Raw genomic sequence first — 57,338 nt, 5'->3', positions numbered from 1 at the left:
TATCTAATTCTTCCAATGCTGGCCGCCGGTCTCGCTCCCGACTCCGCATGTTGTAGCCGAACTTCTTCAGCACAAGCCGTGCATCAGGCATTGCCTGCGGATTGATCTCATACCCCCATGCTGCTCTGGCCAATGACAATACAGAGCCTAGGTGCGCTAGGTCATTGCCCGCCGTCTGGGGCTTGATCCCTCCCCCTTCGGGACTCATCCGCCAAAGGGCATAGTCCACCAGCAGCTGTTGGCTGATATCAGAATCCAGCTTCTCACCCAGGTAGCTGTTCTTGATGGCATTCAACGTGCGCCGCTTCGTCTCGCCCAGCGGCCGGGCTTTCTCGGCCTCGACCAGGTAGCGGTCGATCATCTGCTTGATCGTGTGCCCTAACCGACTCGCTCGCTCGATTGCACCAGGCTCTGCCAACTCGGTTTCCCGTCGCTTCGCCCAGGCCACCGCTGCCTGTTTGCGGGCGAACGTCTGGCTCTCTTGGTAAACTGTCACCTTATCGCGGTTGATGCGGATCTGAGCTGTGTAGCTGGTGGTGCCGTCGGCCTTCTTGCGGGGTCTGATGGTTGCCATGAGAGTTGGTACACGTCCTGATTCGATTGGTACATTGTACCAAGCGCTTGGTAAAAATGCCCCGAAACCCCCGAAAATCGGTACAAAACACGTTGAACGAAATGACTGTAAAAACAGGCTCTAAGCCAGAAACCATGCGCCCTGAGCCCTCCCGCCGCTTCAGCGTTGCACCGATGATGGACTGGACCGATCGCCATTGCCGGTTCTTCCTGCGCCTGCTCTCCAAGCACGCCCTGCTCTACACCGAAATGGTTACCACCGGTGCGCTGCTGCACAACGATGCCCATCGCTTCCTGCGCCATGACGACACAGAGCATCCGCTGGCCTTGCAGCTGGGCGGCAGTGTGCCGGCGGAGCTGGCGGCGTGCGCGCGGCTGGCCGAGGATGCCGGCTACGATGAGGTGAACCTCAACGTCGGCTGCCCGAGCGACCGGGTGCAGAACAACATGATCGGTGCCTGCCTGATGGGGCATCCGGCGCTGGTGGCCGATTGCGTCAAGGCCATGCGCGATGCGGTGGCTATTCCGGTCACGGTCAAGCACCGCATCGGCATCAATGGCCGTGACAGCTACGCCGAACTGTGCGATTTCGTGGGTCAGGTGCGTGACGCGGGTTGCCGCAGCTTCACCGTGCATGCGCGTATCGCCATCCTCGAAGGCCTGTCGCCCAAGGAGAACCGCGAAATTCCGCCGCTGCGCTATGACGTGGCTGCGCGACTGAAGGCCGATTTTCCGGATCTGGAGCTGGTGCTCAATGGCGGTATCAAGACGTTGGAAGAATGCCATGCGCACCTGCAGACCTTCGACGGCGTGATGCTGGGCCGCGAGGCCTACCACAACCCCTACCTACTGGCCGAAGTGGACCAGCAGCTGTTCGGCAGCACCGCCCCGGTGGTCAGCCGCAGCGAGGCGCTGGAGAAGCTGCGCCCGTACATCGTCGCGCATCTGCAAAGCGGCGGCGCCATGCATCACATCACCCGCCATATCCTCGGCCTGGGCCAGGGTTTCCCTGGCGCCCGACGCTTCCGCCAACTGCTGTCGGCGGACATCCACAAAGCCCCGGAGCCCCTGGCGATCTTCGACCAGGCCGCCGAGCTGCTGCAAGGCCGCTGAGGGAACCCCCGGCACGCTTTCGACTCGAACCTTCATTCCCTCGCCCGACCTGCCCCGCCGGCCCTTGAGTGGCCGTCGGGGCTCGGGTAATGTCGAGTCATTGCACAGGACAGAGCACGCCCATGACCTCCAAGCTGGAACAACTCAAGCAGTTCACCACCGTGGTCGCCGACACCGGGGACCTGGACGCCATCACCCGCCTCAAGCCGGTCGACGCCACCACCAACCCATCGCTGCTGCTCAAGGCCGCGGCGATCCCGGGTTACGCGGACCTGCTCAAGCAGGTCAAGAGCGATGCCAAGGGCAATGTGGACCTGGCCTGCGACAAGTTTGCCGTGGCCGTGGGCGCGGGCATCCTCAAGGCCATTCCCGGGCGTATCTCCACCGAGGTCGACGCCCGCCTGTCGTTCGACGAACCCGCGCTGCTGGCCAAGGCCCGCCAACTGATCGGCCTGTACGAGCAGGCTGGCGTGCCGCGTGATCGCGTGCTGATCAAGCTGGCCTCCACCTGGGAGGGTATCCGCGCCGCCGAGAAGCTGGAAAAAGAAGGCATCCAGACCAACCTGACCCTGTTGTTCTCCTTCGCCCAGGCCCAGGCCTGCGCCGATGCCGGGGTGTTCCTGATTTCGCCGTTCGTGGGCCGCATCTACGACTGGTACAAGAAAAGCACCGGCAAGGAGTATGTCGGCGCCGAAGACCCAGGCGTGCAGTCGGTGACGCGGATCTACAACTACTACAAGGCCAACGGCTACGACACGGTGGTGATGGGCGCAAGCTTCCGCAACATCGGCCAGATCGAGCAACTGGCCGGCTGCGACCGCCTGACCATCAGCCCCGAATTGCTGCAGCAACTGAGCGATGACCAAGGCCAACTACCGCGAATCCTCAAGCCAGGCAACGCCGGCGAGGCCAAACAGCATCTGAGCGAAAGCCAGTTCCGCTGGGCGATGAACGAAGACGCCATGGGCACCGAGAAACTGGCCGAAGGCATCCGACAGTTCGCCCGTGATCAGGAGAAGCTGGAAGCGTTGATGGCTGAAAAAGCCTGATACACATTTTGGTTGCCCTACGGGCGGGAGATGCCGAGCATTTTCCGCCCGTTTTCATTTGCGGCACCTTCAAACTGCCTTGCCCGCAAGCGCCTGGGCACACACGACTGAAAACCAATCGATGCCACCTAACACCGCACTTCCCCTTGTCCTTGCAGGCCCCGTCCTGCGCCGGCTGGAGCCTCAACGCCTGGCAATCTGGCTGGTCGCAACGCAGCCGCTTCGCCCCACGTTCGTTCTCGATGCGCCATCTCTCACGGCAAACCTAACCTGCGAGGTGATCCCCATCGGCACGCAGGCCTTCGTTCACCTGCTGGATATCCACTTCGACCAGCCGCTGCCGCGCAACGCCGCCATCCCCTATGACCTGTTGCTCGAGGATGGCCAGGGGATCGCCGACTGGGCTCCTCACCTGCTCTACCCCGGCAGCCAACGCCCAAGCTTCGTGCTGCGCGAGCGCCTCGAGCAGTTGCTCCATGGTTCCTGCCGCAAGCCTCACTACCCGGCTGCGGACGGCTTGCTGTGCGCGGACCGGCTCCTGCAGCAGTGCCCGCTACCCGAGGAACGCCCGGCGCTGCTGCTGATGAGCGGTGACCAGGTCTATGCCGATGATGTCGCCGGGCCCATGCTGCGCGCCATCCACACGCTGATCGAACGCCTGGGCCTGTTCGGCGAGACCCTGGAAGGTGCTTTGGTCGCCGACAGCGCTGCGCTGTATCGTCACCCTGCCAGCTATTACCACCGCGCGGACCTGCTACCCGCCCAGCAGGGCAACGAAACCCTGCGCGAGCGCTTCTTCGGCGGCAAGCGCAAACCGATCTTCTCCAGCAGCAACGCCGACAATCATCTGGTGACCTTCGCCGAAGTCATGGCCATGTACCTGCTGGTTTGGTCCCCCGTGCCCTGGGCGCTGGTACGCCTGGACATGCCCGAGGGCCTGACCGACAAGCGCCAGGCGCGCTACCGGCAGGAATTGCCACAGATCGAAGCGTTCGCCGCCCACCTCGATCGGGTCGCACGGGTGATGGCACACCTGCCCTGCCTGATGATCTTCGATGACCACGACATCACCGACGACTGGAACCTGTCGGCGCAATGGGAAGAGACCGCCTATGGGCATCCCTTCTCGCGTCGGATCATCGGCAATGCGCTGCTCGGTTACCTGCTCTGCCAGGGCTGGGGCAACGATCCGGACAGCTGCCGGGAGCTGATCGAGCCGTGCAAGGCCCTGGGCGAACGCAGCCTGCAACAATGCCTGGACGCCCAGGCCCAGGACACGCTGATCGACCAGTTGCTAAGCTTTCAGGGCTGGCAATTCAGCCTGGCCACCGAGCCACCACTGCTGGTGCTGGACACCCGCACCCGTCGCTGGCGCAGCGAGAGCAGCCTGAAAAAGCCTTCAGGCCTGCTCGACTGGGAAGCCTTGTGCGAACTGCAGCAGGCACTGCTGGATCATCCTTCGGCGATCATCGTGTCGCCGGCACCGATCTTCGGGGTCAAGCTGATCGAAACGGTCCAGCGCGTGTTCAGCTGGCTGGGCTACCCGTTGTTGGTGGATGCGGAAAACTGGATGGCCCATCGGGGCGCGGCACAGGTGATTCTCAACATCTTCAGCCATTCGCGTACCCCAGGGCACTATGTAGTCCTGTCGGGCGACGTGCACTATTCGTTCGTCTATGAGGTGTTGATCCGCCACCGTCAGCGCAGCCCGCACTTGTGGCAGATCACCAGCAGCGGCATCAAGAACCAGTTTCCCAAGCGCCTACTGGACGTATTGGACCGCCTTAACCGCTGGCTCTATGCCCCGCGTTCGCCACTCAACTGGTTCACCAAGCGCCGACAGATGGAAGTGGTGCCGCGCACGCCCAGCCGCAGCCAGGCGGGTGAGCGACTGTGGAATGGCGCAGGGTTGGGGCAGGTGTGGTTCGATGAGCAGGGGCGACCGACGCGGGTGTTCCAGCTGAGCGCCGCGGGGAACGAAGCTACGGAATTTACGCAGCGCAAATGACAGCGGCGGCCTGCGCTGGGCGCTTCACGGGTAAACCCGCTCCCACTGGAATACCGCGAGCCGCAAAGCTTGTGAAGGATAGGGGAACGGGTTCACCCGCCAAGGGATCGACACAGGATAAGAATCAGGTGCGCTCCAAAGCGCTGACCAGATCGTGGAAGGCCTCACGGTTGGAATCGTTCAGCCCCATGAGGATCTTGTGCGCCTCCAGCACCTTGGAACGCACGACATCTTCGTTCTGGTCCTGGGATGGCAGGTCGGTCAGGCACTCCGGGCACGGCACCGGACGATCGACGATGTTGAACACCTGATCGAAGCCCATGGACTGCAGCAACCGAGAGATGTCCGGGTTGGTGGTGACCACGGTCGGCAACAGGCCGACCTTCTGCCGGGACAGGATCGACAGTTTGGCCAGCAGGCCAAGCGTGGTGCTGTCGATGCTCTCGGTCTCGGTCAGATCGATGACGATGGCCGAGAAGTTCAGCGCGGTGAAGATCTTTTCGATCGTTGCATCCAGCGCCGAACACAGGGTCAGGCGCACTTCACCGACGAACTTCAGAACAAAGGTCCCGCTCTGCTCGGCGAACTGGATTCTACCGGTACTCATTCAAGGTTCCTGCTCAACACCAATAGGGCGATATCATCCGGCATCTCCCCAAGCGTAGCCAATCCAAATCGTTGGCGCAGCCCGTCCAGGCTGCCCCCCGCGTCCTTGACGATTTCCGGCAAGGTCGCTTCCTTATCTTTGAGTGTATCCCCTGGCAAAAGGTCCAGAATGCCATCGGACATCAGGGTCAGACTGAAGCGCGACGGCAGCTCCAGCACCTGGTCCTGGTAACTGGCCTCTTCGAACAACCCCACCGGCAGGCCACGGCCTTCCAGGTAACGAGCCTGTCCCGGGGTGTAAAGCACCGGCAGCGGCAGATGGCCGCCAACACTGTAGGTCATCAACCCGGTTTCCTCGTCGATCACCCCACCCACCATGGTCACGTGCTTGCCCAGCTGGCAGTTGATCAGCCCACGGTTGATGTGGCTGAGCACCTCGGAAGGCTTGAATTCGCGCATCTTGCCGCTGCGCTTGAATTCGAACAGCAAGCGTGTGGTCATGAACTTCAGCAGCACGGTGACGAACGCCGAGGACGCGCCGTGACCGGAGACATCGGCCAGGTAGAAGGCGATACGTCGCTCATCGACCCGGAAGTAATCGGCAAAATCACCCGACAGGTACAGCGACGGAATGATCTGGTGCTCGAACGACAAATCGCCCGCTGTCCACGGGCTTTCCGGCAGCATGTTCATCTGCACCTGGCGACCGGCGTTCTGGTCCTCCTGGAGCAGGTGCAGGCTGGCTTCCAGCTCACGGTTGGCGGCCTCGAGCTTGTCGCGGTAGCGCTGGTTTTCCAGCACCAGGCGCGAACGGTCAAGTGCGCGGCGAACCGAGTGTTCGAGCACGGCCAGGTCTTCCAGAGGCTTTATCAGGTAGTCGGCGGCTCCCAGGCGCAAGGCCTCGACCGCATCGTTCATGACACCGGCTCCGGAGACCACGATCACCGGCAACTGCGGCGCCCGCTCGCTGATCCGACGGATCAGTTCGAGGCCACCCATCTGCGGCATGCGCAGATCGCAGATCACGAGGTCGGGCTGGTGTTCTTCGAAGACCTGGAGCCCCTGCTGGCCATTGCCGGCCTGGAGGACGCTGAAGCCACTGTCTTCCAGATAGGCGGCGAGGCTGGCACGGACCACGTCGTCGTCATCGATGATCAGCAGCGTTGCACTGGTTTTCTGCATGTGGGCGAACGGCGCCGGATTGGTTGGCGTAGCGACGTCAGCAAGGCAGACGGCGGCTACAGGGATACTCTGTGGTGACTCTCTACTTGAGTTGTAGGACAAGAAAACTGGCCCGGCAACTGGCAGAGGTGCCTTGTAAGGCGCAGACGGTACTCCCATCCGCCAAGCGTTTCAAGCCATGCGACGGTCGAGTTCCCCGCACTTTACAGGGCAAATCACCGAGAGTTATAAGAAAGCCGATCCGTGCAACCCAATGGGAAGGATGCAGCATGCCTCAGACCCCCACCAACCACAGCGAGAAACGCGACTTCATTCGCATGCGTATCGATGCCGGCGTCACCCTCCTGCATGCGGGCCAGGTGATCTCGGCCGTCTGCCTCGACCTCTCCAGTGGCGGCATGCAGGTACAGGCCGAGCAACATTTCGAGGTCGGTGACAAAGTGCAGGCACGGATCGAATCCGACCACCCTGCCCTCAAGGGCCTGGAAGCCAGCACCGAGGTAGTGTGGATCGCCGATCAACCCGGCGGCGAGCAGAAGTTCGGTTTGCGCATCCTGGCCCTGCATTGAAGCAAAGACGAAAAAAGGCGACCCGAAAGTCGCCTTTTGACATACCCGCACGAATCAGAAGTCGTCTTCGACTTCCCCATCCTTGACCTTGAACTCACGGTTCTGCAGGTAAGCGTTGCGGATGAACACGTACTTGTCGCCAGTGATCAGTTTTTCTGCCGACAACAGGTTGGCCCGGGTGTCGATCACGTCCAGGGCGAAGATCGAGTTGCGGGTCGGCACGTGGTCGATATAGCGGTAGGGTTCGGTGTAGGTGTCCGGGTATTTGGCCAAGCCATCGCGCACGGTGCTTGGACCGAGGAATGGAATGACCACATAAGGACCGCTGCCCAAGCCCCAATAGCCAAGGGTCTGGCCGAAGTCTTCGTCGTTGCGCTGCAGCCCCATCTTGGTACCGACGTCGAAGAAGCCGCCCAGGCCGAACGTGGTGTTGACGATCAGGCGCGCTGTGTCGACGCCGGCGGCATGGGGCTTGAGCTGCAGCACATCATTGACCAGGTTGGTGACATCGCCCAGATTGCGGAAGATATTGTGGATACCATCTTCGAGGAACTGCGGGGTGACGGCCTGATAACCCTTGGCCAATGGCTTGAGGGCATAGGTGTCGAGGGTATCGTTGAACTTGAAGATCGGTCGGTTGACCGATTCCCAGGGATCTTCCTCGGTGGCCGCCTGGGTGGCTGCCACGGGCGCCAGCAGCAGGCTGGCGCAGACACAGGCCTGGGTGAATCGCTCGATCACTCCGGCACCGATCCTACGCATAGATGTTTCTCCATCGGATTTGACGGCAGCAGGCACATGAGTGCGCTGCGAAATTAAGACGCCAGTATAAAGGCTCATCGGCTGATAAGCAGCTTTACACATTTTTAATCAAGATTATGTGAACAACCGTTGCGATGTCATCCACCGGTAACAAGCGCCCGCTAGCCTGCGGAGTATTTGAGGGACGCTGCCATGGAAGCTGCATCTGCCTTCACCGCCGTACTCTTCGGACTGCGTGGCTGCCTGGTCCAGGCGGTCAACGGCACTCCCCACCCCGCCCCTGGGGCCTTGGACATCCTGTCGGTCCTGCGTGAACGCCAGGTACCGTGCATGTGGCTCGATGAACTGGGCGCCAGCCAGGGCAAACGCTTGGCCAACGTGTTGCCGGACTGGCTGCCCGGGCAAGCGCTCAATGATTGCCCCTGGCCCGCGCCGAACGCCTGTTGGCAGGCGTTGATGACCCTGCGCAGCACCCGCCTGGACGGCTGTGTGCTGGTCAGCGGGGAGCCGCGCCTGCTGCAATCGGCCCTCAACGCGGGGCTATGGACGGTAGGCCTGGCCAACAGCAGCCCATCATGCGAGGTCGGCTCCAGCCAGTGGCAAGCCATGACCGAGCAGGCGCGCGAACTGGCCCGCGGCAAGGCCACCCTGGAGCTGTTCGGACTCGGCGTACACTCGGTGATCGACCATCTGGAAGCACTGGATACATGCCTGGCGGACATCGCCCTGCGCCGGCGCAAGGGCGAAAAGCCCTGATACAGGGTCGTTGACACCGATCATGCAAAGCGCCTGCAGGTGGATTACGCTTGGAAACAGGCCAGAACCTTTGCACCACCGCGAAGGTCCATGCCTTGCCAAGCCATAGAGGGAGAACACCCAATGCCCGCCCGCGAACTGCAAGAGCGACTCAATAGCCTGCGCGAGCAACTGGATCGGAATGTACCGCTGTCGGACGAAGAACTGGCCAGTCTGCACGAGGAAGCGAGGCAGATAGAGGCGCAACTCAAGCTTGAGGAAGCCACCCCCGACAACAACCTGGTTGACGGTGTGAACCTCGCCATTGAACGCTTCGAGGTCGACCACCCCGACCTGACCGCCACACTGCGCAATATTGCCAACTATCTCCACAGCATGGGTATCTGACCCTGCTCATCCGGGGCTGCTGCGCAGCCCTCTCACGACACAAGGCCGCTCCTACGGACATCGTGCTGTAGGAGCGGCCTTGTGTCGCGAACAGAGCCCGCCGCGGACGACGCCAAATTTACTGACGAACGAGCCGCTGATTGTCTGGGCTGATCGCCCCGGTGCTGCGGTAAGGGTTGATGTCCAGGCCACCACGACGCACATAGCGCGCATACACGGTCAGGTGCTCCGGTTTGAGCAGGCGCAAGAGATCCAGATAAATGCGTTCGACGCACTGCTCATGGAAGTCCGAATGCTGGCGGAAGCTCACCAGGTAGCTCAACAGACTCGCATGATCCAGCGCCAGGCCTTTGTACGCCACCACGACACTTCCCCAGTCCGGTTGCCCGGTGACCGGGCAGTTGGACTTGAGCAAATGGCTATGCACTGCCTCCTCGACCACGCGCTGCGGGTCGCATTGCAGCAGTTCAGGTCGGGGCTGCTCGTAGTTGCTGATGCTTACATCCAGATCATCGATGCAATGGCCTGGCAGCGCTACCACGCCCTGGGCCTCGACATCCGCCAAAGTACGAACCCGAACAGTGACAGACTTGCCCGCGGCGGCGGACAGGTCTTTCTCCAGGCAAGCCTGCAGTTCGCGGGTGGAGGCGAAGACAGTCTGGTTCAAGGAGTTGAGGTAAAGCTTGAACGACTTGGATTCGATGATGTTGGGCGAATCGGCCGGAATGGCGAACTCACCGATGGCCACCACCGGCTTGCCCGAAGGCAGCAACCAGGACAGCTCGAAACAGTTCCAGTAGTCCACGCCCTGCCACGGCAGGGTTTGGGCGGTCACGCCCAACTCGGCCCATTTGGCCGCGCGCGGAATGGGGAACAGCAACGAAGGGGTGTAGGTGGCGATGTACTCGCTGGACTTGCCCAGCGGGGAATGTTCGGCGGCGGGATGCATGGACCTGACCTGAAGACTCGTGATGGCCCTCATTCTACCGGTTTTGCATCCCGCCTTGGGGTCGAAGTCACTCGATGGTCAGTTTCCCGACCATGCCGGCCTGGTAATGGCCCGGCACGTTGCAGGCGAACTCGATAGGCGCAGACTTGCGGAAGGTCCAGGTCAGTTCGGCACGCTGGCCAGGCTGCACCAACACTGTGTTGCCGCCATCATGACCATGCCCGCCCATCGCGCCGTGGTCCATGCCTTCATGGTTCATGCTCATGCCGGCCATGGCCAGCATCTGTTGCTGATGCGCGGCATGCATGGCCGCGTCGCCCAGGTTGAACTCGTGGGGCAGTTTGCCCTGGTTGGTCAGGATGAAGCGCACAGTTTCGCCTGCCTTGACCTCCAGGCCTGCCGGCTCGAAGGCGATGTCCTTGAGTATGACTTCCACGGTGCGAGTGGCCTTGGATGCCGGGGCTGGTTCGCCGAACGCGAAGGTTTTTGCTTCGCTTGCCAATATGGGCAGGCTGACCAGGGCCAGGGCGGCGGCGATGAACAGGTGCTTCATGAAGTCTCCAAACAGATGCAGCAGGATGAGACTCACTCTATAAAGGCTCCGCTGGCGCTTAGCTGACAGTCGGATTACAACTTTGTCAGCTTGGTTGCCGCTTGCCGGAGTCACGTATCATTTCAGCCGTCACCTCCTGCGAACGCGGGCTTCCCCGCCGCACCGAGGCAGGTGCGTACTTTTCGAATTATGGACAGGACATGAAACTGCTGATCGTCGAAGACCAGGTCAAGACCGGCCAATACCTGCGCCAAGGGCTCAGCGAAGCCGGCTTTGCCACCGAACTCGCCTGTGATGGCGACACCGGCCAGCACCTGGCCTTGACTGGCGATCATGACCTGCTGATTCTCGATGTCATGCTCCCGGGGCGCAACGGCTGGCAGATCCTCCAGGCAGTACGCCAGGCTGGCCTGGAAACTCCAGTACTGTTCCTCACCGCCCGCGATGCCGTGGAAGACCGGGTCCATGGTCTGGAGCTGGGCGCGGACGACTATCTGGTCAAACCCTTCGCCTTCTCCGAGCTGCTGGCCAGGGTGCGCACGCTGCTTCGCCGGGGCGCCAATTCCAGCCAGGATACGCAACTGGGTCTGGCCGACCTGCGCCTGGACCTGATCCGCCGCCGCGCCGAACGCGCCGGCCAACGTATCGACCTGACCGCCAAGGAGTTCGCCCTGCTCGAACTGCTGTTGCGCCGCCAGGGCGAGGTACTGCCCAAATCGCTGATCGCCTCGCAAGTCTGGGACATGAATTTCGACAGCGACACCAATGTCATCGAGGTGGCGATCCGCCGCCTGCGCCTGAAGATCGACGATCACCATGACAACAAGCTGATCCATACCGTGCGCGGCATGGGCTACGTACTCGAGGAGCGCCACGACTGATGCCGCGCGTGTCCCTAGGCGGGCGTCTGGCCCTGCTGTTCGCCGTCTGCACGGCGGCCGTCTCGCTGACCGCCGGCCTGCTGTTCAGCCGCGCCAGCGAACGGCACTTCATCGAACTGGACCAGCAACTGCTCAATGGCCGGCTGTCCTTGATGCGCACCTTGCTCGAAGGCGTCACCCGCCCTGCCGACCTGGCGTCGCGCTTGCCCGCCCTTCGCAACGAACTGAGCCACCAGGCCGATCTGGCCTTGCGCATCCGCGGTGCGGATGGTGCGCTGTGGTTCGACAGCCGCAACGACTTGCCAGATACCCCCAGCCACACCGGGCTTACCACCCTGCATGCCGATGGCGTTGACTACCGCAGCCTGTGCGTCCAACTGGACGAAGGCAGCCCAGACTCGGCCCAATTGACCCTCTTGCTGGACATCACCCACCACCAACACTTCCTGCAAGGCATGCAGCGTCTGATCTGGCTGACCGTCGGCCTCTCGGCTTTGGCCACGGCCCTGCTCGGCGCCTGGGCTGCTCGGCGCGGGCTGCGGCCCTTGCGCCAAATGGGCGAAGTGGCTGCCAGGGTCAATGCCCGTTCCCTGACCACCCGATTGCCCGTGGCCCAAATGCCGGAGGAGCTGGCCGAGCTGGCCACCACCGTCAATGCCATGTTGCAACGCCTGGATGATGCCTTTCAGCGCCTGTCGGCGTTTTCCGCCGACATCGCCCATGAGCTGCGCACACCGCTGTCCAACCTGCTGACCCACACCCAGGTCACCCTTACCCGTCCACGCAGCCTCGACGAGTATCGCGAGGCGTTGCACGGCAATTTGGAGGAACTGCAATGGATGGCCCAGCTGGTCAATGACATGCTCTACCTGGCCAAGGCCGATCACGGCCTGCTGATGCCCAACCGCGAGGCGTTGGACCTGGCGGTGGAGCTGGATGCCTTGCTGGAATACTACGCGCCGCTGGCCGAGGACGCCGAGGTGCGCCTGGTGCGCGAAGGCGAGGCGCGGCTGGAGGGCGACCGACATATGCTACGCAGGGCATTGTCCAATCTGCTGGACAATGCCCTGCGTTTCACGTCGCAAGGTGGGGAGATCCGCGTGTCGCTGCAGCCCGGGGCTCACATCGTCGTCGCCAACACCGGTCCTGCAATTGAACCGGCTGTTCTACCCAGGCTTTTCGACCGTTTCTATCGGGCAGACCCCGCCCGACGGGAAGGCAGCAGCGAACATGCGGGATTGGGTCTGGCGATTACCCGTTCGATCATCCAGGCCCATGGCGGAAGCATCCGCGCCGAGTGCGCGCAGGGTTGGACGCGGTTCGTGATCGAGCTGCCCGAAACGTTGTGAAGGGGCCGCCATGGCCCCTTCAGATCACTCGTAACGCAGCGCCATCGCCGGCTCCACCTGGGAAGCCCGATACGCGGGATAAAGGGTGGCCAGGAAGCTCATGACCAGCCCCGCGGTGCAGATGATCGCCACATCTCCCCATTGCAGGTCAGAGGGCAGGCTGCTGATGAAGTACACGTCGGACGTGAAGATGTGCTGCCCGCTGATCCGCTCCAGCCAGCCCACGATCTGGCTGACATTGAGGGCCGCGATCACGCCTAGCACACCACCGACCAAGGTACCGACGATACCGATCAGCGAGCCTTGGACCATGAAGGTCCCCATGATTTGCGCAGGCGTCGCACCGATGGTGCGCAGGATGGCAATGTCCGAACCCTTGTCGTTCACCACCATCACCAAGGTGGCGATGATGTTGAATGCGGCCACCGCGATGATCATCATCAGCAACAGGCCGATCATGGTCTTTTCCATCTTCATGGCACTGAACAGGCTGCCTTGTGTGTGGGACCAGTCATCGGCGCGATAGGCATCGCCCAGGCCTGCGGCAATTGCCTTGGATACCTGGGGTGCGGCGTACAGGTCCTGCAGTTTCAGGCGCACCCCTTGCACGCTACCCGACGCCCAGCGCTGCATGTCGCCGGCATCGGCAACATGGATGTAAGCCTGGGAACCGTCGAGCTCGGCGCCCACCTTGAAGATGCCGACCACGGTCAGGCGCTGCATGCGCGGCGTGATACCGCCAGGGGCCTTGCTGATTTCAGGGACGATAAGCGTCAGCTTGTCGCCGGTATTGAGACGAAAACGCCGCGCGGTGAGCTCACCGATGACCACGCCATACTCGCCGGGGACCAGGTCCTGCAGGCGCCCCTGAACGATATGCTGACCGACGATGGAGACCTTGCCCTCCTCGGCCGGGTCGATGCCACTGACCTGGATCGGCTGCATCGCCCCCTTATAGGACAACATGCCTTCCATTTCCGTGATGGGCGCAGCTGCGACCACGGCAGGATTCTTCAGCGCCGCATCGGCCACCTTGCGCCAGTCATTCAGCGGCTGCACCCCCAGGATGCTGGCGTGTGGCACCAGCCCCAGGATACGCGAGCTCATCTCACGCTGGAAACCGTTCATCACCGACAGCACCACGATCATCGCCAGCACGCCCAAGGACAGGCCGATCATCGAGGTCATGGAGATGAACGAGATGAATTGGTTGCGGCGCTTGGCACGGGTGTAGCGAGCACCGATGAACAAGGGCAAGGGTCTGAACATGTACGAGAACACCCAATGAAAAAAGGTTACGGCGCAGCCCGTGCCGCGCCGTGCAATCGACTCAGATCGGCACCAGACGGCCGTCTTCCAGGTGCAGCACGCGGTCCATCTGACGCGCCAGGTTCAAGTCGTGGGTGACCACCAGGAACGCCGTCTGCGAAGCGCTGGACAGCTCCTGCATCAATTCCTGGATACCAAGGGCGGTGTGGTGATCGAGGTTGCCGGTGGGCTCGTCGAGCATCACCAGGCCCGGGCGGTTGACCAGGGCACGGGCGATTGCCACGCGCTGGCGCTCGCCACCGGAAAGTTCGGCCGGCTTGTGGTTCAGACGATGACCCAGGCCCACCCGCTTGAGCAGGGCCTCGGCGCGCTCACGCGCTTCGGGGATCGGCGTGCGGCCGATCAGCAGCGGCATGCAGGCGTTCTCCAGGGCGGTGAACTCCGGCAGCAGATGGTGGAACTGGTAGACGAAGCCCAGCGCACGGTTGCGTAGCAGGCCACGGGCGCGCTCGCCAAGGGCAGACAGCTCCTCGCCCGCGAGCCAGACACTGCCCTGGGTGGGAGTGTCGAGGCCGCCAAGCAGGTTCAGCAAGGTACTCTTGCCGGAGCCGGAGCTGCCGACGATGGCCACCCGCTCACCTGCATGCAGCTCCAGGTTCAACCCGGACAGCACCTTCACCGACTCCGGCCCTTCCTCGTAGGACTTGCCCAGGTTGCGGCAGCTCAGTACGGCTTTATTCATGCGCGACTCACTCATAACGTAGCGCCTCTGCTGGCTGGGTGCGGGCCGCACGCCAGGCCGGATACAGGGTGGCAAAGAAACTCAGGACCAACGCCGCACCGCAGACCATCCAGACGTCCTCGGCCATGATCTGCGACGGCAGGTAATCGATGAAGTACACATCCGCGTTCAGGAATTTGTGCCCGATCAGCTTCTCGATGCCGGCGATCACCGCACTGACATTGAGTGCGGCGACGATGCCGACGACGGCACCGATCAACGTGCCGACCACGCCGATCACCGTCCCCTGGACCATGAAGATGGCCATGATCTGCCCCGGCGTGGCGCCGAGGGTACGCAGGATGGCGATGTCGCCACGCTTGTCGTTGACCACCATCACCAGTGTGGAAATGATGTTGAATGCCGCCACCGCCACGATCAGCAGCAGCAACAGGCCGATCATGGCCTTCTCCATACGGATGGCCTGGTACAGGTTGCCGTGGCTGCGAGTCCAGTCGCGGGTGTAGAACTCCTGCTCGCCCAGGCGTTGGGCGATATCCCAGGCCACACGCGGGGCCTGGAACAGGTCGTCGAACTTCAGGCGCAGGCCCTGGACCTGGTCGGCCTTCCAGCGGTGCAGGCGGGAGAGGTCGCTGATGTTGGTCAGGCCCAGGTAACCGTCGATTTCGCCGGCGCCAACGTGGAAGGTGCCGACCACGGTGAAGCGCTTCATGCGCGGGAACATGCCCGCCGGGGTCACGCTGACCTCCGGGGCGACGAAGGTCAGCTTGTCGCCGATACCCACGCCCAGCTTGGCCGCGGCTTTGTCACCGATCATGATGCCCCATTCGCCCGGCGCCAGCTTGTCGAGGCTGCCCTCCAGGACGAAATTCTCGATGATGGATACCTGCCGCTCCAGCGCAGGGTCGATGCCGTTGAGCAGCACCTTCTGCACCTTGCCGTCATGAGTCAGCAACCCCTGCATCTGGGTGAAGGGCGCGACCGCCAGCACCTGTGGATTCTGCTTTACTTGTTGGGCAAGACCCGACCAGTTGTTCAGCGGTTGGCCGGTTTCGAGCGTGGCATGGGGGATCATGCCCAGCACGCGGGTACGCATCTCGTGGTCGAAGCCGTTCATGACCGACAGCACCACGATCATCACCACCACGCCAAGGGCGAGGCCGATCATCGAAGTCAGCGAAATGAACGAGACGAAGTGGTTGCGACGCTTGGCACGGGTGTAGCGGGTGCCAATGAATACGAAAAGAGGTCTGAACATGTCGGGGCTTGTTCGGATGAAAGGGAACGTCCTTGTGGCAGGGCGCCTGCAGCGGCTTTACACTCGGACCACCGCCGTAACCATGGGTTCGCCATGACGACACTAGACGAAGAAGATCGCCGCGAATACTACCGCATCGAAGACAGTATCGCACTTGAAATCAACGCCTTGGACACGGCCCAAGGCCAGGAGACAGACCTGTTGCAGGATGCTTCACCGCTGTTCAATCTGCTCAGCGAACTGCACCTGGCCGACTTCGAGTCCCAGCACCTGATGCGCCAGTTGAGCGAGAAGGACCGCACCCTCGCGGCCTTCCTGCGGGTACAGAACAAACGCATCGACCTGCTCAGCGCGGTGCTCGCCCAGACCCTGCTGGGTGAAATCAGCAAGCCCCGGCGGGTGATTCTCTCCGAAGGCGGCATCGAGTTCGCCCATGCAACGCCCATCGCCCCCGGTACGCGACTGGCAGTGAAGATGATCCTCATGCCCCGTGCCCTCGGCCTACTGCTGCGCGCGCGGGTCACCCACTGCGACCCACGCCCGGAAGGCAATCACGAGGTCGGCACCGAATTCATCGACATGACCGACGCCCAGCGCCAACTGCTGGCCCGGTACATCCTGCAGCGCCAGCAACAACAACGACGCCAGGCGCTGGAACAGAACGACCCCGCCTCTTGAGCCTTTTCCATTTTGACCTGAAGGAACGAACGTGACCCTGATCTATGGCCATCGCGGCGCCAAGGGCGAAGCGCCCGAGAATACCCTGAACAGCTTCCGCCAGTGCTTGTCACATGGCGTCGATCGCTGCGAACTGGACCTGCACCTGTCGGCCGACAACGAGCTGATGGTGATCCACGACCCGACGCTCAAGCGCACCACCGGTCGGCGCGGCAAGGTGGTCGAGCACACCGCCGCCGAGCTGGTCACCTACGATGCACGTAAGGGCGGCCCGGGCTGGGTGCAGCCCTGCCCCATCCCACGCCTGGCAGAGCTGTTCGAGAAGTGCGCTTTCGCGCATTGGCAACTGGAGGTCAAGAGCGCCTCGCGTACCCGCGCCGCCAGTACCGTGCTGGCGATTCGCGAGCTGGCGCAGCAGTACGGCCTGCTGGACAAGATCACCATTACCTCGAGCTCCCGGGAGGTGCTTGGCGCCGCGCTGGAACTGGTGCCGGATGTGTCTCGCGGACTGGTCGCCGAGTACGCCTGGCTCGACCCGCTGAAGGTGGCCCAGAACTATGGCTGCCAGATGCTGGCCTTGAACTGGACACTGTGCACGCCCGAGCGCCTGATCAAGGCACAGCGTCAGGGGTTGCACGTATCGGTGTGGACGGTCAACGAACCGGCGCTGATGCGCCGGCTCGCCGACTTTGGCGTAGACAGCCTGATTACAGACTTTCCCGGTTTGGCCATGACCACCCTTGGGAAGGGCTGAATCCGGACTCCCCGACCGGCTCAGGCCACCGGCCGGAGCCGCTCAAAAAAGCCGGTTCAGGCCGTCGTAGGCCGCTACCCGATAGGCTTCGGCCATGGTCGGGTAGTTGAAGGTGGTGTTGACGAAGTACTTCAGATTGTTCTGCTCACCGGGCTGGTTCATGATCGCCTGGCCGATGTGGACGATCTCCGAGGCCTGGTAGCCGAAGCAGTGTACACCCAGGATTTCCAAGGTCTCGCGGTGGAACAGGATCTTCAGCATGCCCTGAGGCTCACCGGCGATCTGGGCACGGGCCATGCTCTTGAAGAAGGCCTTACCCACTTCATACGGCACCTTGGCCTGCGTCAGCTCCTGCTCGTTCTTGCCGATCGAGCTGATCTCCGGAATGGTGTAGATGCCGGTCGGCACGTCATCGACGAAACGCCAGCTGCCATTGTCGACGATGCTGCCAGCGGCGGAACGCCCCTGGTCGTGGGCAGCGCTGGCCAGGCTCGGCCAGCCGATCACGTCACCGGCGCCATAGACGTTCGGCACGCTGGTACGGTAGGCCTCGTCGACCTCGATCTGGCCGCGGCTGTTGACCTTGATTCCGATGTTCTCCAGGCCCAGCTTGTCAGTGTTGCCGGTACGGCCGTTGCACCACAGCAAGGCATCGGCCTTGATCTTCTTGCCCGACTTCAAGTGCAGGATCACACCGTTGTCCAAGCCTTCGACCCGCTCGTACTCCTCGTTGTGGCGTACAGTGATGTTGTTGTTGCTGAAGTGGTAGCTCAGCGCCTGGGAGATTTCCGAATCCAGGAAGCTCAGCAGTTGGCCGCGGTTATCCACCAGCTCGACCAGCACGCCCAGGCCACTGAAAATGGAGGCGTATTCACAACCGATCACGCCAGCGCCATAGACGATCAGCTTGCGCGGGGTATGGCTCAGGCTGAGGATGGTGTCGCTGTCGTAGACGCGCGGGTGGTGGAAGTCGATATCGGCCGGACGGTACGGACGCGAGCCGGTGGCGATGATGATGTGCTTGGCGACCAGTTTCTCGACCACACCGTTGGAGCACACCACTTCGACGGTCTGCTCATCGGCGAAGCTGCCGGTGCCGACGAACACGTCGACGCGGTTGCGCGCGTAGTAGCCGGTGCGCGAGGCCACTTGCTTGGAGATCACCTTCTCGGCGCTCTTGAGCACATCGGGGAAGGAGAACCAGCGCGGCTCACCGATGGCGCGGAACATCGGGTTGGTGTTGAACTGCATGATCTGGCGCACCGAGTGACGCAGGGCCTTGGACGGGATGGTGCCCAAGTGAGTGCAGTTGCCGCCGACCTGGCGACGGCTGTCGACCATGGCCACCTTGCGTCCTGCTTTGGCGGCATTCATTGCCGCACCTTCTCCGGCCGGGCCGGAACCCAGCACCACTACGTCGTAGTTATAGACAGCCATGCGTACTCCTTCAGAACTGGCCCGCCGACCGGATGGCCGCGGGGCACGATCATGTCGCCGGGGCGCCATGAGAAAATTCGGGTGCAGTCTAATCAAGCGTGAACGCCGCGCACATTAACCCTTGGTCGCGTCGTAGGCCAATTTTGCCTGCACTACATGTCATTCACCGATTCCCTGGCGACGATCATCCGTGTTTGCGCTTTCACTCGCCTTTCAGTGCCCGCTCGAACGCAGGCGTAACACGAGAGACGAAGCCACCCTCGGCCCGGGTCACCAGCACCGCGGCAATACCATGGGCGACAGCGAAGTCCCAGCCTTGTTCCGGCCCCAGGATCAACAACAAGGTCGAGTAGCCATCGGCTTGGAGCGCCGAGGCATCGAGCACGGTGACAGCAGCCAGGTCATGTTCGACCGGACGCCCCAAGCGGGCATCGAAGGTGTGCGAATAGCGCCGGCCATTGTCCTTGAAATAGTGCCGATAGTCACCCGAGGTCGATACAGCCAGACCATCCACGGCGATGACTTGGCGCGCGACCTGACGGTCTTCGCGCGGCAGTTCCAGAGCCACCCGCCACGGACCGCCATCGGGCTTGCGACCCACAGCCTTGAGTTCGCCCGTGGCTTCGACAAGAAAGCTTGCGACGCCCATCGCCCCTAGGCGCTCGGCGATCAGGTCCACGGCGTGGCCTGCGGCGATACTGTTGAAATCCAGTTCCACTGCAGCGTCCTTGCACAGGATGTCGCCATCGATGCGCAAGTGGTGATAGCCGACGCGCTGACGGGCCTGGGCCAACTGCAACGGGTCAGGCACCTGCTCTTGGCGCGCCTGAGGGCCGAAGCCCCAGAGATCGAGCAATGGCTCGACGGTCAGGTCGAAAGCGCCCTGGCTTTGTTCGGCCAACTGCTGACCAAACCCGACCAACGCCAGCATGTCCTTTCCCAGCGCTTGGCATTGGCCTGCCTGCAACTGGTTGAAGCGGCTGACCGCAGAATCGCCACGGTAGGTTGAATAGTGCTCGTCGACATCACGCAGGATGGCTTCCACTGCCTCCTGCACCTCGAGGCGCGATGGTCCACCCGGCTCGCGGACATACTGGATGCTGTAGCTGCTGCCCATGGTCGGGCCGCCAAAGCGCTCCAGGCTCGGAGCCTGGTCGCAGCCAACCAGGAACATCAGGGTGAGCAGAAGACCTTTACGCAATTTCAAGTTTCTCGACTGGCCGTACTGACCTCTTCGCAGGCTTACCCATGAATGCCCGCACACGGCATAAAAAAAACGGGAACCCGAAGGTTCCCGTTTCTTCAACGCATTACAAGCGGATCAGCGTGGAAACGCTGGCGGGTTCACACCAGCCATCTCTTCCATCACACGCACCACCTGGCAGCTATAACCGAACTCGTTGTCGTACCAGACGTACAGGACAACGCGGTTGTCGTTGCAGATGGTCGCTTCGGCGTCGACCACACCGGCGTGGCGCGAGCCCACGAAGTCGGTGGAGACCACTTCCTGGGAGCTGACGTAATCGATCTGCTTGTGCAGTTCCGAGTGCATGGCGGTCTGGCGCAGGTACTCGTTGATCTCGTCGCGGTTGGTGGCCTTTTCCAGGTTCAGATTGAGGATGGCCATCGAGACGTTCGGCGTCGGCACGCGAATGGCGTTGCCGGTCAGCTTGCCCTTGAGCACAGGCAGTGCCTTGGCTGCAGCGGTGGCTGCGCCGGTCTCGGTGATGACCATGTTCAACGGTGCGGCGCGGCCGCGGCGGCTACCCTTGTGGAAGTTGTCGATCAGGTTCTGGTCGTTGGTGAACGAGTGAACGGTTTCGACGTGGCCGTTGATGATGCCGTACTGGTCATTGACGGCCTTGAGCACCGGCACGATGGCGTTGGTGGTGCAGGACGCAGCGGAGATGATCTTGTCATCGGCGCTGATATCGCCATGGTTGATGCCGTGAACGATGTTCTTCAGCGCGCCTTTGCCCGGAGCGGTGAGGATCACGCGATTGATGCCAGGGCACTTGAGATGCTGACCCAGGCCTTCGGCGTCACGCCATTTACCGGTGTTGTCCACCAGCAGGGCGTTGTCGATGCCGTATTGGGTGTAGTCGATCGAGGCCGGATCGTTGGAGTAGATCACCTGGATCAGGTTGCCGTTGGCGGTGATGGTGTTGTGCTCTTCGTCGATGACGATGGTGCCGTCGAACGGACCATGTACCGAGTCGCGGCGCAGCAGGCTGGCACGCTTGGTCAGGTCGTTCTCGGCGCCCTTGCGCACGACGATTGCACGCAGGCGCAGGCCGTCGCCGCCACCGGTCTTCTCGATCAGGATACGCGCCAGCAGGCGGCCGATGCGACCGAAGCCGTACAGGACGACGTCGGTGCCCTTGCGGGCGGACAGGTTCTGCTGACCGACGACATCGGCCAGTTCTTCACGCACGAACTGCTCGACGCTGCGGCCGTTGCCTTCGAGCTTGAACTTGTTTGCCAGCTTGCCCAGGTCGACCGAAGCGGCGCCCAGTTTCAGCTCGCTCATGGCCTTGAGCAGGGGGAATGTCTCGTGGACGGACAGCTCGGTTTCGTCGGTCTGACGGTGACGGGCAAAGCGGTGGGCTTTGAGGATCGAGATAACCGAACGATTGATCAGGCTGCGGCCATAGATCGAGCTCACCACGTTATTGTTGCGGTAGAGCTGACCGATAAGCGGGATCATCGCTTCAGCCAGGGCTTCACGATCGATCCACTCACCAAGACACTGGTCGGGCTTCTGAGTCACGGGAACCTTCCACATGTAGGGGGAGAAAAAAGGGGCTACATTATGACGCCCCTCGACGTATCGGGCAATGAGCGCCTGTCGCCGCCGCTCGTGCCCGTCGCCAAGCCCTTCCGAGCCTGACAGCGCGCACCAGCACCGGTACAATTGTCCTCTTTGCCGCAACGCTTGGAGTCCAATCTCCCGTGTCAGTTCTGCGCCTACCGCAATTATCGGCCACGGCCGGCAAACAAACCTGGGGAAACCTGCCCGGGGCCGCCCTGAGCCTGGCCATCGCCGAAGCCGCCAGCAGCGCCGGTCGCTTCACCCTGCTGTTGACCGCCGACAGCCAGGCTGCCGACCGCCTGGAACAGGAGCTGCGCTTCTTCGCGCCCGACCTGCCGGTGCTGCCGTTCCCCGATTGGGAAACCCTGCCCTACGACCTGTTCTCGCCCCACCAGGACATCATTTCCCAGCGCATCGCCAGTCTCTATCGGCTGCCTGAGCTCGATCACGGCATCCTCGTGGTGCCGATCACCACCGCCCTGCACCGCCTGGCCCCGACCCGCTTCCTGCTGGGCAGCAGCCTGGTGCTGGATGTGGGCCAGACGATCGACGTCGAACAAATGCGCACGCGCCTGGAAGCCAGCGGCTACCGCTGCGTCGACACGGTCTACGAGCATGGCGAGTTCGCCGTGCGCGGCGCCCTGATCGACCTGTTCCCCATGGGCAGCAAGCTGCCCTACCGGATCGACCTGTTCGACGATGAGATCGAGACCCTGCGCACCTTCGATCCCGAGACCCAGCGCTCGATCGACAAGGTCGACTCGGTCCGCCTGCTGCCGGCCCGCGAGTTCCCGATGCAGAAGGACGAGGTCACCCGCTTCAAGGCGCGCTTTCGTGAGCGTTTCGACGTGGATTTCCGGCGCAGCGCGATTTTCCAGGACTTGACCAGCGGCATCATTCCCGCCGGTATCGAGTACTACCTGCCGCTGTTCTTCGAAGAAACCTCGACCCTCTTCGACTACTTGCCGACCGACACCCAGGTGTTCTCCCTGCCGGGTGTCGAACAGGCAGCCGAGCATTTCTGGAACGATGTGCGCGGACGCTACGAAGAGCGCCGCGGCGACCTGTCCCGCCCCCTGCTGCCACCGGCCGAGCTGTTCCTGCCGGTCGAGGACTGCTTCGCCCAGCTCAAGCAGTGGCCCCGGGTCGTGGTCAGCAGCGACGAGATCGAAACCGGCGCGGGTCGCCTACGGTTCCCGGCGCGAGCCTTGCCGAATCTGGCGATCGAAGCCAAGGCCAACCAGCCACTGGCGGAGCTGTCGAATTTCCTCGAGCAGTTCCCCGGACGCGTGCTGTTCACCGCCGAATCGGCCGGCCGCCGCGAAGTGCTGCTGGAACTGCTCGAGCGCTTGAAGCTGCGCCCTCAAACCGTCGAAGGCTGGGCCGACTTCGTCACCGGCAAGGACCGCCTGGCCATCACCATCGCCCCGCTCGACGACGGCCTGCTGCTGGATGACCCAGGCCTGGCCCTGATCGCCGAGAGCCCATTGTTCGGCCAGCGCGTGATGCAGCGCCGGCGTCGCGAAAAACGTGGTGAGGCGGCCAACGATGCCGTCATCAAGAACCTCACCGAACTGCGCGAAGGTGCACCCGTGGTGCATATCGACCACGGCGTGGGACGTTACCTGGGCCTGGCCACCCTGGAAATCGAAGGCCAGGCCGCCGAGTTCCTGACCTTGGAATATGCAGAGGGCGCCAAGCTCTACGTACCGGTGGCCAACCTGCACCTGATCGCCCGCTACACCGGCAGCGACGATGCCCTGGCCCCACTGCACCGCCTTGGCTCCGAAGCCTGGCAAAAGGCCAAGCGCAAAGCCGCCGAGCAAGTCCGTGACGTGGCGGCCGAACTGCTCGACATCTATGCCCGGCGCGCCGCCCGCAAGGGGCATGCATTCGCCGATCCGGCCGCAGACTACGCCACCTTCAGTGCCGGCTTCCCGTTCGAGGAAACCCCGGACCAGCAATCGGCCATCGAGGCAGTGCGCGCCGACATGCTCGCCGGCAAGCCGATGGACCGCCTGGTGTGCGGCGACGTCGGCTTCGGCAAGACCGAAGTGGCCATGCGCGCAGCGTTCATTGCCGTGCACAGTGGCCGCCAGGTGGCAGTACTGGTGCCTACCACTCTGCTCGCCCAGCAGCACTACAACAGTTTCCGCGACCGTTTCGCCGACTGGCCGGTGACCGTCGAGGTGATGAGCCGCTTCAAGTCGGCCAAGGAAGTCAGCGCCGCCGCCGCAGAGCTGGCCGAAGGCAAGATCGACATCCTCATCGGCACCCACAAGCTGCTGCAGGACGACGTGCGCTTCAAGGACCTAGGCCTGGTGATCATCGATGAGGAGCATCGTTTCGGTGTGCGTCAGAAGGAACAGCTCAAGGCCCTGCGCAGCGAGGTGGACATCCTTACCCTGACCGCCACGCCTATTCCACGCACCCTCAACATGGCCGTGTCGGGCATGCGGGACCTCTCGATCATCGCCACCCCGCCGGCGCGACGCCTGTCGGTGCGCACCTTCGTCATGGAGCAGAACAAGAGCACGGTCAAAGAGGCGCTGCTGCGTGAATTGCTGCGTGGCGGCCAGGTGTACTACCTGCACAACGACGTCAAGAGCATCGAAAAATGCGCCGCCGAGCTGGCCGAACTGGTACCCGAGGCACGTATCGGCATCGGCCACGGCCAGATGCGCGAGCGCGAACTCGAGCAGGTGATGAGCGACTTCTATCACAAGCGCTTCAACGTGCTGGTTGCCTCGACCATCATCGAGACGGGTATCGACGTGCCGAGCGCCAACACCATCGTCATCGAACGCGCAGACAAGTTCGGTCTGGCCCAGCTACACCAGTTGCGCGGCCGGGTCGGACGCAGCCACCACCAGGCCTACGCCTACCTGCTGACGCCGCCGCGCCAGCAGATCAGCGCCGATGCCGAAAAACGCCTCGAGGCCATCGCCAACACCCAGGACCTGGGTGCAGGTTTCGTGCTGGCCACCAACGACCTGGAGATTCGCGGTGCCGGCGAGCTGCTCGGCGAAGGCCAGAGCGGGCAGATTCAGGCCGTGGGCTTCACCCTCTACATGGAAATGCTCGAGCGCGCCGTCAAGGCCATCCGCAAGGGCACCCAGCCGAACCTCGAGCAACCGCTTGGTGGCGGCCCGGAGATCAACCTGCGTCTACCGGCGCTGATTCCCGAGGACTATCTGCCGGACGTGCATGCCCGTCTGATTCTCTACAAACGCATCGCCTCGGCCGCCGACGAAGAGGGCCTCAAGGACCTACAAGTGGAAATGATCGACCGCTTCGGCCTGCTGCCTGAACCGACCAAGAACCTGATGCGCCTGACCCTGCTCAAGCTGCAGGCGGAAAAACTCGGCATCAAGAAAGTCGATGCCGGCCCCAATGGCGGCAAGCTCGAGTTCGAGGCCGAAACCCCGGTCGACCCGCTGACCCTGATCAAGCTGATCCAGGGCCAGCCCAAGCGCTACAAATTCGAGGGCGCCACGCAGTTCCGCTTCCTCGTGCCGATGGAGCGCCCCGATGAACGTTTCAACACCCTGGAGGCGCTGTTCGAGCGCCTGACCCCACAGCCTGCCTAAGGAAGATCCATGCGTGCCATTCGTTGCCTGACCTTGATGCTGACGCTGTTCGCGCCGGCCGCCTTCGCCGAAGGCCTTTATCAGGTGGAAATGATCCTGGTGCGGCAGAACGCCGTACCTGCGGTAACCAGCCCGTTCGCCCCCGAAGATTGGAGCGCCGGCGCCCCCCGCCTGGACAAGGGCGCCGAGCGCCCACTGGCGCTGGAGGACGAAGTCACCCGCTTGCAAGCCACCGCCGACTACACCGTGCTGATGCACAAGGCCTGGCAGCAGGAAGTGGGCAGCGAACCGAGCCGTATCGCCCTGAGTGCAGGCCAGGAGCAGTTCGGCCATTTCCCCATCGAGGGCAACCTGAGCATCGCCGATGGCCGCTTCATCGCCGTGCAGGCCAACTTCTGGGTGAACCAGCTCGATGGCAATGGTGCCGTGGTGCGCAGCGAGCAGTTCAAGCAGAGCAACAGCAACATGAAAGGCAACCAGCTGACCTTCCTCGACGGCGGGCACCTTGCCGTACTGCTGAAGGTGACACCCGCTGGCATGCGCAAGATGCCGGTGATGGATCCGGAGATGATGGAGCAGTGAGGTGAGCGAGAGCGATGTGCGGCGCCTGCTTCAGCGCGATGAAAGCTGGAAGGCGGACTTCGACGACGGAGCGCTCGCCCGTGGACAGAACTACGCGGCGCAGGGCCGAACAAAAACGCTTTCGATCCATGACAGAACGATAGAGGCTGCCTGCCTGGGCTCGGCAGGCCAGCGCTACACTCAGAAGATCCTTCTCGAGCCGAACGCTGGCAGGCTGCGGGTACTGGGCCGCTGCAGCTGTCCTGTGGGCGTCAACTGCAAACATTGCGCTGCGACACTTTTCCATTTGCACGCGTCCCTCGATGACCATGACGCCAGCGACGGGCTGTCCCTTCCCCCGGAGCTGAGCCAGTGGGTCAAGGCACTGGAAACGCCCGAGTCTGCGCCGGCCAATCCAAGCCCTTCACGCAAAGGGCCAGCCATCTACTACCAGATCAGCCTGAACCAGGCGCAATGTCGGCTGGAGGCGGTGAAAGGCACACGCCAGAACGACGGCACACTGAAGCTGAGCAGGATCACCTCGCTGCCGGAAATGATCTACTACACGCCACGCTATGTAACCGAAGCCGATGCGCGGCTGCTGCGCCTGATCAGCGCCCAGAACAGCAACGTCGTCTCGCCGGTAACCCGCCTGGAGGGGAAAAAGGGTTCCGAACTCCTCGAGTACGCATTGGCAAGCGGTCACCTGCTGTTCGACCAGCAGCAGGAGCCGCTGACTCCTGGCCCGGACCAGGCCGCCGAGTTTCGCTGGGTCCGACTGGAGGACGGCGCGTACCGGGGCGTCTGGCATCACGACAGCGACACACCGCTGCAGGTCCTGCCGCTCGACCCGCTGTATTACGTCAATCCGCAGACCCGCCAAACCGGCAGGCTGCAACATAACCTGGACCCATTCATCGCCAGCCAGCTGGCGCGCGCGCCCATCGTACCCGAACACCTGGTTGTCCCTTTGAGTCACCGCCTGAATGCCTTGAACCGCCAAGTCCCCACCCCTACCGCCGTGCGTAGCGAAGAGCACGATGACATCCAGCCACGTCCGCACCTGACCTTGGGCAGCCTGGAATTCAGTGCCTACATGCCCAAGACCGGGCGTATGCAGCGTCAGATGCAGCATCGCGCTGCGCTGGCGTTCAGTTATGACGGCCTGCTTGCCAGCGGCACCGATGAAAAGCCCCTGAGCCGCCTGGTAGGCGAAACCAGCCAGCGCATCCGTCGCCAGCCCAAGACCGAGCAAGCCTTTCGCCAAACCCTGCGCGAACTGGGCTTCAAGCCTGCCACCCGACAGAGCAAAGCTCTGCCGGACAGCGCAGGCGAGATGCTCCAGCTACCCGACGATGAGGCTTGGCTGCGCTTTGCCCGCGAAGGGCTGCCCAAACTGCGTCAGGCCGGCTGGGAGATCGACATTCCTCGGGATTTCGCCTTCGATCTACAGGAGGTGGACGACTGGTACGCCACCGTCCAAGAAGCGCCGGGCCATGAATGGTTCGATCTCGAGCTGGGTATCGTGGTCGATGGGCAACGCCACAGCCTGCTGCCGATCGTGCTGCAGCTGTTGCGCAGCAGTCCTGAACTGCTGCGCGCCGGCGAACTGGCCCGACGTAGCGACGATGAACACCTGCTCATCGACCTCAACCGCGGCCGCCAGGACAGCCCTGCCCTGCGTGTCGCCCTGCCCTATGGCCGGATCAAAGCGGTGATGGGCACCCTCGGCGAGCTCTACCTGCATGAAGATGCTGTCGGCCCATCCCTGCGCCTGGAGCGTGCCGATGCGGCGCGACTGAACGATATCGAGCACCTGCCCCTGCACTGGGAAGGCGGCGAGCATGTGCGTGAGCTGGGCCGACGACTGCGCGATGCGCGTGATTTGCAGATCGAGCCGCCCAAGGAGCTCAAGGCCGAGCTGCGCCCCTACCAGCAGCAAGGCCTGAACTGGCTGCAGGCCCTGCGCGAAATGGGCACCGGCGGCATCCTGGGCGATGACATGGGCCTGGGCAAGACCCTGCAGACCCTTGCCCACCTGCTGCTTGAGAAACAAAGCGCACGCCTGGAGCAACCGGCCCTGGTGGTGATGCCCACGAGCCTTGTGCCCAACTGGCTCGATGAAGCCCAACGCTTCGCTCCCGCACTTCGCGTCCTGGCACTGCATGGCCCGGGCCGCAGCAAGCACTTCACCGCGCTGCACGACTACGATGTGATCCTGACCACCTACGCCCTGCTCCCGCGGGATCTGGAGCACCTGCGTTCAGTGCACTGGAGCCTGCTGATTCTCGACGAGGCGCAGAACATCAAGAGCAGTACCAGCAAGGCAGCCCAAGCGGTCTGCGATCTGAAGGCAGGCCAGCGCCTGTGCCTGACCGGCACCCCGATGGAGAACAACCTGGGCGAGCTATGGTCGCTGTTCCACTTCCTGATGCCTGGCTGGCTGGGCGATCTGAAGCGCTTCAACCAGGACTACCGCACACCGATCGAACGCCACGGCGATACCGAACGCATGGCGCATCTGGCCAGTCGCATCCGACCATTCCTGCTGCGCCGGACCAAGGAACAGGTGGCCACCGAGCTGCCGGCCAAAACCGAGATGATCCACTGGGTCGAGCTCAGCGATGCCCAGCGCGACACCTACGAAGCCGTGCGCGTGGCCATGGACAAGAAAGTCCGTGACGAGATAGCCCGCAATGGGGCGGCGCGCAGTCAGATCGTCATCCTCGATGCCTTGCTCAAGCTGCGCCAGGTGTGCTGTGACCTTCGCCTGGTCAAGGGCGTGGAGGCCAAGGGCAACCAGGCCGACAAGGGCAAGCTCGGCAGTTTGATGGACATGCTCGAGGAGTTGCTCAGCGAGGGGCGCCGGGTGCTGCTGTTTTCGCAATTCACCTCGATGCTGGCGTTGATCGAGACCGAACTTGCCAAGCGCAATGTCCGCTATAGCCTACTGACCGGTGACACCCGTGACCGACGCACCCCTGTGCAGCAGTTTCAGACCGGCGAAAGCGAGGTATTCCTGATCAGCCTCAAGGCCGGCGGCACGGGCCTGAACCTGACGGCTGCCGACACGGTGATCCACTACGACCCGTGGTGGAATCCAGCCAGCGAGAGCCAGGCCACCGACCGCGCCTATCGCATAGGCCAGGACAAGCCGGTGTTTGTGTTCAAGCTGATAACCCGAGGCACGGTAGAAGAAAAGATCCAGCAGCTTCAACAGGAGAAGGCAGCCCTGGCAGCCGGCCTGCTCGATGGCGGATCGGCTGGCCAATGGCGCTTGGGCGATGAGGAGATCGAGGCACTGTTTGCGCCACTGCCTGGCAAGCGCAGTCGCTGATCTGTGGAGGACGCTTTCGTCGCTCCACCAGATCGCGCCGAATCAAGGCACCCCAAATCAATCGACCAACTGCGCTTCCTTCAAAGCACCCAGCGCCTCCAGCCAACGCGGCTGCTGGCGGCAATCGGTGCGGGCGAAGCCACGTCCGCGCATCCTCGCGATCCGCGGCGATGGCTCGACCTTCAGCCGCTGGGCCGCGCTCAATGCCAGCTCCGCCGCTGCCCGGTCATTGCACACCAACCCCATGTCGCAACCAGCACTCAGGGCCGCCTCGATCCGGCTGGCAGCATCACCCACCACATGGGCACCGGCCATGGACAAGTCGTCACTGAAAATCACCCCCTCGAACCCCATCTCACCGCGCAGGATGTCCTGCAGCCAGCGACGCGAGAACCCGGCCGGCTGGTTATCGATTTGCGGGTAGATCACATGCGCAGGCATCACAGCCGCCAATTGGCCTCTTAGCTGAATGAAAGGCAGCAGGTCCGCCTGGCGTAACTGCTCAAGGCTGCGCTCATCCGTAGGTATGGCCACGTGAGAGTCGGCTTCCGCCCAGCCATGCCCCGGGAAGTGCTTGCCACAAGCAGCCATGCCAGCGGCATTCATACCGCGGATGAACGCCCCCGCCAGTTGGGTGGCGCGCGCCGGGTCGCCCTCGAAGGCACGGCTGCCGACTACAGCGCTGCGCTGATGATCCAGGTCAAGCACCGGGGCGAAGCTCAGGTCAAGGCCTACAGCCTGCACTTCGGTCGCCATCAGCCAACCACACTGCTCGGCCAGGTATTCGGCGTTGGCATTGTCGGCGATCGCACGCATGGCCGGCAGACGTACGAACCCCTGGCGTAGGCGTTGGACCCGCCCACCCTCCTGGTCGACAGCCAGGATGAGGTCGGGGCGCACAGCGCGGATGGAGGCGCACAGCTCACGCACCTGGCGAGGGCTATCGATGTTGCGGGCAAAAATGATCAGGCCGGCCACTTCGGGCTGGCGCAGGAGATGACGGTCTTCGGCGGTCAGCCATTTACCGGCGATATCCACCATCAGGGAGCCTTGCAGGCGGGCAGTCATATTGGATTCCTTCATGGGAGGGGCAGCACGCCCCAGTGCGGGCAGGCAGACTCATCGATCCGCACCGCGCAGTGGTCCGGTACCCGATCGAACAACGCGATCAAGTCGCTGTTCCTGAGACGTATGCAACCATGGGACAACGGGATGCCCATAGGTTCAGTGTCCGGCGTACCGTGCAGGTAGATGTAGCGGCGAAAGGTGTCGACCTTGCCAAGCCGATTGACCCCAGGTTCACAACCACTGAGCCAGAGAATGCGGCTCAGGATCCAGTCGCGCCCGGGAAACTGCTCATGCAGCTTCAGGGACCAGACCTCGCCCGTCCAGCGCCGGCTGCGCAGTACAGCGCCCTGCGGCAGGCCGGCACCGATCTTGGCGCGGACCTGGTGAAGGCCTCGCGGCGTACAGCCGGAGCCATTGAGCTCCCCGGCACCGTTTCGCGCCGTGGATACCTCCAGGCGCACACGCAGCGCCCCACGGGTGAATCCGTAGAGGCGCTGGTCGGCAAGAGAGATATGTAGGTAGTCGAGGTCAGGCATGGGCGCTAGCTTAGCCCAAGCGCCTCTTAGCGCACAGTGTCAGGCCTTGACAGGCGCTGGCGCGACGCTGGTTTTGCTGCGTGGACGCAATTGTGCGGTGGCCATGGCCGGATCGGTGACCCCACTGTCGGCACGCATGCCAGCGGCGAGAAACGGCACCATCAGGCGCATCACTTGCTCGATCGAGGTATTGATGCCGAAGTCGGTTTCGGCGATGGCACGCAGCGCCTTGATGCCCGACATGCTGAAAGCGGCAGCCCCAAGCATGAAGTGCACGCGCCAGAACAGCTCCAGCGGCGGGATACGTGGCGCGGCTTCGTTGACCAGCAGCATGTAGCGGCGGAACACCTTGCCGTACATGTCTTCGAGGTATCGACGTAGGTGACCTTGGCTCTGGCTGAAGGCAAGGCCAAGCAGGCGCATGAAGATCGACAGATCGTTGTTGCTGCGAGGCTGCACGGCCAGCGCTTGCTCGACCAGCATCTCGAGCAACTCCTCCAGGCTCGGTTTGGGCTCGGGGCGCGCCTGACGACGATCCAGCTCACGTTCGAGACTGGAGCAGAACGGGCCGAGAAAACGCGAGAATACCGCCTGGATCAGGGCTTTCTTGGAGCCGAAATGGTAGTTGACCGCCGCCAGGTTGACCCCGGCCTTGCTGGTGATCAGCCGCAACGAGGTTTCCGCGAACCCCCTCTCCGCAAACAGCTGCTCTGCAGCATCGAGAATGCGTTCAACGGTTTCCGATTGGGCCATGACTACTCCGCCTGACAAACAGTTGTTTGAAACATACGTTTCAAGCTTTCATCTGTCAAGACACGTGACCCGCCAGTCGCCATTTAACCACAGCATTGAAACATTCGCTGCAAGCCACGGTTGGCGCAGGCTTCGCCCTATATGCACGACACAGTGACGTGTTTTCCCGGCCCACAGTGCTTGCAGCTGGCCAGCCACTGTATATAATCCCAGTCACTGTATAAAAAGACAGAGCGCTTGCCATGCTTAAACTGACGCCACGCCAAGCTGAAATCCTGGCCTTCATCAAACGCTGCCTGGAAGACAACGGCTTTCCGCCGACCCGCGCGGAAATCGCTCAGGAGCTTGGGTTCAAATCGCCCAATGCCGCCGAAGAGCATCTCAAGGCGCTCGCTCGCAAAGGAGCGATCGAAATGACCCCGGGCGCCTCCCGCGGCATTCGCATTCCAGGGCTTGAGACCAAGGCAGAAGAGAACAGCCTGCCTATCATCGGCCGGGTCGCTGCCGGCGCACCGATCCTCGCCGAGCAACACATCGAAGAATCCTGCAACATCAACCCAGCCTTCTTCCATCCTCGCGCCGACTATCTGCTGCGTGTCCACGGCATGAGCATGAAGGACATCGGCATCTTCGACGGCGATCTGTTGGCGGTCCACACCTGCCGGGAGGCCCGCAACGGCCAGGTCGTGGTCGCCCGCATCGGTGACGAAGTGACCGTCAAGCGTTTCAAGCGCGAAGGCAGCAAGGTCTGGTTGATCGCCGAGAATCCCGAATTCGCCCCCATCGAAGTCGACCTGAAAGAACAGGAGCTGGTGATCGAGGGCTTGAGTGTCGGCGTCATTCGCCGCTGATCCAGGAGGCGTCATGCAGCAGTTCATCCAAACACCCCAGCAAGCCCAGTTGCCGCTGTTCGAAGCCTTCCTGGCCCAGCCGGCGCTGCCAGGTCTCAAGCCTAGAGACTCTGCCGGTGAGCAGCCGCGCAAGGGCACCCAGCCGGAGTTGTTCAGCGAACTGTCTTTGCGCGGCGCTCCAGGTCATTGCCAGGGCCTGCTGGCCCCGATCCTGCGCGAGCTGAGCGAAGAGGACGAAACCCGTTGGCTGACGCTCATCGCGCCCCCTGCCAGCCTGACCCAGGCCTGGTTGCGTGATGCCGGCCTGAACCGCGAACGTATTCTGCTGTTGCAACCAGGCGCAAACCAGAGCGCCTTGCAACTGGCATGTGAAGCGCTACGCCTGGGCCACAGTCACACCGTCGTCAGTTGGCTTGGCAACGTCAATGCCAATGCACGCCAGCAATTGATCCGCGCCGCCAACACCGGAAACGCACAAAGCCTGAACATCCGCCTCGGCTGATGTTCAGGCTTTGCCTGTCTCAATCCAATCCCTGAATCGGAGCGCGGTGCTCAGTGCAAAACGCGCGGTCCTTCGTCACGCTCGAAATCGCCCTCTACCAGGCGACCTGCCATCTGCACACCCACGCTCAACATGGCCTTGGCCACTTCAACATGCTGGCCCTGCAGGAAGGCCTTGGCGTCCTCGGAGAAATCCAGGGTCACCAGGGAACCCTCGTCCTCGGCGCGGCGCAGTTCGATCCGGCCATCAGGCAACTCGACAATTTCTAGAAAGGACGTTGACATATAGGGCCTGCTTTTCACGAAAGGCGATTATTGTACCAGCCGCCAGCGCTATCAGCACTCACTCAACGCGTCACGAAAGCGCCGAACCACGTCCTTGAGGTTGGCCCGCCAACTTTCCAGCTCTTGCCGGGAAAGCGCTGGTTGCTCGGGCTCGTCCAAATTGACGGCCTGGATCAGCGGCTGGGTGACATTGAATTTAGGGGCTTTTTTGGCGACCGGCGGTCGGAACAAATCGGCATAAGCACTCAGCATCTGGGCAAGCCAGGTTTCTGGCTGACGCACCAGTTCAAGCAACTCGGCCACCTCAGGAATGGCGATGCTGTTCAGCGCCTCGTCGTTGAGCAATAGCTCGACCCGCGACGCCCCAGCCTGAGGCAAGCGGTAGAAACCTGCAATTTCATGGCACAGCCCTAGTAAAGCGCCATACAAGTGGAACAGCGCGGACTCGCGCTCGGCCTGTATCAGGCCTTGGGCATTCATCGCCTGGCTACCTTCAGCCTTGGCCATGGACTCCAGGGCAAGCCCGGCGAAGAAGAGTTTCTGATTGGTGCGGGTGTAGAGTTCCTGGGCCATCTTCAGTGGCCTCCCTGAGGCTGCAAGGCGATATCCCAGTGTCAGGGATTGCCCTGCCCCGCCGCAAGCTCAATGTCAAAAAGAAAGGGGCCGATTCGCGGCCCCCTTTCAGCACTTTGGATCAGCGCTTGTCTTCGATTTTCCAGCTGTTGCCGTCAAAGAATGCCTTCCAGCCGGTCGGCTTTCCGTCGACCTCGGACTGCACGTACTGCTCTTTGGTCTTGCGGCTATAGCGAATCACCGCCGGACGCCCGTCGGGATCTTTCTGCGGGGCATCGCACAAGAAGTGATACTTCGGATCGATCTCGTGCTTGTGCGGGATGATCTCCAGCACCAGTGGCGCGCGTGTTTCGCGGTTCTTCGGGAACTGGCTGGCAGCCAGGAACAGCCCCGAGGCGCCGTCGCGCAGCACATAAGTGTCATCGACCTTCTCGCACTTGAGCTCGGGCATGTCCACCTTGTCCATCTTCGGTGGCGCTGCCTCACCGCTCTTGAGCAGCTTGCGGGTGTTCTTGCACGCAGGATTGGTGCAACCGAAGAACTTGCCGAAACGGCCAGTCTTGAGCTGCATCTCGCTACCGCACTTGTCACATTCCAGGCTAGGCCCTTCATAGCCTTTGATGCGATAGCTGCCCTGCTCGATCTCGTAACCGGCACAGTCCGGGTTGTTGCCACAGATGTGCAGCTTGTGCTTTTCATCCAGCAGGTAGGCATCCATCGCCGTGGAACAGATCGGGCAACGGTGCTTGCCACGCAGGACCAAGGACTCGGACTCACCCTCATCGTCGGCAGCGATTTCATCGCCCGGTACGAGGTTCACGGTGGCCTTGCAGCGCTCCTTGGGTGGCAGACTGTAACCCGAGCATCCCAGGAACACGCCAGTGGAGGCGGTACGGATCATCATGGGTCGACCACATTCCTTGCAGGGAATGTTGGTCAGGGTCGGCTGGTTGGCACGCATACCGTTCTCGGCGGATTCGGCAGCCAGCAGCTTCTTGCTGAAATCGCCATAGAACTCGTCCAGAACGTTCTTCCAGTCGCGTTCGCCCTGGGCGACGTCATCGAGGTTCTCTTCCATGCCGGCGGTGAAACCGTAGTCCATGAGATTGGAGAAGCTTTCCGACAGACGCTCAGTGACGATGTCGCCCATCTTCTCGGAGTAGAAGCGGCGATTGTGCAAAGTCACATAGCCGCGGTCCTGGATGGTAGAAATGATCGCCGCGTAAGTCGATGGTCGACCGATCCCACGCTTTTCCATTTCCTTGACCAGGCTGGCTTCGGTGTAGCGCGCCGGCGGCTTGGTGAAGTGCTGGCTCGGGTCGAGCTGGATGAGCTTGAGCGACTCGCCCTGGGCCATTTCCGGCAACACGTCATCTTCGCCCGGCTTGCTCTGCTGAGGCAGTACACGGGTATAACCGTCGAACTTGAGGATGCGGCCCTTGGCACGCAATTCAAAGTCACCGGCATTGACCGTGACGCTGGTGGACAGGTATTGCGCAGGAGGCATCTGGCACGCCAGGAACTGGCGCCAGATCAATTCGTACAGGCGCTCGGCGTCACGCTCCATGCCACTGAGCTTGGTCGGATGAGTGTTGACATCAGAAGGGCGAATCGCTTCGTGCGCTTCCTGGGCACCCTCCTTGCTGCCATACACCACTGGCTTTTCCGGCAGGTACTGCTTGCCGAACTCGCGCTCAATGTAGCTGCGCGCCATATCCAGCGCATCGACCGACAGGTTGGTCGAGTCGGTACGCATGTAGGTGATGTAGCCCGCCTCGTAGAGACGCTGGGCCATCATCATGGTTTTCTTCACACCAAAGCCCAGGCGGTTGCTCGCGGCCTGTTGCAGCGTCGAGGTAATGAACGGCGCCGACGGCTTGCTGCTAGTCGGGCGGTCTTCGCGTTTGGCAACGCTGTAGCTGGAAGCCTTGAGTTTCTCAAGCGCCGCCATGGCCTGGGCTTCGTTCAACGGCTTGAAGGCTTCGCCCTTCTCACGTGCCACTTCGAAGCGCACCTTGGCGTTCTTGGCGGTCCCCAGGTCAGCATGCACTTCCCAGTATTCTTCAGGATTGAAGGCCCGAATTTCCCGCTCACGTTCCACTACCAGCTTCACGGCCACCGACTGCACCCGACCGGCGGACAAGCCACGGGCGATCTTGGCCCACAGCAACGGCGAGACCATGTAACCGACCACGCGATCGAGGAAGCGCCGGGCCTGCTGGGCGTTGACCCGATCGATGTCCAGCTCGCCTGGCTGGGAGAAGGCTTCCTGAATGGCCTTCTTGGTGATCTCGTTGAACACCACGCGCTTGTAGCGGCTGTCATCACCACCGATAGCCTCGCGCAGGTGCCAGGCGATGGCTTCCCCTTCGCGGTCCAAGTCGGTTGCGAGATAAATGGTGTCGGCATCCTTGGCCAGGCGACGCAGTTCGTCGATGACCTTTTCCTTGCCGGGCAAGATTTCGTACTTGGCTTTCCAGCCGGCTTCCGGGTCGACCCCCATGCGGGCGACCAGCTGGCGGCGCGCCTTCTCCTTCGGCGACAGCGCGGGGGCCTCGGACGCGGTTTTACCGCGCTTGGCCGCCGGCTCCTTGGTGGCGCTGGCCGAACCGCTGGTGGGGAGGTCTCGGATATGGCCGATACTCGACTTCACCACGTACTGGCTGCCCAGGTACTTGTTGATGGTCTTGGCCTTGGCCGGGGATTCCACAATGACCAGCGATTTGCCCATGGATCGGAGTATTCCTGAATCTGAAGATGAAAAACGCGTCAGGTGCCAGACGCGGCACCGCTATATATAGTGGCAACAGGGTGAGGTCAAGCGCTCAGGTTCAGCCTTGCGCTACACCAGGCTGCTCGAACCGTCCCTCTTCGGCCTTGACCAAAGCAAAGCGTGGCACCTGCTCGCCGTCAACCTCGACAGACTCCAGGAACATCGACAACGGCCTTACCCAAAGCCCGAATTCGCCATACAACGCCTGGTAGAACACGACCCATTCTTCGGTCTCGGAGTGCCGCGCAACGCCGAACACACGGTACTCAGGCCCTTTGTAATGCCGGTACACACCGGGTTGTATCTGCATGTCACCCACCTCTTGAAACAAATCCTGTAAAAAACAAAAACCGGGGCACAAGGCCCCGGTTGCTGTCATCGACGCGATCAGACGCGTTCGAAGACAGTGGTGATGCCTTGACCCAGGCCGACACACATGGTGGCGACGCCGAGGGTACCGCCTTTTTGCTTCATGACGTTGAGCAGGGTGCCGGAAATCCGCGCTCCCGAGCAACCGAACGGGTGACCCAACGCAATCGCGCCGCCGTGCAGGTTAACCTTCTCATCCATCTTGTCGAGCACTTTCAGGTCCTTGAGTACCGGCAGGGCCTGCGCGGCGAACGCTTCGTTGAGCTCGATGAAGTCGATGTCGGCCATGGTCAGGCCGGCACGCTTGAGGGCTTTCTGGGTCGACGGCACCGGACCGTAGCCCATGATTGCCGGGTCGACGCCGGCCACCGCCATGGCGCGAATGACCGCCAGAGGCTGGATCCCCAGGTCCATGGCACGCTGGCCGGACATGACGATCATGCACGAAGCGCCGTCAGTGATTTGCGACGAAGTACCAGCGGTGACGGTACCCCCTTTCGGGTTGAACGCCGGCTTGAGCGACGCCAGGCCTTCAAGGGTGGTTTCCGGGCGAATGGTCTCGTCGTAGTCGAAGACCTTCAGGAAACCGTTCTCGTCATAGCCCTGCATCGGGATGATCTCGTCCTTGAAGTTGCCTTCGACCGTCGCCTGGTGGGCCAGCTGGTGCGAACGCAGGCCGAACAGGTCCTGCTGCTCGCGGGTGATGCCATGCATCTTGCCGAGCATCTCCGCCGTCAGGCCCATCATGCCCGACGCCTTGGCGGCATGCAGGGACAGGTGCGGGTTGGGATCCACGCCATGCATCATGCTGACGTGACCCATGTGCTCGACACCACCGACGACAAACACATCACCGTTGCCAGTCATGATCGCCTGGGCGGCGGTGTGCAGCGCGCTCATCGACGAGCCGCACAGGCGGCTCACGGTCTGGGCCGCAGAAGTGTGCGGGATCTGGGTCATCAGCGACGCCATGCGGGCGATGTTCCAGCCCTGCTCCAGGGTCTGGTTGACGCAGCCCCAGATCACGTCCTCGACTTCTTTCGGATCGACCTTGTCATTGCGCTCCAGCAGCTTGCTGATCAGGTGCGCGGACATATCCTCGGCACGGGTGTTACGGTGCATGCCACCTTTGGAACGACCCATCGGCGTGCGACCGAAGTCGACAATCACCACGTCTCTTGGATTCAGGCTCATATCAATACTCTCGCTCTAACTCGTTGGGCGCTCAGTTGAAGAAGCGCTGACCGTTCTTGGCCATTTCGCGCAGCTTCGCGGTCGGGTGGTACAGCGGCCCCAGATCGGCATATTGGTCGGCCAGGGCGACGAACTCAGCGACCCCGATCGAATCGATGTAGCGCAGCGCACCACCACGGAAGGGAGGGAAGCCAATGCCGTACACCAGGCCCATGTCGGCTTCGGCGGCGGTCTCGACGATGCCATCTTCCAGGCAGCGGACGGTTTCCAGGCACAGAGGGATCATCATCCAGTTGATGATGTCCTCGTCGGTCACTTCACGCTGCTCGAAGACGATCGGCTTGAGCACATCCAGCACCGAGGCATCGGCGACTTTCTTCGGTTTGCCGCGCTTGTCGGTTTCGTAGGCGTAGAAGCCCTTGCCGTTCTTCTGGCCCAGGCGATTGGCCTCGTACAGGGCATCGACGGCGGAGCGGCGATCGTCTTTCATGCGGTCCGGGAAGCCTTCGGCCATGACGTCGCGACCATGGTGGCCGGTGTCGATACCGACGACGTCCATCAGGTAGGCCGGGCCCATCGGCCAGCCGAACTTTTCCATCACCTTGTCGATGCGCACGAAGTCGACACCGGCGCTGACCAGCTTGGCGAAACCGCCGAAATACGGGAACAGCACACGGTTGACCAAGAAGCCCGGGCAGTCATTGACCACGATCGGGTTCTTGCCCATCTTCTTGGCGTAGGCGACGGTGGTAGCGACCGCGACTTCACTGGACTTCTCGCCACGGATGACTTCCACCAGCGGCATCATGTGCACCGGGTTGAAGAAGTGCATGCCCACGAAGTTCTCGGGACGCTTGAGGGCTTTGGCCAACAGGTTGATGGAGATGGTCGAGGTGTTGGAGGCGAGAATCGCGTCCTCCTTGACCTGCCCTTCCACTTCCGCCAACACCGCTTGCTTGACTTTCGGGTTCTCTACCACCGCTTCGACGACGATATCGACGTTGCCGAAATCACCGTAAGACAGGGTCGGACGAATGGCATTGAGCGCCTCAGCCATCTTCGCCGGGGTCAAGCGCCCCTTCTCGACACGCTTGCCGAGCAGCTTGGAGGCCTCGTTCAGGCCCAGCTGGATGGCCTCCTCACGGATGTCCTTCATCAGGATCGGCGTGCCCTTGACGGCGGACTGGTAGGCGATGCCGCCACCCATGATGCCGGCGCCGAGCACGGCAGCCTGCTTCACGTCACGGGCGATCTCGTCATGGGCCTTGGCCTTGCGTTTGAGCTCCTGATCGTTCAGGAACAGGCCGATCAGGCTTTCGGCGACCGAAGTGCGGGCCAGCTTGGCGAAACCTGCGGCCTCGACCTCCAACGCTTTGTCACGACCGAAATTGGCGGCTTTCTGAATAGTCTTGATGGCTTCGACCGGTGCAGGGTAGTTCGGGCCGGCTTGACCTGCGACGAAGCCCTTGGCGGTCTCGAAGGCCATCATCTGTTCGATGGCATTGAGCTTGAGCTTTTCAAGCTTTGGCTGGCGCTTGGCCTTGTAATCCAGCTCACCGCTGATGGCACGCTTGATCAGGTCCAGAGCAGCGGACTGCAGCAGTTCAGGGGCAACCACGGCGTCGACGGCGCCGACCTTGAGCGCGTCCTCGGCACGGTTTTCCTTGCCGGAGGCGATCCACTCGATCGCGTTGTCCGAACCGATCAGGCGCGGCAGGCGCACGGTGCCACCGAAGCCTGGGTAGATGCCCAGCTTGACTTCGGGCAGACCGATCTTCGCGCTCGAGGACATGACGCGGTAATCGGCCGCCAGGCACATTTCCAGGCCGCCACCCAAGGCGATGCCGTTGATGGCAGCGACGGTCGGCACGGCGAGGTCTTCAAAGTCGTTGAAGATGCGATTGGCTTCCAGGTTGCCGGCGACCAGCTCGGCCTCGGGCAGCTTGAAGTTGTCGACGAACTCGGTGATGTCGGCGCCGACGATGAACACGTCCTTGCCGCTGCTGACGATCACGCCCTTGATGGCGGCGTCGGCCTTGATGGCGTCCACGGCCTGGCGTAGCTCTTCCAGGGTCAGGCGGTTGAACTTGTTGACGGACTCACCCTTGAGGTCGAACTTCAGTTCGACGATGCCGCTTTCAAGAGCCTTAACCGTGATGGCTTTACCTTCGTAAATCATCAACTGATCTCCACGATATGGAAGCTGAACTGTACACGCCGATCGCTGGTGCGAAGGCCGATCAAGCCTTCTTTCCAGGCACACCCGTCAGCGCGATAGTCGGGATTCTGTAAGAGCGATCTGACATACAAACGCTCAATTCATACGCCCGTTTGATTTGGGTATGCACACATTCACCGAAAAGATCGGCGTTGTCAAATGCTCGAAAGCACCCTTAAAACGCGACTTTCCGGTCATTTTGCACCGCACAGGTACCAAACATGATGACGGTGATTGCGGCACATTCATCGGGAACATAGACACCCCATACACCCAGAAATGCACTGGTAAATGAGGAAAATGGGGCACAAGGCAGAGGCGTTACGCTGTTGGGGCCGCGAAAAGCGGCCCAGGGAGGGTAGAGATCAAGCGAGGGTTTCGAGCACGCGGGCAATATCCTGCAAAACAGTCTTGTCGCCCCGCTCGCTCCAGTACAGGGCCAGCATGCGACTGTCGGCTTCGACTTTGTAGACCGTTGCCGGCAGGCGCGCAAAGGCTTCATTCAGGCGCGGGTCTGCGCAGGGCTCGCGCCACTGGTTCCACCAAACCCCCGGCGTGACCTGCCAATAACACCAGGTATCGTCGCTCCCCTTGCGCCGGGCTCGATGGTATTGCGGACAGGGGCTGGGAGGCTCTTTTTCCAGCCAATGAGGCCACTGCTGAGGCGCCAGCTGCATGGCCAACCCCATACGCCGGCCTTCCAGACGTAGATTCATCTGCTCGCTCTGTTTTCGCGAAGGGCGCAACCAGGCCATAGGGCTCAGAATCAGCGCAAGGATTGACACCACCAGCCATACCGTCATATCTGTAGATTCCATAAAGCGTTGCAAATGAGCTGGTTAGCCAGGTTTCTCGGCACTCGGCCCGAAAGCGACCATACTTCTACTATCGCAAATGTCAGGAGTACCACCATGTCCTACGAACATCTTCTGGTTGCTGTCGACCTGACCGAAGAATGCGACCCGGTGATCAAGCGCGCCATGAAGCTCGCCGAACCTACTGGAGCCAAGGTCTCGCTGGTGCACATCGTCGAACCCATGGCCATGGCCTTCGGTGGCGACGTGCCGATGGACTTGTCGCAATTGCAGCAGCAACAGTTCGATCAGGCCAAGGAGCGCATGGATCGCCTGTTCAACAAGTATCCGACCATCAACCGTGGCGACTCGCACCTGACCTACGGTCAGCCACGTCAAGAAATCCATCAACTGGCCAAGGACCAGAACTGCGACCTTATCGTAGTTGGCAGCCATGGCCGCCACGGTCTTGCCTTGCTGCTTGGCTCCACCGCAAACGATGTGCTGCATGGCGCGCCTTGTGACGTCCTGGCCGTACGCCTGCAGAAAAAAGAAGGCTAAACGCCCCCAGGGGCATCCAACAGCCACTCGCAGGTTTCACCAGCTTGGTCCTGGGCTGGCGAAGCCTGCGGCAGGGCGCCAGGCGCCCTGATGGCCTGAGACAGCCTTACCCTTCCAGTTCAGCCCAGCGCTCGACCAGCGTATCCAGCTCACTTTGCATCTGCTCAAGTTTGGCCAGCACCGCCGAGGTCTCACCGATCGGTCGTTGATAGAAGCCCGGGGCATTGACCTCTTCCTGCACCGTAGCCATGCGCTGCTCCAATTCATCGATCAGCCCTGGCAGCGCCTCCAGCTCACGCTGCAGCTTGTAGCTCAGCTTCTTCTTGGCCGGATCCGACGCAGCAGCCGCAAGGTTTGCAGCCGGTGCCGCCTGCTCCGCAGGCTTTTCCACTACGGCGCTGCCCAGCTCGGCCTTGCCGCCCTTGCTCTCGGCAACGCCGAGCAACTTCGGCGAGCCACCTTGACGGATCCAGTCCTCATAGCCACCGACATACTCACGCACCCGGCCTTCGCCTTCAAACACCAGGGTACTGGTCACCACGTTGTCGAGAAATGCCCGGTCATGGCTGACCATCAGCACGGTGCCCTTGAAGTTGGAGAGCACTTCCTCGAGCAGCTCGAGGGTCTCCACATCCAAGTCGTTGGTCGGCTCGTCCAGCACCAGCAGGTTGGCCGGCTTGCTGAACAGTTTGGCCAGCAACAGCCGCGCCCGCTCGCCCCCGGACAACGCCTTGACCGGCGTACGGGCACGTTGTGGACTGAACAGGAAATCGCCCAGGTAGCTGAGCACGTGCCGGCTCTGGCCGTCGATCTCGATGAAGTCCCGCCCTTGCGCGAGGTTGTCGATTACCGTCTTCTCCAGGTCCAGTTGATGGCGCAACTGGTCAAAGTAGGCGACCTCAAGCTTGGTGCCGCGCTCGACTTTGCCCGAAGTGGGCTCCAAGTCGCCCAGCATCAGCTTGAGCAAGGTCGTCTTGCCAGTACCGTTGGCGCCCAGCAGGCCAATACGGTCCTCGCGCTGCAGGACCATGGAGAAGTTCTTGACCAGCATCGGGCCATCGGCGTGCGCGAAGCTGACATTTTCGAGCGTCATGACCTGCTTGCCGGACTTGTCCGCAACCTCGATCTGGATGTTCGCCTTACCCTGGCGCTCGCGACGTTCGCCGCGCTCGACACGCAATGCCTTCAGGGCGCGCACACGACCCTCGTTACGGGTACGCCGGGCCTTGATGCCCTGGCGAATCCAAACCTCTTCCTGAGCCAGACGCTTGTCGAACAGCGCATTGGCAGTTTCCTCGGCGGCCAGCATGGCCTCCTTGTGTACCAGGAAGCTGGCGTAATCGCCGTTCCAGTCGATCAGACCGCCGCGATCCAGTTCCAGGATGCGGGTAGCCAGGTTTTGCAGGAAGGAACGGTCGTGAGTGATGAACAGCACGGCCCCGTTGAACCCGCTGAGGGCCTCCTCGAGCCAGGCGATGGCACCGATGTCCAGATGGTTGGTCGGCTCGTCGAGCAGCAGCAGGTCCGGTTCGGACACCAGCGCCTGGGCTAGCAGCACACGCCGACGCCAACCACCGGACAGCTCGGCGAGGGTCTTGTCAGCGGGCAGCTGCAGACGGCTCAGGGTGCTTTCCACCACTTGCTGCAGTCGCCATCCATCGCGCGCTTCGAGTTCATGCTGGACGTGCATCAGTTTCTCGAGGTCGGCATCGCCCTGAATGTTCTGGCTCAAGTGGTGATACTCGGCCAGCAGCGCGCCGACGCCGTCCAGGCCTTCGGCCACCACATCGAACACTGTGCGCTCGTCAGCAACCGGCAATTCCTGCGGCAATTCGCCGATCTTCAGGCCCGGAGCACGCCAAATTTCGCCGTCGTCAGGCTTCTGCTCGCCCTTGACCAGGCGCAGCATGCTCGACTTGCCAGTGCCGTTGCGGCCGATGATGCACACCCGCTCGCCACGCGCGATCTGCCAGGACACCTTGTCCAGCAGCGGCATGGCGCCGAACGCAAGGGACACATCGCTGAATTTGAGCAGGGTCATAATCTTCTCCAAAAACCGGGCGCGCATTCTACCTGACTTGCCCCTTGCGGGCATTAGCCAGACTGCACCCCGCAGACGTTGCGACATCCGGTCGAAGATAATGATTGGATACAAGCACAGTGCTTTCACCCGCTGCCGGCAAACGGCTAAGCTAAGGCAATAGATCCCAACAGTGCTGGCTTCGCCGTCACTTTTCCTTGGTTCACTTGCCCGGACGTCTCATGCGCAGCCGCCTGTTCCAACTCGTTTCCTGCCTGCTGCTCACCGCCACCACCGCGAGCGCGGCACAGGCCATCGATATCACTCAGCAGCGTCAATATTACGATGAGGCCAAGCGCGCCCTGGCCAAGGGCGACAAGGGGCCTTACCTGCGCTACGCCAATGCGCTTCGTGATTATCCGCTGACACCTTACCTGGCCTATGACGAGCTCACCGCCCGCCTCAAGAGCGCCAGTAACGAAGAAATCGAAGGCTTCCTCGCCCGGCATGGCGACCTGCCCCAGGCCAACTGGATGAAACTGCGCTGGCTACGCTGGCTGGCCGAACGCGGCGAATGGAACACCTTCGTCAAATACTACGACCCCAAGCTCAACTTCACAGAACTGGATTGCCTGAACGGCCAGTACCAGCTCACCCACGGCCTGCGCGCCGAAGGTTTTGCCAGCGCCGAAAAACTGTGGAACGTCGGCAAGTCGCAACCTGCCGCCTGCGACACCCTGTTCGGCCTGTGGGCGGCCGAAGGCCAGCTGACCGAGGCCAAACGCTGGCAACGGGCCAAGCTCGCGGCCCAGGCGCGCAACTACAGCCTGGCCAATAACCTGGTCAAGACCCTGACCACCCTCGCCCCCCAGGGCCGACTGCTGATCGATGTGGCGCAAAAGCCGGAGCTGCTCAACCAGCCGTCGCGTTTTACGCCCGTCAACGAAGCCATGTCCGATGTGGTCAGCCTGGGCCTGCGTCGCCTGGCGCGTCAGGACCCAGAGCGGGCCATGTCACTGCTCGACGACTACGCCCAGCGCATGCACTTCTCGCGCGACGAGAAGGTCGCCATCGCCCGCGAAATCGGCCTGACCCTGGCACGCCGTTACGACCCGCGCGCCCTGGACCTGATGACCCGATACGACCCCGAGCTGCGTGACAATACCGTCAGTGAGTGGCGCCTGCGCCTGCTGTTGCGCCTGGGTCGCTGGGAAGACGCCTACGAGTTGACCAAGCGTTTGCCTCAGGACTTGGCCAGCAGCAACCGGTGGCGTTATTGGCAGGCCCGTAGCCTGGAGCTGGCGCAGCCGAACAACCCCCAAATCCCACTGTTGTACAAGACAGTGGCCCGCGAGCGTGATTTCTATGGATTCCTCGCCGCCGATCGGGCACAGACGCCCTACCAGCTCAACAACAAGCCGTTGATGCTGAGCCAGCAGGTGATCAACAAGGTACGCAACACCCCCGGAGTGCGTCGCGCCTTGGAGTTCCATGCTCGCGGCCAGATCGTCGAAGGTCGTCGTGAGTGGTACCACGTCAGCCGCCACTTCAACCGCGACGAGATGGTCGCCCAGGCCCGCCTGGCCTACGACCTGCGCTGGTACTTCCCAGCGATCCGTACGATCAGTCAGGCCCAGTACTGGGATGATCTGGACATCCGCTTCCCCATGGCTCACCGCGACACGCTGGTGCGCGAAGCCAAGGTGCGCGGATTGCATTCGAGCTGGGTATTCGCCATCACCCGCCAGGAAAGCGCCTTCATGGAAGACGCCCGCTCCAGTGTGGGAGCCAGTGGTCTGATGCAGCTGATGCCGGCCACGGCCAAGGAGACAGCGCGCAAATTCAACATTCCGCTGGCCTCGCCTTCGCAGGTACTCAATCCGGACAAGAACATCCAGCTTGGTGCGGCTTACCTGAGCCAGGTGCATGGGCAGTTCAATGGCAATCGGGTCTTGGCCTCGGCGGCGTACAACGCAGGTCCCGGGCGGGTGCGGCAGTGGCTCAAAGGGGCCAAGCATCTGAGCTTCGATGTGTGGGTGGAGTCGATCCCATTCGACGAAACACGCCAGTATGTGCAGAACGTGTTGTCTTATTCGGTGATCTACGGGCAGAAGCTGAACTCACCGCAGCCGTTGGTGGATTGGCACGAACGGTATTTCGACGATATGTGAGGGCTTGGGCTTTCGGATAGTGTGAATATCCATTCTGGGTGGGGCGCCACCGACGCTTTTCGCCTTTACGGCGACCTACTTTTGCTCTTGGGCAAAAGTAGGCAAAAACCGTTGGCTCCCACATCCGGCCCCTGCGCTACGCTCCGGAGTCCCCTCGCTGCGGTGACTTGCGGGGCGTACGCGGGGGCACAGCGGCTTTGGTTACGTTGGCCAAGACCAAAGTGACCCGTCGTGAGGGCGCAAAGGTGACTAACCGTCAATAAATCAAACGGATACACCCACGCCCCTCAAACCATCACCAACGAACAAACAAGCCAGCCACAACGTATTATTCGATCACCTCGACCGCCATCCCGACCCGCAACGCCCCAGGTCCATCGGCCGCCACGTTCTGCCCAAACAACACGTCCCCTTCTTTCTGCCGGAACGTCTTCAGTGTCGTCAAAGGCTCACGATCCGCGCTGCGCTCCCCCGTGGCAGGGTCAAGCGTGGTCAAGATGCATCGCACGCTAGGTTTGAGCAGCCGAAAGGTCAACTCGCCAATGCGAATCCGCTTCCAGCCGTCCTCGGCAAAAGGCGCAGCCCCTTCCACCACCAGGTTCGGGCGAAACCGCAACATCTCCATGGGGCGTCCGATCCGCCGGTTCAGCTCGTCAAGCGACCCTTGCCCGATCAGCAGCAACGGAAACCCGTCCGGGAACGCCGCCCGGTCGCTGTTCAGGCCATAGCCATTAGGTAGATAACGCGCCCGCTGCTCTGGGCAATACACCAGGCGAACCGACTTGCCGAGCAGTTCGCTCAACCAGGCTGCGGCGGCATCGCCGGCGTCCGGTACTCGCAGTGTGTCACGCCAAATGGTAACACCACGCAGGTCGTCATCGACTCCGGGTACGGGAACGGCCAAAGGCGCCTGCCCTGGGGCCTGGAGCAAGAGTTGCCCATGCTCGTCGTAGCTGGCATTGATTTGTCCCAGGCCTGGCCAGGCGCGTTGGGTGAGGAAGCGTCCATTGTCCTGCTCCACCACCATCCAGCGCCGGTCACCCCGCAACCCCAGAAGGTCAACCGGCGAGTCCACCAGGCTCTGGGCCTGCCCCGATTTCACCGGGTATCGATACAACGCACTCAAAAACATCCCTGCCCGCCTCGAGCCAGCCGAAAATACCAAGCTTATACCCGGCCACGGCAGGCCACTAGGCTGTGGCGTGATCCAGCATCAGGCGCTGTCGCACCACATCCACCAGGCGGTCAGGCTGGAATTTGGAAAGGAAGTTGTCACAGCCAACCTTCTTCACCATTGATTCGTTGAAACTGCCCGACAGCGACGTATGCAGCACCACGTGAAGCCCACGCAGGCGCGCGTCGCCACGGATCTCGGTGGTCAGGCGGTAACCGTCCATCTCGGGCATTTCCGCGTCGGTGAACACCATCAGCAGTTTCTCGCAGACATCTTCTCCGGCATCCGCCCAGCCTTTGAGCATGCGCAATGCCTTCAGGCCATCGCTTGCCACGTGCAGCTTCATGCCGAGCTGAGACAGAGTCTCGCGCAGTTGAACCAAGGCCACGCTGGAGTCATCCACCAACAACACTTCACGACCGCGGGCGCGCGCCAGGACCGGGTCATCGAGCTTGTCCCGCGAGACGCGTGTGTTGTAGGGCACGATCTCGGCCAGGACCTTTTCCACATCGATCACCTCCACCAACTGCTCATCGACCTTGGTGATCGCTGTCAGGTAGTGCTGGCGACCGGCGCTGGACGGCGGCGGCATGATGGCTTCCCAGTTCATGTTGACGATGCGGTCGACGCCGCCCACCAGAAAGGCCTGCACCGAGCGGTTGTATTCGGTGACGATGATGGTGCTGTCCGGGCCGGGCTGTAGGGGCCGCATACCGATCGCCTGAGAGAGGTCGATCACCGGCAGTGTCTGGCCACGCAGATTGACCACACCACACACGAAGGCGTGGCGCTGCGGCATCAAGGTCAGCTTCGGCAGTTGCAGCACTTCCTGAACCTTGAACACGTTGATGGCGAACAACTGGCGCCCCGCCAGTCGGAACATCAGGATTTCCAGGCGGTTCTCACCTACCAGTTGTGTACGTTGATCGACCGTATCGAGAATACCAGCCATTGGAAAACCCCCAGGCTTGAGTCAGGAATGTGAATTCATCTGTCTTGTATCGGCGCAACTGCGCGCAGCTTGACCCCTCAGGGAAATTGTATTGCCGACATTTGATATCACTTTAACATCATGCTTTACTGCCTGCGCGGACATATCCGTTGCCGACTCATCATTTATCCGACCGCCATCAGGGAATCCCCTAGTAGCAATCGGGTGCGACCTGATGTTCCCCGTATCCAATAGCCATTAATGTGACGCCATTCTCAATGCATGAATGGAGTCAGGCTTTGCTAGCGACGGTCTCGGTGTTGCCAAGCGCAGATCCTCCTGCCCCGTGCGCAGGCGTTTCATGATGGACAGCGCACCACTGAACAACGGCGCCCTGCAGGATTTCCTGCTGGATGCACAGGTATGGCTGACCAAAACCCAGGAATGCCTTCAGCATCTGGAGCTGATCGATAACGATCCCGATGCATGCCAATGCCTGAACGAGACGCTCGACACCCTAGCCCGTCGTGCTGACGCGCTTGGGCTGCTTGAAGTCGCCCGCTACACCGCCGCGCTCCAGCAACTGCTGGCCCCCGTCTGCCAGCAGCAACATCATCTGGGCGAGCAGGCGTTGAGCACGCTGCATGCCTGCATGAATCTACTGGCTTGGCAGCTGGAGCTGGTCGATGCGACGACAGGCCGCTTGAACCTGGATACCGCCGAGCAGTCCCTGTTGCTCGAAGAACTGGCGAACGCCCTGGGGCAACCTCGTCCGGAACTGTGCGGGCCCTGCCAGTCGCGCGGCGACCTGTGCACCCACCCTCACCTGTCCCAAACCCATCTTGCCTCGTCCGTCGTGGTGCCCGGTCACCGGCACTGAGCGTTTGTGACGAACAAACAATAAAAAATACAAAGCGCAAAGTTTTTCTTAGTTCGGAAAACGCTCTAGCAGGCATGTACGTATTAGTTGCGCTTGAAGAAAAACCATTTCAATGAATAATGGCGTTTTGATATCTGTCGAGTTGGGCTATGCCCCTGCATGGCCCCGAAAAACCTGAGGTTTCAAGCCACCGGCCACCGCGACCAAATCAACTTGAAGTGATACCATGCACGCAGTTGAATGCACGCGCCGCAGGTATTGTTCAATTGAGTGAACCGTCGTCGGCAAGTGCTTGAAAGCAGGACGCCAAAGCCTCTGACCAGTCCCATGCAAGGCCTCCAACAGCAACAATTCAGTGGCTTTTCTATCTATGCTTCCACGCTTGAAACTCCCTCAGCATTGCCGCTCCCGCGCCACCTTGCTGCGCTGGGCGACCGCGTTGCTGTGCGTGGGATCACTGCTCGCCAACCTAACGTTTGCCGTACGCGCCCTCCCCCTGCCCGCCAGCCTGCTACTGCTGCAATCGATTGCCTTGATCGGGATCCTCTGGCACTGGCGCCAGTGGGCAAGATCGATCAGCCTGCGCCCAGCGGAACTGGCCGACCGTATGCTCAAGGTCCAGGAAGGCGAACGCCAGCGCCTAAGCCGAGAGTTGCATGACGATATAGGCCAATCGCTCACGGCCGCGAAGCTTCAGCTCGACTGGCTACAGCGGCGCATTCCGGCAGAGCTTCAAGAGCACTGCCAGACCCTGCGCAAGACCCTCGAAAGCACATTGAGCAATGTCAGGGACGTCTCGGCGATTCTCAACCCGCGTCAACTGGCCAGTCTGGGACTGGAGGCGAGCCTGCGGGCCCATCTGGTGCGCACCCTGGAGAGCAGCGATGTTCACTGGAGCCTGGAGTGCCATCAGCGCCTCGGCGGTATCGACGAAGCGGTTTCCATGGCCGCATTCCGGATCACCCAGGAAGCGGTGACCAACATGCTGCGTCACGCCCATGCGTGCAATCTCACGATCAGCCTGCGCCGCACGCCTGCGGGCCTGAGCCTGTCGATCCAGGATGACGGCCAGGGCTTCGAGCCCGCCGCCAACCCGGCCGAAGCCGGCCAACGAGGCCTGGCTGGGATGCTTGAACGCGCGGCGGCCCTGCAAGGCACGCTGAGCATCTCCAGCCAACCGGGTCAGGGCACCCGGATCGACGCGCTGTTCCCATGGCCACCGCGCACCGAAGAGCGCGCCAGGACTCCCGCCTCCCATGACCTGTAGATTGCTGCTGGTGGACGACCACTCGCTGATCCGCGCGGGCGTCCGCGCGCTGGTGACCGATATTCCTGGCTATTCGGTAGTAGGCGAAGCCGATGATGGCAGCCAGTTACTGGAGATGGTGCAGCGCGTGACGCCAGACATTGTCCTGCTGGACATCTCCATGCGCTCGACCAGCGGCCTGGACGCTCTCAGCCAACTGCGCGCAAACGGTTTCGTGTGCAAAGTACTGATCCTCTCCATGCACACCGATCCGGATCTGATCATGCGCGCCTTGGAAAGCGGCGCCCATGGCTACCTGCTCAAGGACACCACGGCCAACGAACTGGAACAAGCCCTGGCCGCCCTGCACAACGGCGAGCGCTACCTGAGCCCGGCGATTGCCCATACCGTGATCAACCAAGCCTTGCTTCACGCCCAGGACGGTAAGCAAACGGCGGGCGAGCGCCACAACCTGACCGCTCGCCAACTGGAGATCCTGCGTCTGATCGTGCGCGGCAAGTCGACCCGGGAAATCGCCAACGGCCTGGGCCTATCGATCAAGACAGTCGAAACCCACCGCTCGCAGATCATGAAACGCTTGCAGATCTATGACGTGGCCGGCCTGGTGCTGTTCGCCGTTCGCGAGAAGATCATCAGCCTGGACGACTGAGCAAGGGCGAGTCCGCCGGCAAATGCAGGCGCAACGCGGCCGGACACGCCTCGAAGCGCAGACTGTCGGCCTGCAACGGCTCGCCATCGAGGTTGATGTCCACCCCCTGTGAGCTCTTGATCTCGACCCAAGGCAGCCGAGCCCTCACGAACAACCCCTCTCCGGCAAGCAGATCGCGCAAAGCACCGATCATTTCCTGGGGGGCAGGCAAGATACCGATATCCAGCAAGCCATCGTCCACCCAAGCATCGGGGCACAGCACATGCCCACCGCCCGCCTGACGACCATTGCCGATACCCAGCGCCAGCAACTCGCCCTGCCAATGAAAATCCGGCCCCTGAAGCTCCACCGATGCCGCCTGCAGCTCGCTGAAACGAGACAGACCAGTGAACAGGTAGGCCGCGGCGCCTAGTACTTTCTTCAAATCTTCGGATGTATTGGCCGTAACTTGGCTGCCAAACCCACCGGTGGCCATGTTGAGAAACATCTGATCACCCACCTTGCCCAGATCCACCGGCCGTGCCGGCTGCTCGAGCAAGTCCAGAGCCGCCGCAGGCTCCAGCGGTATACCTGCGGCCTTGGCGAAGTCATTGGCCGTGCCCAAGGGCAGCAGTGCAAGGCTGGCATCCGAGCGAGCCTGCGCCATGGCCTCGGCCACGTCTCTCAAGGTGCCGTCTCCACCACCGGCCACCACCTGCCGAAAACCTGCGGCCAATGCCTGTGCGACCCACCGCTGGGCATCCCCGGCCTCCCAGGTCAGGCGCACGTCCAGCGTCCAACCGCGCTCGCGCAGCCCGCCCACGGCGCTGCGCACCTCCTCGTTCATGGCTTGCTTGCCATGCAGGATCAACATCGCCTTGCGTTCGCCCATCACGCCACTCCTTGAAACCTGCGGTTTTCAATCTCGACCATCGGCAGCGCTTCATTGCTGCATGCAGCTTCCGCCAGATACTTGGCTATCTGACCACCTGCACGGCCACCAGGCCATTTTATTGACTAAGCTACTGCAATACACCGAACCGACCACACCAGCCGACGATGAGGTAGCGGGGCCATGCGTATACTCTGGACACTGCCCTACCTGCCCTGGCCCACCACCAGCGGCAGCAAGACCCGGCAATATCACCTCATGCGCGAACTGACGCGCCAAGGCCACCGGATCACCTTGCTGGTGCAGTCCAAAGTCCCGCTTGGTGACGCCGCCCGGCAAGCACTGGAGGCGGTGGTCGAACGTCTGATCGTCCTGCCCAGGCGCCCGCTGCACAGCCCGCTCAACCTGCTGGCCTCCCCCATCATCGATTACCCGATGCGTGCCATCATCAACGGTTTAGCGCCTTGTCTGCGCCATCGCTTCGAGCAATTGCTGGACGAGCCCTGGGACATCATCCAGATCGAACATAGCTACAGCTTCCAGCCCTTCGAAAAGGCCCTGCAGACCCGCCGCCTGCCCTTTGTGCTCAGTGAGCATAATCTGGAATCGGTGATGGGCGCGGCCTGTCATGACCGGTTGCCACTGTGGTTGCGTCCCCTCAATGCCTTCGACCGCTGGCGCTATCGGCGCTGGGAGCAGCGCGTTCTACGTCAACCCAGCGAAGTGGTTGCCGTCAGCGCCCACGATGCCGAGCTGATCAGCCACATCAGCGGCCGGCCGGTGAACGTAGTGGTCAATGGCGTGGATTGTGACTTCTACCAGGACGTGCACCCTGCCTACCACAGCCAGCGTCTACTGTTCGTTGGCAATTTCGAATACGGCGCCAACCTCGAAGCCATCGAATGGGCACTCGAAGAAATCCTGCCTCAGGTCTGGATGAGCAACCCGGCCGTGCGCCTGGCTATCGCCGGGCATGCCCTGCCAGCGAGCTGGAAACTGCACTGGAACGACCCGCGCATCGAGTGGATCGGCTATCGCCCGGACCTGCGCGAACTGCAGCGGCGCTCGGCGCTGTTCTTTGCACCGCTGCGCTACGCAGGTGGCTCCAAGGTGAAAATCCTTGAAGCCATGGCCGCCGGGCTGCCGGTCATTACCACCAGCAAAGGTGTGTCAGGCCTGGCAGCCAACAATGGCGAGCATTACCTGGGCAGCGATGACAGTGGCCAACTGGCGCTGCTGATCACTCAACTGCTCAACCAGCCCTGGCGCATGTGCCAGTTGAGCGAGGCTGGCCGGCAGTTCGCACGCCAGCGCCACGACTGGAGCGTCGCGGCGCAGCAGCTGATGAACGTGCACATGCGCTTGAGCCAGTTGGGGCCGGCAGATGCCTCGCCCCTGGGCAACGTGTGGCTTGGTCGGTCAGCCAAGTAGCTCGCTGAAGGGGATGAACACCACGTTGTCGCCCTCGCGCACCGTGGTGTCTTCTCGCACTTCCACCAGCCCCTCGGCCCAAGCTGCACTGCGCAGCACACCGGAGCTCTGGTTCTTGTAGATTCGCACCGTGCCCTCTTCGATTCGCGCGCGCAGGTATTCGCGGCGGCTGCCGGGCTTGGTCCATTCGAACCCCGCTGGAACGGTGAAGCGCAGCGGCGTGACCTTCTCGACGCCTTGGCGGCGCAACAGATACGGGCGGGCCAGCAAGGCGAAGGTCACCAGGGTCGAAGCCGGGTTACCCGGCAGGCCGATCACCGGCACACCACGGAAGTGCCCGAATGTCAGGGGCTTGCCCGGTTTGATCGCCAGCTTCCACAACGCAAGCTCGCCGGCCTCGCGAAGGGCCATGCCAAGGTAGTCCGCCTCGCCCACCGAGACACCACCGGTGGACAGAATCAAGTCGACCTCGCCCAGTCCGGCCAAGCAGTCACGAGTACCCTGCAGGTCATCGGCGAGAATCCCCACGTCCAGCACTTCGCAGCCCAGGCGCTGCAACCAACTGACCAGCAGACGCCGGTTGCTGTTGTAGATCTGCCCTGGCCCTAGCGGCAGGCCCGGCTCCACCAGCTCGTCGCCGGTGGACAGCACAGCCACACGGACCTTGCGTACCACCTCAAGCCGAGCATGGCCCAGGGTGGCCGCCAGGCCCAACGCGATCGGCCCCAGACGCGTGCCGGCAGCGATCACGTGCTCGCCAATGCGGGTCTCCTGCCCTTGCGGGCGCACGTTCTGGCCGATCTTGAGCGGCTCGAGCAAGCGCACCCGCCCGTCTTCCAGGACCTCGGCGTTTTCCTGCATCTGCACACAATCGGCGCCCTCAGGCAGTGGCGCCCCGGTAAAGATCCGCGCACAGGTGCCCGGCTGCAGCGGTGCCGGGGCATGGCCGGCAAAAATGCGCTGGCTCACCGGCAGAGGTTCGCCTTGCCAGTCGACCAGGCGCAACGCATAGCCGTCCATGGCACTGTTCGGCCAAGGCGGCAGGTCCAGGCCGGCCACCACGTCGCGGGCCAATACCCGGCCTTCGGCGTCCGCGAGGGCCACTGCTTCGCTGTCCTTGATCGGCGCGGCCTCGGCCAGCGCCAGTAAGCGCTCCAGGGCTTCTTCAACCGGCATCAGGGGCCGGGCCTGCTTGACCTCAACCACGGCTGTCACAGGCCGCTGCCTGCTTCAGGTGAGGCACGAAGTTGCACGGCCTGTGACGCGCATCGAGCTGCTCGGCAAGAATGCCGTCCCATCCGGTGCGCACTGCGTTGGTCGAGCCCGGCAGGCAGCACACCAGGGTGCCATTGGCCAAGCCAGCCAAAGCGCGGGACTGGACGGTAGAGGTGCCGATGTCCGCCACGGAGATCTGTCGGAACAGCTCGCCGAAACCTTCGACCTGCTTGTCCAGCAGGCACGCCACGGCCTCCGGCGTGCTATCCCGGCCGGTAAAGCCGGTACCGCCGGTGATCAGCACTACCTGCACCTGCTCATCGGCGATCCAGGTGGCGACTTGCGCGCGAATCTTGTAGAGGTCGTCCTTGAGCAGCACACGCTCTGCCAGTCGATGCCCGGCCGCACTCAGGCGGTCGACGAACAGCTGGCCAGACGTGTCGGTCTCGAAAGTACGGGTATCGCTGACGGTGAGCACCGCGATATTCAGCGCAACGAAGGGGATGTCTGCCTTGGCTTTCATGAGAGTGCGTCGCAGGAGGAAAAGATGGCGGTTGTTATATCACAGCCCAGCACGCCGCGACGCCGGCATTGTTCTCCGTCAATGCCGGCGTAATGCCGCTATGCTGCACTGAGAAGGAACTTGCATGGACACCGAGCGTCCTACTACTTATCAAGCACGATCGTACTGGAGAAAAGCAATGATTCAACGGACCCTTCCCGCCTTCCTGCTCGCCCTCGGCCTGGGTGCCTTGGCCGGTTGCGCATCGCCAACCGTCATCACGCTGAACGACGGCCGCGAGATCCAGGCAGTGGATACCCCCTCTTATGATGAGGACTCCGGTTTCTACGAATTTGAACAGCTCGATGGCAAGCGTACACGCATCAACAAAGACCAGATCCGCACGGTCAAAGAGCTGTGATCTGACAGGCCCTTTTTGCAAAACCCCCTTTTCGCAACAAGGGCTTGCGTTGAAAAATACGATGCAGTAGGATTTTGTTCATCGGAGTGTAGCGCAGCCAGGTAGCGCGTCTCGTTCGGGACGAGAAGGCCGCAGGTTCGAATCCTGTCTCTCCGACCAAATCCTCATTTTCAAAAAGCCCGCCTTGCGCGGGCTTTTTGTTGTGCCCGAAAAATAACGGTGCAGCCTTTTCGCATATACCCTGCCCCCACCGGCCGATACTGCACTCCTGCACAACGCTGCATCTGTGGAGGCGGGTCACCCGCGAAGATTGGCCCCGCCATGACAGAAAAACGCCCCGCAGGGCGTTCTTCAATCCATCGTTATTGCGCCTCGGCCAGCGCTTGCTCGGGCTGCACAGGTACGTACAGCAATTGCAGACGCGAGCTGGTCCATTCGCGCGTCTTGTTGGTCAGCTCCAGGTTGTTGTTCAGCTTCTGGCCGTAAGTCGGCACGATCTGCTGAAGCTTGGCCTGCCACTGCGGGCTCTTGATGCGATCCTTGAAGGTCTTTTCCAGTACGGTCAGCATGATCGGCGCGGCAGTGGAAGCACCTGGCGAGGCGCCCAACAGCGCTGCGATAGTGCCATCCTCGGAGGCGACCACTTCGGTACCGAACTGCAGGATGCCGCCGTGCTCAGGATCTTTCTTGATCACTTGCACGCGCTGACCAGCCTGGAGCAACTTCCAGTCTTCGTTCTTGGCGTTGGGGAAATATTCGCGCAGGGCGTTCATGCGGTCATCGAAGCTGAGCATCAGTTGCCCCATCAGGTATGTGCTCAGGTCGATGTTGTCGATACCGGCGTGCATCATCGGCATGATGTTGTGGCTGGTCAGCGACGCGAACATGTCCAGCAGCGAGCCGTTCTTCAGGTACTTGGTGGAGAAGGTCGCGAACGGGCCGAACAGCAGCACCTCCTTGCCATCGATCACCCGAGTGTCCAGGTGCGGCACCGACATCGGCGGCGCGCCGACCGAAGCCTTGCCATACAGCTTGGCCTTGTGACGAGCAACGATGTCCGGATTGTCGGTCATCAGGAATTGTCCGCCTACCGGGAAGCCTGCATAGCCTTCGGCCTCCGGAATACCGGACTTCTGCAGCAGTTTCAGCGCGCCACCACCGGCACCGATGAACACGAATTTGGCATTGACGCGGGTTTGCTTGCCGCCATCGGCCAGGTCTGCCACCACCACATTCCAGGTACCGTCATCGTTGCGCACGATGTCACGCACTTCGTGGCGCAGGTGCAATTGCACGTTCGGGTTGCGAGTCATGGATGCGAACAGCTGGCGGGTGATCTCGCCAAAGTTCACGTCAGTGCCAATGGCCATACGGGTGGCCGCGACCCGCTGCTCGGGCGAGCGGCCTTCCATCACGATCGGCACCCACTTGCGAATCTGCTCGTGGTCCTCGGAAATCTCCATGCCACGGAACAGCGAGCTGTGCTGCAGTGCTTCGACGCGCTTGTGCAGGAAAGCGATGTTCTCATCCCCCCAGACGAAGCTCATGTGCGGTACGTTGTTGATGAACGATTTCGGGTTGCTCAGCACGCCCTGCTCGACCTGATAGGCCCAGAACTGCTTGGACACCTCGAACTGCTCGTTGACGTTGACCGCCTTGCTGATGTCGATCTTGCCGTCCTTGCCTTCGCTGGTGTAGTTCAGCTCGCAAAAGGCCGAATGGCCGGTACCGGCGTTGTTCCAGGCGTTGGAGCTTTCTTCGGCGACTTGGTCCATGCGCTCGTACACATCGACCTTCCAGTCCGGCTCAAGCTCAGTGAGGTAGGTCCCCAGACTCGCACTCATGATGCCGCCGCCAATCAGCAGGACGTCGACCGTTTTTTCCGGTTCACCGGGCTTGGAGCAACCGATGACGCTCAGGCACAGGAGCGTCAGCAGGATTTTTTTCATGATTCAATCCAATTGAAGTGAAGTGACTGGCCTTTCGCTGCCCTTGCTGTGCACGCCCGGTTGTTGTTCTGACTCACGTGACCTTCGCGTCAGCGACGCTACATCCTGCGGCAACTGGCCAGCAGGACCGCTGAAGGTCAACGCCTGGGGTTTCGAAGGATCGGGACAGGATTGCCGTGGGCCTTGGCCCCGCTCGCCCTTAAGCA

The 57,338-nt window shown here is 62.0% G+C and carries 51 protein-coding genes and 1 tRNA gene (1 of these 52 only partly in view); 23 read left to right on the top strand and 29 right to left on the bottom strand.

The genetic code is table 11. The features are described from left to right. Positions 1–574, bottom strand: the 5' portion of a protein-coding gene (locus tag BLS27_RS07460) for a tyrosine-type recombinase/integrase (protein WP_090343902.1). 548 nt of this gene lie to the left of the window's left edge; only the first 574 of its 1,122 coding nucleotides appear in the window; it begins with the start codon at positions 572–574; its stop codon lies off the left edge, out of view. Positions 575–708: 134 nt separating this feature from the next. Here BLS27_RS07460 and dusA point away from each other — a divergent pair, with 134 nt between their 5' ends. The 3 genes from dusA (at position 709) to BLS27_RS07445 (ending at position 4,743) form a co-directional block, all read left to right on the top strand. After that, on the top strand, positions 709–1,686 hold the full coding sequence (gene dusA / locus BLS27_RS07455) for a tRNA dihydrouridine(20/20a) synthase DusA (protein WP_167358071.1): 978 nt from the start codon (positions 709–711) through the stop codon (positions 1,684–1,686). Positions 1,687–1,808: 122 nt separating this feature from the next. Beyond that, entirely contained in the window at positions 1,809–2,735 is a 927-nt protein-coding gene (tal, locus tag BLS27_RS07450) for a transaldolase (RefSeq protein ID WP_090343898.1), read from the top strand. 121 nt (positions 2,736–2,856) lie between these two features. Continuing rightward, on the top strand, positions 2,857–4,743 hold the full coding sequence (locus BLS27_RS07445; protein ID WP_090343896.1) for an alkaline phosphatase D family protein: 1,887 nt from the start codon (positions 2,857–2,859) through the stop codon (positions 4,741–4,743). Positions 4,744–4,867: 124 nt separating this feature from the next. Here BLS27_RS07445 and rssC read toward each other — a convergent pair whose 3' ends face one another. After that, entirely contained in the window at positions 4,868–5,350 is a 483-nt protein-coding gene (gene rssC / locus BLS27_RS07440) for an anti-sigma factor antagonist RssC (protein WP_008099230.1), read from the bottom strand. After that, on the bottom strand, positions 5,347–6,531 hold the full coding sequence (gene rssB, locus BLS27_RS07435) for a two-component system response regulator RssB (protein ID WP_090343894.1): 1,185 nt from the start codon (positions 6,529–6,531) through the stop codon (positions 5,347–5,349). The genes rssC and rssB overlap by 4 nt, the downstream gene beginning before the upstream one ends. 269 nt (positions 6,532–6,800) lie before the next feature. Between rssB and BLS27_RS07430 the strand changes: the two genes are divergently transcribed. Then, a complete protein-coding gene (locus tag BLS27_RS07430; RefSeq protein WP_043212901.1) occupies positions 6,801–7,100 on the top strand; it encodes a PilZ domain-containing protein in 300 nt (99 codons plus the stop codon). A gap of 54 nt (positions 7,101–7,154) precedes the next feature. On the opposite strand, the gene BLS27_RS07425 is transcribed toward BLS27_RS07430, so the two are convergent. Then, a complete protein-coding gene (locus BLS27_RS07425) occupies positions 7,155–7,862 on the bottom strand; it encodes an MlaA family lipoprotein (RefSeq protein ID WP_043212899.1) in 708 nt (235 codons plus the stop codon). A 192-nt stretch (positions 7,863–8,054) separates the two neighbouring features. On the opposite strand from BLS27_RS07425, the gene pcrP reads away from it, so the two are divergent. Next, positions 8,055–8,618 (top strand): HAD superfamily inactivated hydrolase PcrP, encoded by a 564-nt coding sequence (pcrP, locus tag BLS27_RS07420; protein WP_043212897.1) that lies wholly within the window; start codon positions 8,055–8,057, stop codon positions 8,616–8,618. 123 nt (positions 8,619–8,741) lie between these two features. Further along, positions 8,742–9,005 carry a DUF4404 family protein gene (locus BLS27_RS07415; RefSeq protein ID WP_043212894.1) on the top strand — a complete coding sequence of 88 codons (264 nt, stop codon included), beginning with the start codon at positions 8,742–8,744 and terminating at the stop codon, positions 9,003–9,005. 118 nt (positions 9,006–9,123) lie between these two features. Here the strand turns inward: BLS27_RS07415 and queF are convergent, their stop codons facing one another. Beyond that, positions 9,124–9,954: an NADPH-dependent 7-cyano-7-deazaguanine reductase QueF gene (gene queF / locus BLS27_RS07410; RefSeq protein ID WP_090343892.1), complete on the bottom strand. Its 831-nt coding sequence runs from the start codon at positions 9,952–9,954 to the stop codon at positions 9,124–9,126. Between the two features lie 67 nt (positions 9,955–10,021). Next, the gene (locus BLS27_RS07405; RefSeq protein ID WP_043212889.1) at positions 10,022–10,507 is read right to left on the bottom strand and encodes a cupredoxin domain-containing protein; all 486 of its coding nucleotides are present in this window, start codon (positions 10,505–10,507) and stop codon (positions 10,022–10,024) included. Between the two features lie 200 nt (positions 10,508–10,707). On the opposite strand from BLS27_RS07405, the gene BLS27_RS07400 reads away from it, so the two are divergent. Together BLS27_RS07400 and BLS27_RS07395 are read left to right on the top strand one after the other, a co-directional pair. Further along, positions 10,708–11,388 (top strand): heavy metal response regulator transcription factor, encoded by a 681-nt coding sequence (locus BLS27_RS07400; RefSeq protein ID WP_043212887.1) that lies wholly within the window; start codon positions 10,708–10,710, stop codon positions 11,386–11,388. Further along, the gene (locus BLS27_RS07395) at positions 11,385–12,737 is read left to right on the top strand and encodes a heavy metal sensor histidine kinase (protein ID WP_090343890.1); all 1,353 of its coding nucleotides are present in this window, start codon (positions 11,385–11,387) and stop codon (positions 12,735–12,737) included. Before BLS27_RS07400 ends, BLS27_RS07395 begins: the two co-directional genes overlap by 4 nt. A gap of 24 nt (positions 12,738–12,761) precedes the next feature. Here BLS27_RS07395 and BLS27_RS07390 read toward each other — a convergent pair whose 3' ends face one another. From BLS27_RS07390 to BLS27_RS07380, 3 genes are all read right to left on the bottom strand, one after another. After that, positions 12,762–14,006 carry a lipoprotein-releasing ABC transporter permease subunit gene (locus BLS27_RS07390; protein WP_043212881.1) on the bottom strand — a complete coding sequence of 415 codons (1,245 nt, stop codon included), beginning with the start codon at positions 14,004–14,006 and terminating at the stop codon, positions 12,762–12,764. 61 nt (positions 14,007–14,067) lie between these two features. Beyond that, positions 14,068–14,763 (bottom strand): lipoprotein-releasing ABC transporter ATP-binding protein LolD, encoded by a 696-nt coding sequence (gene lolD / locus BLS27_RS07385; RefSeq protein WP_043212877.1) that lies wholly within the window; start codon positions 14,761–14,763, stop codon positions 14,068–14,070. Next, positions 14,756–16,006, bottom strand: coding sequence for a lipoprotein-releasing ABC transporter permease subunit (locus BLS27_RS07380; RefSeq protein ID WP_090343888.1), 1,251 nt, complete (start codon positions 16,004–16,006; stop codon positions 14,756–14,758). Before BLS27_RS07380 ends, lolD begins: the two co-directional genes overlap by 8 nt. Before the next feature lie 93 nt (positions 16,007–16,099). On the opposite strand from BLS27_RS07380, the gene BLS27_RS07375 reads away from it, so the two are divergent. Both BLS27_RS07375 and BLS27_RS07370 read left to right on the top strand, forming a co-directional pair. Beyond that, positions 16,100–16,684, top strand: coding sequence for a PilZ domain-containing protein (locus BLS27_RS07375; RefSeq protein WP_090343886.1), 585 nt, complete (start codon positions 16,100–16,102; stop codon positions 16,682–16,684). Positions 16,685–16,715: 31 nt separating this feature from the next. Further along, positions 16,716–17,438, top strand: coding sequence for a glycerophosphodiester phosphodiesterase (locus BLS27_RS07370; protein ID WP_090343884.1), 723 nt, complete (start codon positions 16,716–16,718; stop codon positions 17,436–17,438). A gap of 42 nt (positions 17,439–17,480) precedes the next feature. Here BLS27_RS07370 and sthA read toward each other — a convergent pair whose 3' ends face one another. The 3 genes from sthA to BLS27_RS07355 all read right to left on the bottom strand — a co-directional run bounded on the left by sthA (position 17,481) and on the right by BLS27_RS07355 (position 21,660). Next, positions 17,481–18,875 carry a Si-specific NAD(P)(+) transhydrogenase gene (gene sthA, locus BLS27_RS07365; RefSeq protein ID WP_043212867.1) on the bottom strand — a complete coding sequence of 465 codons (1,395 nt, stop codon included), beginning with the start codon at positions 18,873–18,875 and terminating at the stop codon, positions 17,481–17,483. Positions 18,876–19,077: 202 nt separating this feature from the next. Next, positions 19,078–20,076, bottom strand: a complete 999-nt coding sequence (locus BLS27_RS07360; RefSeq protein ID WP_090344041.1) for an FAD:protein FMN transferase — start codon at positions 20,074–20,076, stop codon at positions 19,078–19,080. Between the two features lie 120 nt (positions 20,077–20,196). Further along, positions 20,197–21,660, bottom strand: a complete 1,464-nt coding sequence (locus BLS27_RS07355; protein WP_043212865.1) for a glyceraldehyde-3-phosphate dehydrogenase — start codon at positions 21,658–21,660, stop codon at positions 20,197–20,199. Positions 21,661–21,827: 167 nt separating this feature from the next. Here BLS27_RS07355 and mfd point away from each other — a divergent pair, with 167 nt between their 5' ends. From mfd to BLS27_RS07340, 3 genes are read left to right on the top strand one after another with little or no spacing between them, the layout of a single operon-like run. Next, positions 21,828–25,277 carry a transcription-repair coupling factor gene (mfd, locus tag BLS27_RS07350; RefSeq protein ID WP_090343882.1) on the top strand — a complete coding sequence of 1,150 codons (3,450 nt, stop codon included), beginning with the start codon at positions 21,828–21,830 and terminating at the stop codon, positions 25,275–25,277. Between the two features lie 9 nt (positions 25,278–25,286). Further along, entirely contained in the window at positions 25,287–25,859 is a 573-nt protein-coding gene (locus BLS27_RS07345) for a peptidoglycan binding protein CsiV (RefSeq protein WP_090343881.1), read from the top strand. 1 nt (position 25,860) lies between these two features. Continuing rightward, positions 25,861–29,175: a DEAD/DEAH box helicase gene (locus BLS27_RS07340; RefSeq protein ID WP_080642168.1), complete on the top strand. Its 3,315-nt coding sequence runs from the start codon at positions 25,861–25,863 to the stop codon at positions 29,173–29,175. 57 nt (positions 29,176–29,232) lie between these two features. On the opposite strand, the gene nagZ is transcribed toward BLS27_RS07340, so the two are convergent. Genes nagZ through BLS27_RS07325 form a run of 3 tightly spaced genes read right to left on the bottom strand, consistent with a single transcriptional unit; the run spans position 29,233 to position 31,532 of the window. Continuing rightward, entirely contained in the window at positions 29,233–30,231 is a 999-nt protein-coding gene (gene nagZ, locus BLS27_RS07335) for a beta-N-acetylhexosaminidase (RefSeq protein WP_182943292.1), read from the bottom strand. Positions 30,232–30,254: 23 nt separating this feature from the next. After that, the gene (locus BLS27_RS07330) at positions 30,255–30,779 is read right to left on the bottom strand and encodes a L,D-transpeptidase (RefSeq protein WP_090343877.1); all 525 of its coding nucleotides are present in this window, start codon (positions 30,777–30,779) and stop codon (positions 30,255–30,257) included. A 39-nt stretch (positions 30,780–30,818) separates the two neighbouring features. Next, positions 30,819–31,532, bottom strand: coding sequence for a TetR/AcrR family transcriptional regulator (locus tag BLS27_RS07325; RefSeq protein ID WP_090343875.1), 714 nt, complete (start codon positions 31,530–31,532; stop codon positions 30,819–30,821). A gap of 242 nt (positions 31,533–31,774) precedes the next feature. Between BLS27_RS07325 and lexA the strand changes: the two genes are divergently transcribed. Together lexA and sulA are read left to right on the top strand one after the other, a co-directional pair. Further along, positions 31,775–32,383 (top strand): transcriptional repressor LexA, encoded by a 609-nt coding sequence (lexA, locus tag BLS27_RS07320; RefSeq protein WP_043215752.1) that lies wholly within the window; start codon positions 31,775–31,777, stop codon positions 32,381–32,383. A 13-nt stretch (positions 32,384–32,396) separates the two neighbouring features. Then, positions 32,397–32,885: an SOS-induced cell division inhibitor SulA gene (gene sulA / locus BLS27_RS07315; RefSeq protein WP_043215751.1), complete on the top strand. Its 489-nt coding sequence runs from the start codon at positions 32,397–32,399 to the stop codon at positions 32,883–32,885. Between the two features lie 50 nt (positions 32,886–32,935). On the opposite strand, the gene BLS27_RS07310 is transcribed toward sulA, so the two are convergent. From BLS27_RS07310 to BLS27_RS07280, 7 genes are all read right to left on the bottom strand, one after another. Next, entirely contained in the window at positions 32,936–33,169 is a 234-nt protein-coding gene (locus tag BLS27_RS07310; RefSeq protein WP_043215749.1) for a hypothetical protein, read from the bottom strand. A gap of 51 nt (positions 33,170–33,220) precedes the next feature. Then, on the bottom strand, positions 33,221–33,742 hold the full coding sequence (locus BLS27_RS07305; protein WP_090343873.1) for a DUF6586 family protein: 522 nt from the start codon (positions 33,740–33,742) through the stop codon (positions 33,221–33,223). Between the two features lie 121 nt (positions 33,743–33,863). Further along, complete coding sequence (gene topA / locus BLS27_RS07300; protein ID WP_070571021.1) at positions 33,864–36,473, bottom strand: type I DNA topoisomerase; 2,610 nt, start codon at positions 36,471–36,473, stop codon at positions 33,864–33,866. Positions 36,474–36,573: 100 nt separating this feature from the next. Beyond that, entirely contained in the window at positions 36,574–36,825 is a 252-nt protein-coding gene (locus BLS27_RS07295; RefSeq protein WP_043206690.1) for a DUF1653 domain-containing protein, read from the bottom strand. Positions 36,826–36,902: 77 nt separating this feature from the next. Next, positions 36,903–38,078, bottom strand: coding sequence for an acetyl-CoA C-acyltransferase FadA (gene fadA, locus BLS27_RS07290; protein WP_043206692.1), 1,176 nt, complete (start codon positions 38,076–38,078; stop codon positions 36,903–36,905). A gap of 31 nt (positions 38,079–38,109) precedes the next feature. Beyond that, the gene (gene fadB, locus BLS27_RS07285; RefSeq protein ID WP_043206693.1) at positions 38,110–40,257 is read right to left on the bottom strand and encodes a fatty acid oxidation complex subunit alpha FadB; all 2,148 of its coding nucleotides are present in this window, start codon (positions 40,255–40,257) and stop codon (positions 38,110–38,112) included. 404 nt (positions 40,258–40,661) lie between these two features. Continuing rightward, positions 40,662–41,099, bottom strand: coding sequence for a hypothetical protein (locus BLS27_RS07280; RefSeq protein WP_043206694.1), 438 nt, complete (start codon positions 41,097–41,099; stop codon positions 40,662–40,664). Positions 41,100–41,207: 108 nt separating this feature from the next. On the opposite strand from BLS27_RS07280, the gene BLS27_RS07275 reads away from it, so the two are divergent. Next, positions 41,208–41,651, top strand: a complete 444-nt coding sequence (locus BLS27_RS07275; protein ID WP_043206695.1) for a universal stress protein — start codon at positions 41,208–41,210, stop codon at positions 41,649–41,651. Between the two features lie 106 nt (positions 41,652–41,757). Here the strand turns inward: BLS27_RS07275 and BLS27_RS07270 are convergent, their stop codons facing one another. Then, positions 41,758–43,692 carry an ATP-binding cassette domain-containing protein gene (locus tag BLS27_RS07270; RefSeq protein ID WP_043206696.1) on the bottom strand — a complete coding sequence of 645 codons (1,935 nt, stop codon included), beginning with the start codon at positions 43,690–43,692 and terminating at the stop codon, positions 41,758–41,760. 221 nt (positions 43,693–43,913) lie between these two features. Between BLS27_RS07270 and BLS27_RS07265 the strand changes: the two genes are divergently transcribed. Next, positions 43,914–45,842, top strand: coding sequence for a transglycosylase SLT domain-containing protein (locus BLS27_RS07265; RefSeq protein ID WP_090343871.1), 1,929 nt, complete (start codon positions 43,914–43,916; stop codon positions 45,840–45,842). Between the two features lie 328 nt (positions 45,843–46,170). On the opposite strand, the gene BLS27_RS07260 is transcribed toward BLS27_RS07265, so the two are convergent. Continuing rightward, positions 46,171–46,974: an MOSC domain-containing protein gene (locus BLS27_RS07260; protein WP_090343869.1), complete on the bottom strand. Its 804-nt coding sequence runs from the start codon at positions 46,972–46,974 to the stop codon at positions 46,171–46,173. Positions 46,975–47,032: 58 nt separating this feature from the next. Then, the gene (locus BLS27_RS07255) at positions 47,033–47,968 is read right to left on the bottom strand and encodes a chemotaxis protein (protein ID WP_043206699.1); all 936 of its coding nucleotides are present in this window, start codon (positions 47,966–47,968) and stop codon (positions 47,033–47,035) included. A gap of 343 nt (positions 47,969–48,311) precedes the next feature. On the opposite strand from BLS27_RS07255, the gene BLS27_RS07250 reads away from it, so the two are divergent. The 3 genes from BLS27_RS07250 to BLS27_RS07240 all read left to right on the top strand — a co-directional run bounded on the left by BLS27_RS07250 (position 48,312) and on the right by BLS27_RS07240 (position 50,743). Continuing rightward, complete coding sequence (locus BLS27_RS07250) at positions 48,312–48,827, top strand: hypothetical protein (RefSeq protein WP_043206700.1); 516 nt, start codon at positions 48,312–48,314, stop codon at positions 48,825–48,827. Positions 48,828–49,197: 370 nt separating this feature from the next. After that, positions 49,198–50,094, top strand: a complete 897-nt coding sequence (locus BLS27_RS07245; RefSeq protein ID WP_043206701.1) for a sensor histidine kinase — start codon at positions 49,198–49,200, stop codon at positions 50,092–50,094. Then, entirely contained in the window at positions 50,084–50,743 is a 660-nt protein-coding gene (locus BLS27_RS07240; RefSeq protein ID WP_043206702.1) for a response regulator, read from the top strand. Before BLS27_RS07245 ends, BLS27_RS07240 begins: the two co-directional genes overlap by 11 nt. On the opposite strand, the gene yegS is transcribed toward BLS27_RS07240, so the two are convergent. Then, positions 50,727–51,614 carry a lipid kinase YegS gene (gene yegS / locus BLS27_RS07235; protein WP_043206703.1) on the bottom strand — a complete coding sequence of 296 codons (888 nt, stop codon included), beginning with the start codon at positions 51,612–51,614 and terminating at the stop codon, positions 50,727–50,729. The genes BLS27_RS07240 and yegS overlap by 17 nt on opposite strands. Before the next feature lie 183 nt (positions 51,615–51,797). Between yegS and BLS27_RS07230 the strand changes: the two genes are divergently transcribed. Beyond that, a complete protein-coding gene (locus tag BLS27_RS07230) occupies positions 51,798–53,045 on the top strand; it encodes a glycosyltransferase family 4 protein (RefSeq protein ID WP_043206704.1) in 1,248 nt (415 codons plus the stop codon). Here BLS27_RS07230 and BLS27_RS07225 read toward each other — a convergent pair. Together BLS27_RS07225 and moaB are read right to left on the bottom strand one after the other, a co-directional pair. Further along, the gene (locus BLS27_RS07225; protein ID WP_090344037.1) at positions 53,034–54,221 is read right to left on the bottom strand and encodes a molybdopterin molybdotransferase MoeA; all 1,188 of its coding nucleotides are present in this window, start codon (positions 54,219–54,221) and stop codon (positions 53,034–53,036) included. The genes BLS27_RS07230 and BLS27_RS07225 overlap by 12 nt on opposite strands. 22 nt (positions 54,222–54,243) lie before the next feature. Next, positions 54,244–54,783, bottom strand: a complete 540-nt coding sequence (gene moaB / locus BLS27_RS07220; protein ID WP_043206705.1) for a molybdenum cofactor biosynthesis protein B — start codon at positions 54,781–54,783, stop codon at positions 54,244–54,246. Positions 54,784–54,961: 178 nt separating this feature from the next. On the opposite strand from moaB, the gene BLS27_RS07215 reads away from it, so the two are divergent. Together BLS27_RS07215 and BLS27_RS07210 are read left to right on the top strand one after the other, a co-directional pair. Then, complete coding sequence (locus BLS27_RS07215) at positions 54,962–55,183, top strand: YgdI/YgdR family lipoprotein (RefSeq protein ID WP_043206706.1); 222 nt, start codon at positions 54,962–54,964, stop codon at positions 55,181–55,183. Between the two features lie 82 nt (positions 55,184–55,265). Beyond that, positions 55,266–55,342: transfer RNA gene (locus BLS27_RS07210), tRNA-Pro, on the top strand. 203 nt (positions 55,343–55,545) lie between these two features. Here the strand turns inward: BLS27_RS07210 and mqo are convergent. After that, a complete protein-coding gene (gene mqo, locus BLS27_RS07205; RefSeq protein ID WP_043206707.1) occupies positions 55,546–57,132 on the bottom strand; it encodes a malate dehydrogenase (quinone) in 1,587 nt (528 codons plus the stop codon). Positions 57,133–57,338: the final 206 nt, after the last annotated feature.

It is taken from the genome of Pseudomonas guariconensis, from assembly GCF_900102675.1.
Taxonomy (GTDB): Bacteria; Pseudomonadota; Gammaproteobacteria; order Pseudomonadales; family Pseudomonadaceae; genus Aquipseudomonas; species Aquipseudomonas guariconensis.
Note: the sequence above shows the minus strand (reverse complement) of the source record. Positions and strands in the feature narration are given on the sequence as shown.

Coding starts and splice junctions, on each gene's coding strand:
- moaB (WP_043206705.1), bottom strand. CDS start 54,783: ATGAAAGCCAAGGCAGACATCCCCTTCGTTGCGCTGAATATCGCGGTG.
- BLS27_RS07415 (WP_043212894.1), top strand. CDS start 8,742: ATGCCCGCCCGCGAACTGCAAGAGCGACTCAATAGCCTGCGCGAGCAA.
- sthA (WP_043212867.1), bottom strand. CDS start 18,875: ATGGCTGTCTATAACTACGACGTAGTGGTGCTGGGTTCCGGCCCGGCC.
- BLS27_RS07280 (WP_043206694.1), bottom strand. CDS start 41,099: ATGACGGTATGGCTGGTGGTGTCAATCCTTGCGCTGATTCTGAGCCCT.
- BLS27_RS07375 (WP_090343886.1), top strand. CDS start 16,100: ATGACGACACTAGACGAAGAAGATCGCCGCGAATACTACCGCATCGAA.
- BLS27_RS07245 (WP_043206701.1), top strand. CDS start 49,198: ATGCTTCCACGCTTGAAACTCCCTCAGCATTGCCGCTCCCGCGCCACC.
- BLS27_RS07430 (WP_043212901.1), top strand. CDS start 6,801: ATGCCTCAGACCCCCACCAACCACAGCGAGAAACGCGACTTCATTCGC.
- BLS27_RS07445 (WP_090343896.1), top strand. CDS start 2,857: ATGCCACCTAACACCGCACTTCCCCTTGTCCTTGCAGGCCCCGTCCTG.
- BLS27_RS07330 (WP_090343877.1), bottom strand. CDS start 30,779: ATGCCTGACCTCGACTACCTACATATCTCTCTTGCCGACCAGCGCCTC.
- pcrP (WP_043212897.1), top strand. CDS start 8,055: ATGGAAGCTGCATCTGCCTTCACCGCCGTACTCTTCGGACTGCGTGGC.
- BLS27_RS07275 (WP_043206695.1), top strand. CDS start 41,208: ATGTCCTACGAACATCTTCTGGTTGCTGTCGACCTGACCGAAGAATGC.
- lolD (WP_043212877.1), bottom strand. CDS start 14,763: ATGAGTGAGTCGCGCATGAATAAAGCCGTACTGAGCTGCCGCAACCTG.
- BLS27_RS07380 (WP_090343888.1), bottom strand. CDS start 16,006: ATGTTCAGACCTCTTTTCGTATTCATTGGCACCCGCTACACCCGTGCC.
- BLS27_RS07425 (WP_043212899.1), bottom strand. CDS start 7,862: ATGCGTAGGATCGGTGCCGGAGTGATCGAGCGATTCACCCAGGCCTGT.
- BLS27_RS07345 (WP_090343881.1), top strand. CDS start 25,287: ATGCGTGCCATTCGTTGCCTGACCTTGATGCTGACGCTGTTCGCGCCG.
- BLS27_RS07305 (WP_090343873.1), bottom strand. CDS start 33,742: ATGGCCCAGGAACTCTACACCCGCACCAATCAGAAACTCTTCTTCGCC.
- rssC (WP_008099230.1), bottom strand. CDS start 5,350: ATGAGTACCGGTAGAATCCAGTTCGCCGAGCAGAGCGGGACCTTTGTT.
- lexA (WP_043215752.1), top strand. CDS start 31,775: ATGCTTAAACTGACGCCACGCCAAGCTGAAATCCTGGCCTTCATCAAA.
- BLS27_RS07250 (WP_043206700.1), top strand. CDS start 48,312: ATGGACAGCGCACCACTGAACAACGGCGCCCTGCAGGATTTCCTGCTG.
- sulA (WP_043215751.1), top strand. CDS start 32,397: ATGCAGCAGTTCATCCAAACACCCCAGCAAGCCCAGTTGCCGCTGTTC.
- BLS27_RS07215 (WP_043206706.1), top strand. CDS start 54,962: ATGATTCAACGGACCCTTCCCGCCTTCCTGCTCGCCCTCGGCCTGGGT.
- BLS27_RS07325 (WP_090343875.1), bottom strand. CDS start 31,532: ATGGCCCAATCGGAAACCGTTGAACGCATTCTCGATGCTGCAGAGCAG.
- BLS27_RS07310 (WP_043215749.1), bottom strand. CDS start 33,169: ATGTCAACGTCCTTTCTAGAAATTGTCGAGTTGCCTGATGGCCGGATC.
- BLS27_RS07400 (WP_043212887.1), top strand. CDS start 10,708: ATGAAACTGCTGATCGTCGAAGACCAGGTCAAGACCGGCCAATACCTG.
- BLS27_RS07255 (WP_043206699.1), bottom strand. CDS start 47,968: ATGGCTGGTATTCTCGATACGGTCGATCAACGTACACAACTGGTAGGT.
- BLS27_RS07225 (WP_090344037.1), bottom strand. CDS start 54,221: ATGCCGGTTGAAGAAGCCCTGGAGCGCTTACTGGCGCTGGCCGAGGCC.
- BLS27_RS07405 (WP_043212889.1), bottom strand. CDS start 10,507: ATGAAGCACCTGTTCATCGCCGCCGCCCTGGCCCTGGTCAGCCTGCCC.
- BLS27_RS07265 (WP_090343871.1), top strand. CDS start 43,914: ATGCGCAGCCGCCTGTTCCAACTCGTTTCCTGCCTGCTGCTCACCGCC.
- BLS27_RS07260 (WP_090343869.1), bottom strand. CDS start 46,974: ATGTTTTTGAGTGCGTTGTATCGATACCCGGTGAAATCGGGGCAGGCC.
- mqo (WP_043206707.1), bottom strand. CDS start 57,132: ATGAAAAAAATCCTGCTGACGCTCCTGTGCCTGAGCGTCATCGGTTGC.
- fadA (WP_043206692.1), bottom strand. CDS start 38,078: ATGAGCCTGAATCCAAGAGACGTGGTGATTGTCGACTTCGGTCGCACG.
- topA (WP_070571021.1), bottom strand. CDS start 36,473: ATGGGCAAATCGCTGGTCATTGTGGAATCCCCGGCCAAGGCCAAGACC.
- dusA (WP_167358071.1), top strand. CDS start 709: ATGCGCCCTGAGCCCTCCCGCCGCTTCAGCGTTGCACCGATGATGGAC.
- BLS27_RS07390 (WP_043212881.1), bottom strand. CDS start 14,006: ATGTTCAGACCCTTGCCCTTGTTCATCGGTGCTCGCTACACCCGTGCC.
- yegS (WP_043206703.1), bottom strand. CDS start 51,614: ATGGGCGAACGCAAGGCGATGTTGATCCTGCATGGCAAGCAAGCCATG.
- rssB (WP_090343894.1), bottom strand. CDS start 6,531: ATGCAGAAAACCAGTGCAACGCTGCTGATCATCGATGACGACGACGTG.
- tal (WP_090343898.1), top strand. CDS start 1,809: ATGACCTCCAAGCTGGAACAACTCAAGCAGTTCACCACCGTGGTCGCC.
- fadB (WP_043206693.1), bottom strand. CDS start 40,257: ATGATTTACGAAGGTAAAGCCATCACGGTTAAGGCTCTTGAAAGCGGC.
- BLS27_RS07295 (WP_043206690.1), bottom strand. CDS start 36,825: ATGCAGATACAACCCGGTGTGTACCGGCATTACAAAGGGCCTGAGTAC.
- BLS27_RS07230 (WP_043206704.1), top strand. CDS start 51,798: ATGCGTATACTCTGGACACTGCCCTACCTGCCCTGGCCCACCACCAGC.
- queF (WP_090343892.1), bottom strand. CDS start 9,954: ATGCATCCCGCCGCCGAACATTCCCCGCTGGGCAAGTCCAGCGAGTAC.
- BLS27_RS07355 (WP_043212865.1), bottom strand. CDS start 21,660: ATGTGGAAGGTTCCCGTGACTCAGAAGCCCGACCAGTGTCTTGGTGAG.
- BLS27_RS07270 (WP_043206696.1), bottom strand. CDS start 43,692: ATGACCCTGCTCAAATTCAGCGATGTGTCCCTTGCGTTCGGCGCCATG.
- BLS27_RS07240 (WP_043206702.1), top strand. CDS start 50,084: ATGACCTGTAGATTGCTGCTGGTGGACGACCACTCGCTGATCCGCGCG.